This is a genomic window from Paenarthrobacter ureafaciens, assembly GCF_004028095.1.
Classification (GTDB): Bacteria; Actinomycetota; Actinomycetes; order Actinomycetales; family Micrococcaceae; genus Arthrobacter; species Arthrobacter ureafaciens.
In genome coordinates this window covers 2,333,131-2,390,801 of record NZ_SBHM01000007.1, presented here as the reverse complement: position 1 = coordinate 2,390,801, position 57,671 = coordinate 2,333,131, and the positions used below count along the sequence as shown (strand labels likewise).

51 protein-coding genes (2 of these 51 only partly in view) are annotated in these 57,671 nt (G+C 64.5%); 21 read left to right on the top strand and 30 right to left on the bottom strand.

All coding sequences use genetic code 11. From position 1 onward, the window contains the following. Window positions 1–1,767, top strand: partial view of a TM0106 family RecB-like putative nuclease gene (locus AUR_RS15445; protein ID WP_062095499.1) — the 3' end only. It extends 1,812 nt beyond the left edge of the window; 1,767 of the gene's 3,579 nt are visible here — the last part of the coding sequence; its start codon lies beyond the left edge, outside the window; its stop codon occupies window positions 1,765–1,767. Window positions 1,768–1,841: 74 nt separating this feature from the next. Here AUR_RS15445 and AUR_RS15440 read toward each other — a convergent pair whose 3' ends face one another. From AUR_RS15440 to AUR_RS15380, 13 genes are all read right to left on the bottom strand, one after another. Next, a complete protein-coding gene (locus tag AUR_RS15440; RefSeq protein ID WP_052474152.1) occupies window positions 1,842–2,561 on the bottom strand; it encodes a triose-phosphate isomerase family protein in 720 nt (239 codons plus the stop codon). Window positions 2,562–2,611: 50 nt separating this feature from the next. Beyond that, window positions 2,612–3,961 carry an MFS transporter gene (locus AUR_RS15435; RefSeq protein WP_062095497.1) on the bottom strand — a complete coding sequence of 450 codons (1,350 nt, stop codon included), beginning with the start codon at window positions 3,959–3,961 and terminating at the stop codon, window positions 2,612–2,614. Between the two features lie 151 nt (window positions 3,962–4,112). Then, a complete protein-coding gene (locus tag AUR_RS15430) occupies window positions 4,113–4,877 on the bottom strand; it encodes an SDR family NAD(P)-dependent oxidoreductase (RefSeq protein ID WP_021472736.1) in 765 nt (254 codons plus the stop codon). Window positions 4,878–4,897: 20 nt separating this feature from the next. Then, window positions 4,898–5,890, bottom strand: a complete 993-nt coding sequence (locus tag AUR_RS15425; protein ID WP_021472737.1) for a 3-hydroxyacyl-CoA dehydrogenase family protein — start codon at window positions 5,888–5,890, stop codon at window positions 4,898–4,900. A gap of 2 nt (window positions 5,891–5,892) precedes the next feature. Further along, entirely contained in the window at window positions 5,893–6,375 is a 483-nt protein-coding gene (locus AUR_RS15420) for a ribose-5-phosphate isomerase (protein ID WP_021472738.1), read from the bottom strand. Beyond that, the gene (gene dhaL, locus AUR_RS15415) at window positions 6,372–8,123 is read right to left on the bottom strand and encodes a dihydroxyacetone kinase subunit DhaL (protein ID WP_062095495.1); all 1,752 of its coding nucleotides are present in this window, start codon (window positions 8,121–8,123) and stop codon (window positions 6,372–6,374) included. The genes AUR_RS15420 and dhaL overlap by 4 nt, the downstream gene beginning before the upstream one ends. Before the next feature lie 2 nt (window positions 8,124–8,125). Further along, window positions 8,126–9,130, bottom strand: coding sequence for a sugar phosphate isomerase/epimerase family protein (locus AUR_RS15410; RefSeq protein ID WP_062099047.1), 1,005 nt, complete (start codon window positions 9,128–9,130; stop codon window positions 8,126–8,128). A 268-nt stretch (window positions 9,131–9,398) separates the two neighbouring features. Then, window positions 9,399–10,097 (bottom strand): GntR family transcriptional regulator, encoded by a 699-nt coding sequence (locus AUR_RS15405; protein ID WP_021472741.1) that lies wholly within the window; start codon window positions 10,095–10,097, stop codon window positions 9,399–9,401. A 198-nt stretch (window positions 10,098–10,295) separates the two neighbouring features. Next, complete coding sequence (locus AUR_RS15400) at window positions 10,296–11,366, bottom strand: alkene reductase (protein ID WP_062095493.1); 1,071 nt, start codon at window positions 11,364–11,366, stop codon at window positions 10,296–10,298. A 421-nt stretch (window positions 11,367–11,787) separates the two neighbouring features. Beyond that, window positions 11,788–12,405, bottom strand: coding sequence for an SIS domain-containing protein (locus AUR_RS15395; RefSeq protein WP_225740050.1), 618 nt, complete (start codon window positions 12,403–12,405; stop codon window positions 11,788–11,790). A gap of 30 nt (window positions 12,406–12,435) precedes the next feature. Then, the gene (locus tag AUR_RS15390) at window positions 12,436–12,972 is read right to left on the bottom strand and encodes a hypothetical protein (protein ID WP_062095491.1); all 537 of its coding nucleotides are present in this window, start codon (window positions 12,970–12,972) and stop codon (window positions 12,436–12,438) included. A gap of 45 nt (window positions 12,973–13,017) precedes the next feature. Next, window positions 13,018–13,266: a hypothetical protein gene (locus AUR_RS15385; protein ID WP_021472745.1), complete on the bottom strand. Its 249-nt coding sequence runs from the start codon at window positions 13,264–13,266 to the stop codon at window positions 13,018–13,020. 138 nt (window positions 13,267–13,404) lie between these two features. Next, window positions 13,405–13,608, bottom strand: a complete 204-nt coding sequence (locus AUR_RS15380) for a hypothetical protein (RefSeq protein ID WP_062095488.1) — start codon at window positions 13,606–13,608, stop codon at window positions 13,405–13,407. A gap of 133 nt (window positions 13,609–13,741) precedes the next feature. Between AUR_RS15380 and AUR_RS15375 the strand changes: the two genes are divergently transcribed. The 14 genes from AUR_RS15375 to fdxA all read left to right on the top strand — a co-directional run bounded on the left by AUR_RS15375 (window position 13,742) and on the right by fdxA (window position 26,613). Continuing rightward, window positions 13,742–14,917 (top strand): zinc-dependent alcohol dehydrogenase, encoded by a 1,176-nt coding sequence (locus tag AUR_RS15375; RefSeq protein WP_031216649.1) that lies wholly within the window; start codon window positions 13,742–13,744, stop codon window positions 14,915–14,917. Between the two features lie 83 nt (window positions 14,918–15,000). Beyond that, entirely contained in the window at window positions 15,001–16,026 is a 1,026-nt protein-coding gene (gene bioB, locus AUR_RS15370; RefSeq protein ID WP_062095486.1) for a biotin synthase BioB, read from the top strand. Beyond that, window positions 16,023–16,256, top strand: coding sequence for a biotin synthase auxiliary protein BsaP (gene bsaP / locus AUR_RS15365; RefSeq protein WP_062095484.1), 234 nt, complete (start codon window positions 16,023–16,025; stop codon window positions 16,254–16,256). Before bioB ends, bsaP begins: the two co-directional genes overlap by 4 nt. Before the next feature lie 80 nt (window positions 16,257–16,336). Further along, window positions 16,337–16,840, top strand: a complete 504-nt coding sequence (locus tag AUR_RS15360; protein WP_062095483.1) for a very short patch repair endonuclease — start codon at window positions 16,337–16,339, stop codon at window positions 16,838–16,840. 107 nt (window positions 16,841–16,947) lie between these two features. After that, on the top strand, window positions 16,948–17,328 hold the full coding sequence (locus AUR_RS15355) for an Hpt domain-containing protein (protein ID WP_062095481.1): 381 nt from the start codon (window positions 16,948–16,950) through the stop codon (window positions 17,326–17,328). 89 nt (window positions 17,329–17,417) lie between these two features. Further along, on the top strand, window positions 17,418–18,017 hold the full coding sequence (locus AUR_RS15350; RefSeq protein WP_021472751.1) for a helix-turn-helix domain-containing protein: 600 nt from the start codon (window positions 17,418–17,420) through the stop codon (window positions 18,015–18,017). 164 nt (window positions 18,018–18,181) lie between these two features. Next, window positions 18,182–19,510, top strand: a complete 1,329-nt coding sequence (locus AUR_RS15345; protein WP_062095479.1) for an MFS transporter — start codon at window positions 18,182–18,184, stop codon at window positions 19,508–19,510. Window positions 19,511–19,521: 11 nt separating this feature from the next. After that, window positions 19,522–20,886: an FAD-dependent oxidoreductase gene (locus tag AUR_RS15340; RefSeq protein WP_021472753.1), complete on the top strand. Its 1,365-nt coding sequence runs from the start codon at window positions 19,522–19,524 to the stop codon at window positions 20,884–20,886. Next, entirely contained in the window at window positions 20,883–22,148 is a 1,266-nt protein-coding gene (locus AUR_RS15335; protein WP_062095477.1) for a CaiB/BaiF CoA transferase family protein, read from the top strand. The genes AUR_RS15340 and AUR_RS15335 overlap by 4 nt, the downstream gene beginning before the upstream one ends. Further along, window positions 22,145–22,951, top strand: coding sequence for an enoyl-CoA hydratase-related protein (locus AUR_RS15330; RefSeq protein ID WP_021472755.1), 807 nt, complete (start codon window positions 22,145–22,147; stop codon window positions 22,949–22,951). Before AUR_RS15335 ends, AUR_RS15330 begins: the two co-directional genes overlap by 4 nt. Before the next feature lie 77 nt (window positions 22,952–23,028). Next, a complete protein-coding gene (locus AUR_RS15325) occupies window positions 23,029–23,970 on the top strand; it encodes a dihydrodipicolinate synthase family protein (RefSeq protein ID WP_062095475.1) in 942 nt (313 codons plus the stop codon). Beyond that, a complete protein-coding gene (locus tag AUR_RS15320) occupies window positions 23,970–24,797 on the top strand; it encodes an SDR family oxidoreductase (protein WP_021472757.1) in 828 nt (275 codons plus the stop codon). The genes AUR_RS15325 and AUR_RS15320 overlap by 1 nt, the downstream gene beginning before the upstream one ends. Window positions 24,798–24,819: 22 nt before the next feature. Further along, a complete protein-coding gene (locus AUR_RS15315; protein ID WP_062095474.1) occupies window positions 24,820–26,295 on the top strand; it encodes an aldehyde dehydrogenase family protein in 1,476 nt (491 codons plus the stop codon). Window positions 26,296–26,301: 6 nt separating this feature from the next. Further along, window positions 26,302–26,613, top strand: a complete 312-nt coding sequence (gene fdxA / locus AUR_RS15310) for a ferredoxin (RefSeq protein WP_062095472.1) — start codon at window positions 26,302–26,304, stop codon at window positions 26,611–26,613. A gap of 72 nt (window positions 26,614–26,685) precedes the next feature. Here fdxA and AUR_RS15305 read toward each other — a convergent pair whose 3' ends face one another. Beyond that, window positions 26,686–27,429, bottom strand: coding sequence for a response regulator transcription factor (locus AUR_RS15305; RefSeq protein ID WP_062095470.1), 744 nt, complete (start codon window positions 27,427–27,429; stop codon window positions 26,686–26,688). Between the two features lie 101 nt (window positions 27,430–27,530). Between AUR_RS15305 and AUR_RS15300 the strand changes: the two genes are divergently transcribed. Then, window positions 27,531–29,201: a sensor histidine kinase gene (locus tag AUR_RS15300; RefSeq protein ID WP_062095468.1), complete on the top strand. Its 1,671-nt coding sequence runs from the start codon at window positions 27,531–27,533 to the stop codon at window positions 29,199–29,201. Window positions 29,202–29,228: 27 nt separating this feature from the next. On the opposite strand, the gene AUR_RS15295 is transcribed toward AUR_RS15300, so the two are convergent. The 13 genes from AUR_RS15295 to AUR_RS15235 all read right to left on the bottom strand — a co-directional run bounded on the left by AUR_RS15295 (window position 29,229) and on the right by AUR_RS15235 (window position 46,595). Further along, window positions 29,229–29,465 (bottom strand): PLDc N-terminal domain-containing protein, encoded by a 237-nt coding sequence (locus AUR_RS15295; RefSeq protein ID WP_021472762.1) that lies wholly within the window; start codon window positions 29,463–29,465, stop codon window positions 29,229–29,231. A 35-nt stretch (window positions 29,466–29,500) separates the two neighbouring features. Beyond that, on the bottom strand, window positions 29,501–30,709 hold the full coding sequence (locus tag AUR_RS15290; protein ID WP_062095466.1) for a 5-methylcytosine restriction system specificity protein McrC: 1,209 nt from the start codon (window positions 30,707–30,709) through the stop codon (window positions 29,501–29,503). A 73-nt stretch (window positions 30,710–30,782) separates the two neighbouring features. Then, window positions 30,783–33,008 carry an McrB family protein gene (locus tag AUR_RS15285; RefSeq protein ID WP_021472764.1) on the bottom strand — a complete coding sequence of 742 codons (2,226 nt, stop codon included), beginning with the start codon at window positions 33,006–33,008 and terminating at the stop codon, window positions 30,783–30,785. Window positions 33,009–33,072: 64 nt separating this feature from the next. Further along, the gene (locus AUR_RS15280; RefSeq protein ID WP_241650935.1) at window positions 33,073–35,001 is read right to left on the bottom strand and encodes a DUF5107 domain-containing protein; all 1,929 of its coding nucleotides are present in this window, start codon (window positions 34,999–35,001) and stop codon (window positions 33,073–33,075) included. Between the two features lies 1 nt (window position 35,002). After that, entirely contained in the window at window positions 35,003–35,761 is a 759-nt protein-coding gene (locus tag AUR_RS15275; protein ID WP_062095464.1) for a copper homeostasis protein CutC, read from the bottom strand. Between the two features lie 85 nt (window positions 35,762–35,846). Then, a complete protein-coding gene (locus tag AUR_RS15270) occupies window positions 35,847–36,263 on the bottom strand; it encodes an acyl-CoA thioesterase (protein WP_031216655.1) in 417 nt (138 codons plus the stop codon). Between the two features lie 38 nt (window positions 36,264–36,301). Beyond that, a complete protein-coding gene (locus tag AUR_RS15265; protein WP_021472768.1) occupies window positions 36,302–38,386 on the bottom strand; it encodes an ABC transporter ATP-binding protein in 2,085 nt (694 codons plus the stop codon). Further along, on the bottom strand, window positions 38,383–40,116 hold the full coding sequence (locus AUR_RS15260; RefSeq protein ID WP_062095462.1) for an ABC transporter ATP-binding protein: 1,734 nt from the start codon (window positions 40,114–40,116) through the stop codon (window positions 38,383–38,385). The genes AUR_RS15265 and AUR_RS15260 overlap by 4 nt, the downstream gene beginning before the upstream one ends. Window positions 40,117–40,368: 252 nt before the next feature. Beyond that, window positions 40,369–42,447 (bottom strand): MDR family MFS transporter, encoded by a 2,079-nt coding sequence (locus AUR_RS15255; protein WP_062095460.1) that lies wholly within the window; start codon window positions 42,445–42,447, stop codon window positions 40,369–40,371. 9 nt (window positions 42,448–42,456) lie between these two features. After that, complete coding sequence (locus AUR_RS15250; protein WP_021472771.1) at window positions 42,457–42,939, bottom strand: MarR family winged helix-turn-helix transcriptional regulator; 483 nt, start codon at window positions 42,937–42,939, stop codon at window positions 42,457–42,459. Between the two features lie 153 nt (window positions 42,940–43,092). Further along, the gene (locus AUR_RS15245) at window positions 43,093–44,796 is read right to left on the bottom strand and encodes a thiamine pyrophosphate-binding protein (protein WP_062095458.1); all 1,704 of its coding nucleotides are present in this window, start codon (window positions 44,794–44,796) and stop codon (window positions 43,093–43,095) included. Further along, entirely contained in the window at window positions 44,793–45,848 is a 1,056-nt protein-coding gene (gene speB, locus AUR_RS15240; protein ID WP_062095456.1) for an agmatinase, read from the bottom strand. The genes AUR_RS15245 and speB overlap by 4 nt, the downstream gene beginning before the upstream one ends. A gap of 171 nt (window positions 45,849–46,019) precedes the next feature. Then, window positions 46,020–46,595, bottom strand: a complete 576-nt coding sequence (locus AUR_RS15235; protein WP_021472774.1) for a helix-turn-helix domain-containing protein — start codon at window positions 46,593–46,595, stop codon at window positions 46,020–46,022. 271 nt (window positions 46,596–46,866) lie between these two features. Here AUR_RS15235 and AUR_RS15230 point away from each other — a divergent pair, with 271 nt between their 5' ends. Next, the gene (locus AUR_RS15230) at window positions 46,867–48,384 is read left to right on the top strand and encodes a sodium:solute symporter family protein (RefSeq protein WP_021472775.1); all 1,518 of its coding nucleotides are present in this window, start codon (window positions 46,867–46,869) and stop codon (window positions 48,382–48,384) included. A gap of 134 nt (window positions 48,385–48,518) precedes the next feature. Here AUR_RS15230 and AUR_RS15225 read toward each other — a convergent pair whose 3' ends face one another. Further along, window positions 48,519–48,710: a hypothetical protein gene (locus AUR_RS15225; protein ID WP_062095454.1), complete on the bottom strand. Its 192-nt coding sequence runs from the start codon at window positions 48,708–48,710 to the stop codon at window positions 48,519–48,521. Window positions 48,711–48,976: 266 nt separating this feature from the next. Here AUR_RS15225 and AUR_RS15220 point away from each other — a divergent pair, with 266 nt between their 5' ends. The 3 genes from AUR_RS15220 to AUR_RS15210 all read left to right on the top strand — a co-directional run bounded on the left by AUR_RS15220 (window position 48,977) and on the right by AUR_RS15210 (window position 52,240). Beyond that, a complete protein-coding gene (locus tag AUR_RS15220) occupies window positions 48,977–50,122 on the top strand; it encodes a VIT1/CCC1 transporter family protein (RefSeq protein ID WP_062095452.1) in 1,146 nt (381 codons plus the stop codon). 142 nt (window positions 50,123–50,264) lie between these two features. Further along, window positions 50,265–51,101 carry a matrixin family metalloprotease gene (locus AUR_RS15215; protein WP_062099042.1) on the top strand — a complete coding sequence of 279 codons (837 nt, stop codon included), beginning with the start codon at window positions 50,265–50,267 and terminating at the stop codon, window positions 51,099–51,101. Between the two features lie 161 nt (window positions 51,102–51,262). Beyond that, window positions 51,263–52,240, top strand: coding sequence for a matrixin family metalloprotease (locus AUR_RS15210; protein WP_062095450.1), 978 nt, complete (start codon window positions 51,263–51,265; stop codon window positions 52,238–52,240). Here AUR_RS15210 and AUR_RS15205 read toward each other — a convergent pair. Next, window positions 52,237–53,376, bottom strand: coding sequence for an LOG family protein (locus AUR_RS15205; protein WP_062095448.1), 1,140 nt, complete (start codon window positions 53,374–53,376; stop codon window positions 52,237–52,239). The genes AUR_RS15210 and AUR_RS15205 overlap by 4 nt on opposite strands. A 265-nt stretch (window positions 53,377–53,641) precedes the next feature. Between AUR_RS15205 and AUR_RS15200 the strand changes: the two genes are divergently transcribed. Then, the gene (locus AUR_RS15200; RefSeq protein WP_128397203.1) at window positions 53,642–56,494 is read left to right on the top strand and encodes a chitobiase/beta-hexosaminidase C-terminal domain-containing protein; all 2,853 of its coding nucleotides are present in this window, start codon (window positions 53,642–53,644) and stop codon (window positions 56,492–56,494) included. Between the two features lie 1,105 nt (window positions 56,495–57,599). Here the strand turns inward: AUR_RS15200 and AUR_RS15195 are convergent. Beyond that, window positions 57,600–57,671, bottom strand: the final stretch of a protein-coding gene (locus tag AUR_RS15195; protein ID WP_062095444.1) for a Gfo/Idh/MocA family oxidoreductase. 951 nt of this gene lie beyond the right edge of the window; the window shows 72 of its 1,023 coding nt (coding positions 952–1,023); its start codon lies beyond the right edge, outside the window; its stop codon occupies window positions 57,600–57,602.

Genomic DNA, 57,671 nt, shown 5'->3' with positions numbered 1-57,671 from the left:
TATCACCGCCGCGAGGACAAGCAGTACTGGTGGGGGCATTTTGATCGCCTCGAGAAGCCCACCTCGCAGTGGGACGACGCGCGCGATCTCTTTATCGTCAAGGACGGCGAGGTGCTGCAGGACTGGGCCAAGCCAAGTCCCCGCAGTAATCCGGCGCGGATCCTGAAATTGGTGGGCCGTTCAGGTGACGGGGCAGGACTGGAGGTTGGCAAGAAGTACTTCAGAATGTACGGGCCGCCATTGCCTGATGCGTTGGTCGGAAAGGAGTCGTCCGTTCTGGGCCGGAGTGGGTGGGACGGCACAGAGGTCGTGGAGACCGGCGAGGAAGAGGACTTCGAGTTCGTCATCGTCAAGGAAGGGCTGCGGAATGATTCTTCGGAGTTCCAGCAACTCCCCATGGCCCTCACTCCCAGCCAGCCCATCTTCACTACAGGACAAAGGGCTGCACTGGCCGCCCTCGCCACGCGGCTGCGGGACTCCCTGCCGGACTGGCCGGACCACCCTGCCCTGGACATGATCCGCAGGAACCCGCCCAGGCTCCGCACGTTGAGCGCGCTGCCGCCGGTATCCCCCGGCCCGGACGGATACATCGAAGCGATCACGGCTGCGGTAAAGGACCTGGACAACTCATACCTGGCCGTGCAGGGTCCTCCGGGCAGCGGGAAGACCCACGTTGGTGCACACGTCCTGGCACGGCTGGTGGACGAGGGCTGGAAAGTCGGAGTAGTGGCACAGTCCCATGCCGTGGTGGAAAACATGCTGTGCGCTGCCGTGGAGAAGGCCGGCGTGGACCCACTGCGGGTAGCCAAGGAGGTCAAACATGGCGAGCCTGTGCCGTGGGAGGGCTGCGGTAAGGCAGATGTCACCGACATCCTGGCCAAGCCCGGTGGCGCCCTGATTGGTGGCACGGCCTGGGCCATGGTGGGCAAAGAGGTCCCGCCGGGGTCCTTGGACTTGCTGGTCATTGACGAAGCCGGGCAGTTCTCGCTCGCCAACACCATGGCCGTCAGCCGGGCCACCAAGCGGCTTCTGCTTCTGGGAGATCCACAGCAACTTCCGCAGGTTACCCAAGGAACACATCCGGAACCCGTGAACGAGTCGGCACTCGGCTGGCTCTCGGACGGCCACAACACCTTGCCGGCCGAGCTTGGGTACTTTCTGGCCCTGTCCTGGCGCATGCATCCGGCGCTGTGCCAGGCCGTGTCCGAGCTCTCCTATGATGGCCGGCTTCGGGCTGCGGAGGCGGCATCGGCACGCACCTTGGAGGGCGCCGCTCCGGGGGTCGCGTGTGTCTACGTGGAGCACTCCGGCAATTCGACCTCGTCCCGGGAGGAAGCACAGGAAGTAGTCCACCAAGTCCAGGCCCACCTCGGCCTGGACTGGCGTGATCCTTCCGAGCAGGAAGGATCCCCCCGCCCGCTCCAGGAGACGGACATTTTGGTGGTTGCTGCCTATAACGCCCAGGTCCAGCTGATCAAGCACCACCTTCGCGAGGCTGGACTCGGCAAGGTCCGGGTAGGCACCGTGGACAAGTTCCAAGGCCAGGAAGCGCCGGTGGTGGTCGTCTCCATGGCCGCCTCCGCCGCGGGGGAAGTACCCCGGGGAATGGAGTTTCTCTTGTCACGCAACCGGATCAATGTGGCGGTGTCGCGCGGCAAGTGGCGTGCCGTCGTCGTGCGTTCGCCCGAACTGACCAACTACCGCCCGACGCATCCGGAGGGACTTGAGAACCTGGGCGGTTTCGTTGCCCTCTGCTCCCCCGAATAGCCCGCTCCCCCAAGTAACTGGCAGTAGGGGTTGTTCTGAGCGTCCAGAACAACCCCTACTGCCAGTTAGTTGATTTAGTTGGTCAGGGCCAGGGCCTCGTCCAGCACGCTTCCAAAGTTCGCGGGATCGTGCGCGAATCGGCCCAGGAAGAGCCCGGAAACACCCGAAAGCTGCGGGAGGAGTCCGGGCTTGGCCGAACCGCCATAGATGATGGGCAGCCCCGCCAAACCATGCTCTGCCAGCAGCGCCCGCACACCGGCCACTACCTCGGAAACGTAGTCCGCAGAAGCCGGCTCGGCCGCTCCGATGGCCCAGACGGGCTCATAGGCCACAACGATCCTGCCGGCCACAGCCCAGTCTCCGGAAACTGCTGCCGAAACCTGTTCGAAAACAGTCTTCGCTGCGGCGCCGGGCTCTGCCAGCTCCGTCTCGCCCACGCACAGCAGCGGCGTCACGCCATGATCGACGGCGGCCCGGACCTTCAGTGCGATGGTGGCATCGTCTTCGGCAAAGTGCTTGCGCCGCTCCGCGTGCCCGATCTCCACCATTCCCACGCCCAGTTCGGCCAACATCGACGGGGACACTTCGCCGGTCCAGGGACCGTCAGCCCAGCCGCAGTCCTGCGCGCCCAGAACCACGGGGGTGCCTTCGAGCTGCTGCGCAGCGGCGGGAAGAACCGGGAATGAAGGGATGACAAACGGGACAACCCGCCCGGCCGCGAGGGCCGGACGGGCGTCCACTTCCTTGTTCAGTCGCTCAAGCCACGCCAATGTTTGCGCGTAGCCCATGTACATCTTGGTGCTGACACCGATGTACAGAGCGCCGGAGGAGGCGTTGGAAAGGCTCACTTACCCAGCAATTCGTCGGCCTTGTTGTTGAAACGCTTGGTGCCGAACATCATGATGGCTGCCAGGAACGGCAGGACACCCAGCGCGTAGACACCCATGGTTCCGGTGTCCGAGGCCGTGACCTCGTTGACCGTGGTGCGCAGGATCGGTGCTACGAAGCCACCGAGGTTGCCCAGGGAGTTGATGAGGCCGATGCCTGCAGCTGCGGCGGTACCGGTGAGGAACGCGGTCGGGTAGGACCAGGAGATCGGGCCGATTGAGAGGAAGCTGCAGACTGCGAGGGTGATGAAGATGATGCCCAAAGCAGGCTGCTGGTTGGCCCCCGCCCACGCGGATCCGAAGATGCACAGGCCAGTGGAAACGAACAGTGCCGTACCCCAGCGCCGACGGCGGACCACGCTGTTGGCTGCCTTACCGATGAGGTAGCAAGCAAAGATGCCGAAGAACCACGGGATGGCGGACAGGAGACCAACTGCCAGTCCCACCTTCTGGCCCGTCAACTGGGCAACCTGCTGCGGCAAGTAGAACGTCACACCGTACACCGCGATCTGCAGGCAGAAGTAGATAACGGTGAAATACCACACGCGTCCGTTCTTCATGGAGGCGAGGACGCCGCGGGGACCGGACTCTTCCTTGACCGTGTCTTCCAGTGCCATGACATCGCTCAGGGCGGTCTTTTCTTCCTTGGTAAGGAACTTGGCCTCCTGCGGGCTGTTGATCAGGAAGAAGAAAGCTGCAATACCTGCAAGGACTGCGAGCATGCCTTCAACGAAGAACATGACCTGCCAGCCTTCTACACCGGGAACCTGGTCGCCGATGTTAATGAGCCAACCGGACAGCGGAGCGCCCATCATCTGGGAGAACGGCTGTGCCAGGTAGAAGATGGCGAACATCTTCACGCGGACCTTGTTGGGGAACCAGGCGGCGAGGAACATGATGACGCCCGGGAACAGGCCTGCTTCGGTAACACCCAGCAGGAACCGGAGGATGATGAACGAGGTCTCACCCTGCACGAACGCGAAGCAGGCCGAGACGATGCCCCACGTGATGGCGATGCGGGCAAGCCACACCTTGGCGCCGAACTTGGTCAGCAACAGGTTGGAAGGGATCTCGAACAGCGCGTAGCCGATGAAGAAGATGCCTGCGCCCAGTGCGTACGCGCCGGCGGTGATGCCCCTGTCCACTTCCAGCGCAGCTTCTGCGAAGCCCACGTTGGTGCGGTCAAGGAAGGCGACAATGTACAAGATGACCAACATGGGCATCAGTCGCTTCGAAGCCTTGGAAATAGCCGACTTAAGTACCGGCGAATCCAGCAACTCCTTAGTGGAAGTTGAGGCAACGGACATGGAAACTCCTCTTTGAGTAGTCAGTTGGGGGGTGATAACCGGAGCGGGTTATCAGCGTGTGAAAGCAATCAGGAATACGCCCACGGCGCAGGCAAGGATGCCCACGGCGAGGTAGATCTTGCGTTCTTTGGTCCAGGTCCTCATGCCGGGCCTAGTGCATGTACAGCCCGCCATCCACATTCAGCGTCTGTCCGGAGATGTATCCGGAGTCCTCGCTGATGAGGAAGGCGATGGCTGCTGCGATGTCGCGGGTGCTGCCCACGCGGTTCACTACAAGGTCCTGGGTCAGTTCGGCCTTGCGTTCCTCGCTCAGGGTTCCACCCATGATGTCGGTGTCGATCGGGCCGGGCGAGATCGCGTTCACCGTGATGTCGTACGGACCAAGCTCGCGCGCCGTGGCACGCGTCAGGCCGATCACTCCGGCCTTCGCCACCGAGTAGGGGGTCTTGGAGAACGTTCCGCCGCCGCGCTGTGCGGACACGGAGGAGATGTTGACGATGCGGCCGATCTTGTTCTTGACCATGGACTCGGCAACGCGGCGGGTGGCGTAGTGCACGCCGTTGAGGTTGATGCTCAGGACACGGTCCCATTCGGCCGGTTCCAGCTCGAGGTAGCCGATGGGCGAGCTGACGCCGGCCACGTTGGCCAGGGCAACGATCTGGGGCAGTTCAGCCTCGAGTTCGTCGATGGCTGCACGGACCTCGGCTTCGCTGGCCACGTTGGCGCCAACGCCGTGGGCCTTGACACCGAATTCGGCGGCAACTTCCTTGGCGGCTGCCTTGCAAGCGGCATCATCAAGGTCGATGATGCCGATGTTCCAGCCCTGTGCGGCCAGGTAGTTCACGGTTGCGCGGCCGATGCCGCGTTCGGAGACAGCGCCGGTGACGATGGCGGTGCGCTCAGCGGGGAAAGTCATGGGATTTCTCCTTGGTGGAATCAGTTGATGGGTGCCGGGCCAAGCTCTTCAATGAGCTTTTGCATGGCCACGTAAGCCTTGTTGCGGTACGCGATGAGTTCCGGGGTGCGCTCGGCGGGAACGTTGAGGAAACCTGCGCCGGTCTTGGTGCCGAGCTTGCCGGCTTCCACGAGGTCGGTGAGGATCTTCGGCGTTGCGAAGCGTTCCGGGAAGCTGGTCTGCAGCGACTTGTAGCAGAAGTTGTAGACATCCAACCCGGCCATGTCGGCGATGGCGAACGGGCCAAAGAACGGCAGGCGGAAGCCGAACGTCGTACGCACCAGGGTGTCGACGTCGTCGGCGGTTGCGATGCCCTGCTCAACCAGCTGGGCTGCCTCGTGGAACAGCGCGTACTGCAGGCGGTTCAGGACAAATCCGGTGACATCCTTGACGACGGCGGTCTGCTTGCCGGCGGCGTGCACCATTTCCTGCGATGCGGAAACGGTCGCAGCCGACGTGCCTGCGTGCGGGATGACCTCGACGCCCGGGATAAACGGGGACGGGTTGGAGAAGTGCACGCCCAGGAAACGCTCCGGGTTGGTGACAGCCTCAGCCAGCGCGGCGATGGAGATGGTGGAGGTGTTGGAACCGATCAGGGCGTCCGGCTTTGCAGCGGCGCTGATCCGGGCCAGGGTCTGGTGCTTGATCTCCAGGACTTCCGGCACTGCCTCTTCGATGAAGTCGGCATCGGCCACGGCTTCCTCGATGTCCTTGGCAGCCCACAGGTTCTGCTTGAGGATCTCAGTGGAGCCCTCGGGGAACAGGCCGTCCTTAATGAACTGGTCCGATTCCTCCAGGAGACGGTCGAAGTTCTTCTGTGCCACCTCGGCGGAAACGTCCGCCAAGGCAACACGGGCGCCGCCGAGCGCCAGGACCTGGGCGATGCCGCCGCCCATGTAGCCGGAACCTACGACGGCGATCTTCCGTGCTGCGGTGTTCGGGGCACCGGCGGTGGAGGTGCTTGTCTCGGTCATGATCAGACTGCCTTCGTGTAGTTGGGCTCGTAGGAGCAGATGGCATCCACCTTGGCGGCGGAAGAAGAGTTTTCATCGAAGCGGTGGCCGAGCCATTCCCCCACGAGCTTCTTGGCAAGTTCCAAGCCAATCACGCGCTGGCCGAGGGTGAGGACCTGTGCATTGTTGCTCAGGACGGAACGCTCCACCGAGTAGCTGTCGTGCGCGGTGACTGCGCGGATGCCGGGAACCTTGTTCGCGGCGATGGCCACACCCAGTCCGGTGCCGCAGATCAGCAGCGCACGGTCGGCTTCGCCGTCGGCTACCTTGCGGGCTGCGTCGACGGCCACGTGCGGGTAGGCGGTGGAGTCGTTGGCTCCCACCCCGACGTCGGTGACGGACTCGACGCGCGGGTCTGCTTCGAGGAGGGCCACCAGGGCCTGCTTGTACTCGACGCCTGCTTCATCGTTGCCGACGACTATGCGCCAGCCTGCTGCTGTACTCATTCTGTGGCTCCGTTTCCGGCCGGTGCCGAAGCGGCGGTGGCCAGTTGTGAATCAATGAATTGCGAGATGCGGTTGACTATCAGCCCGAAGGAGACAGCACCGGGGTCCGGGTGCCCAAGGCTCTTCTCCGCGAGTGGACGTGCCCTGCCCTTGAGCGGACGGAGGTCTGCGGTTGCCGCGGCAGCGGACTCGGCAGCCGCAGCGGCTGCTGCCAGTGCCTGGTTAGCCGACGCTCCGCCGTCGAGCTCTGCCAGGAAAGTGTCCCGGAACGGCAGGAGGGCATCGACCATGGTCTTGTCCCCCGGTTCTGCCTTGCCGAGCTCCGTGATGGCGTTGGCGAACGCGGTCACTGCCGCGCGTGCGTCCGCGTCAGTGTAGGAGTCGCGGTTGCCGAGGGCCTGGCCAGCCGCGATGACCGCAGAACCCCACAGCGCGCCGGAGGTGCCGCCGGCCTTTTCGCTCCAGGCCTCGCCGGCAGCCAGCAGAATCCTGGCCACGGATGATCCCGACGCGGCCTCGCCTGCTGCGGCCGCAGCGTCCACGCCACGGCGCATGCCGATACCGTGGTCGCCGTCGCCGGCGATCGCGTCGAGCTTGCCGAGTTCTTCTTCATGCTCGACGACGACGTCCCTCACCTGGGCGAGTAGGGCAACTGCCTGCTGCCCGAGTTCAGCGGCAGCCGGTGTGGCCTGCTCGGTCTCGGTGGCTTCGGCGTCGTCCGCAATTGCCTGGGTGCGGGCAGCGCGCGGTGCCATGCTTCCCTTGCGGAACGCCGGGGTGTCGGCGGGAGCGGACCAGTACTGCTCCAGTTCCTCATCCAGCCACAGGAGCGTGAGCGAGAGTCCGGACATGTCCAGGCTGGTGACCAGCTCGCCGCACTCAGGCTCAACGATGGAGAGCCCTTCTGCGCTCAGCAGCTTCTCGATCTTGCCGAAGAGCAGGAAGAGTTCGTCGTACTTGACCGTACCCAGGCCGTTGACGATTGCCACCACGCGGTCGCCGGCGTCGTCGGGCTTGTCTGTCAGAAGCTTGGAGACCAGCAGTTCGGCGAGCTCGGACGCGGTGGGCATCGGGTGCTCGGAGATGCCGGGCTCGCCGTGGATACCCAGGCCGAGGGACATCTGGCCGGCCGGAACGTGGAACAGCGGTTCCTTGGCACCGGGCAGCGTGCAGCCGTCAAAAGCCACGCCGAGGGAACGGGTGCGGTAGTTGGTCTTGATGGCCAACCGCTCTACCTCATCCAGGTTCAGGCCCGCTTCCGCGGCGGCACCGGCGATCTTGAAGACGGTAAGGTCCCCGGCGATGCCCCGGCGCTTCTCCAGCTGGTCAATCGGGGCGCTGGCGATGTCATCGGTCACGGTGACGGTGCGGGTCTCAATGCCTTCCGCGTTGAGGCGAAGCTGTGCCTGGCCAAAGTGCAGCACGTCGCCTGCGTAGTTGCCGTAGCTCAGCAGGACGCCACCGCCGGCGTTTGCGGCCTTGGCTACGCGGTAAACCTGCCCGGCTGCCGGGGAAGCGAACATGTTGCCGCAGGCTGAGCCTGCTGCCAGGCCCGGACCCACCAAACCGGCGAATGCCGGGTAGTGTCCGGAACCGCCGCCAACCACCAGTGCTACCTGGCCGGCGGGAACTTCGGTGGAACGGACCACGCCGCCGTCAACGCGGGCAACGTAGTTGCGGTTCGCAGCTACGAAGCCGTCCAAGGCATCGTCGGCGAATTCTGCCGGGTTGTCGAAGATCTGCGTCATTCCTAGACTCCTGCGAACTGGGTAGATGCGGGCTGCTGGCGACCCTGGGCTACCTTGCTCTGGCCCAGTGCGTAGCCGTCGTTCTTGGGGAGGACGTGGCGGCGCAGGTAATCCTGGTTGCTGGCGGTGACGCTCAGGCCGTCTCCGCCGTAGTGCTCAACGCAGAGGATGCCCTGGAAGCCCATGGACAATGCGTACTTGAAGGCCTCGCGGTAGTTAATGAGGCCGCTTTCCATGGGAGCAGGCATGGTGATGTAGCTGTCGCGGGCAACATCCTCGTCGCGGATGTAGTTCTTCATGTGCCAGTAGTTGGAGTACGGCAGGGTCTTGTGGACAAGCTCGCGCCAGTCCTCGATGGGACGGTGCAGGCGGATCAGGTTGCCAAGGTCGGGGTTCAGGCCGACGTTGTCCAGGCCGATGTCCTGGACCAGCTGCACGGAGGAATCGCCGGTGCCGAGGTAGGTGTCCTCGTACATCTCCAGCGAGACCAGGATGCCTGCTTCAGCGGCGTGCTTGCCGATTTCACGGATGCGGGAGACTGCGTTGCCCCACGCTTCCTTGTCACCAACAGGATCCTTGTAGCCTTCCACGGTCCAGAACCACAACTGCTTCTGCTGTTCCGGGGTGATGGCCTGGTGGAGGCCGATGGAAACCACTTCGCAGCCAAGCTCTGCTGCGGCGTCAATGGTGCGGTGGCTGTAAGCCAGGTTGTCTTCCCAGTCGCGCTCGTGGATGACGCTGCGGCGGATCGCGGAGATCACCGGGATCCCGACGCCAACTTCGTCAGCGGTCTGCTTGAACTCGGCCAGGCGCTCCTTGCTCAGGTCGCCGGGACGGACCCAGCTGTCCGTGAGGTCTGCGTTGGCAAAACCGGCGTCCTTGACTTCCTGGAAGACCGAGGCCCAAACGGAAGCGTCGGCGTCGTTGACCTGCTGGCCCGAAGCATCCGTGCCCGGGAACTGCAGGAGGGCCGCGGTGATGGGCCAGTTTTCGGCGGTGTACGCCATGATGATCACTCCTTCGTGGAATCCTGTTTCCTATAGGATTTACGAATAAGTTAACGCTGTCAACCCTGAATGCGTAACTTCCTAGATCCTATATGTCATACAAATGTTTGTGAAGCCCGTCACGGGATCAGGAGAGCGGCGTCATAGGCGTCCGTGACGTGCGGAAACACGCGGCGTCAGGGCGCCTGGCGGCGTGCGGCCCCGCAGAATCAGGGACGCTGGAAAAATTCTTATGGCTTCCCTGACCCCGGGCAGGGACTGACGGACCTCAGTCTTCGGGCGCGTCAGCCATCGCCCGGCCCCGCACGTTCTCTACGTGCTTGGTCATGGCTGTGGCAGCGGCTTCAGGATCGCCGCTGAGCAGCGCGTCCAGCACTGCCTGGTGTTCGGCGATCGCCTGTTCGGCGTCGGTAATGCCCACTCCCCCGAACAGCCGGAACCGCTGGATCTGCCCGCCCAAGGTGTTGTAGGCCGCAAGGAGGAACTGATTGCTGGCCTGGGCTGCAATCAACTGGTGGAAACGTTCGTCTGCCTCGAGGTAGCTGCGGTACTCCGCAAAGCTCCCACCGCGCGGAGCTGTCCGCAGGTCCTCGACGGCCTGCTTCAAGGCTGCGAGTCCGTCAGGGGTCATCCGCGAACAGGCCAGGCGGGCATTGACAGGTTCAATGGAAAGCCGGGCTTCCATCAATTCCGCGAAGTCCTCGCGGGTGAAAACGGGGGCCACCCGGTACCCCTTGAGCGCCACCCGACGGACCATCCCCGTATGCTCCAAACGTGCCAACGCTTCGCGTACGGGGGTAGGTGAGACTTCGAGTTCCCTGGCCATGCCGTCGATGCTCACAGCCGCTCCGGGCTCGAGCCGGCCATCCATCAACCACTCGAGCAGGGCCTCGTAAACGTGGTCGGCAAGAACCTGCCGGCTCACGGGAAGGCCGGTACGGACGGAGCTCGGGGAAGCTGCAGGCATGAGCAAATCCTATAGGAATGCTTCCCCGGAAGGGAGGAGGACGCCCGGGCGGACCCATTCCCCAGCTATCCCCAGCCATTTCCCCAGCGTCACATTTCGTCCGCACGCCCCCAACTAGGTAGCAGCAGAGCGCGTTTAGACGGCTCTAAACGCGCTCTGCTGCGACTCAGTTGGGTGCCGGGTTAGTGGGGTGCCGGGTTAGTTGGCGTAGAACGGGTAGTCGGTGTAGCCCTCCGCGCCGTCGGCGTAGAACGTGGCGGCGTTCGGTTCATTCAAAGGCAGGCCTTCGCGCCAGCGGCGGGCAAGGTCCGGGTTCGCGATCGCGGGACGGCCCACCACCACACCGTCAGCAAGGCCATCGGCAACAAGCGCGACGGCTTCCTCGCGCGTGGTGATCTCGCTGAACCCGGTGTTCACCAGGAACGTGCCATTGAAGCGTTCACGCAGGTCCTGGACCAGGGCACCCTTGGGATCGTGGTGCAGGATGCTGAGGTATGCCAGGTTGAGCGGCGCAATGGTGTCAACCAGGACCTCGTAAGTGGCCCGGACGTCCGCCGCATCGGTCTCTGCGATTCCCTGGACGTTGTGCTCGGGCGAGATGCGGATGCCCACGCGGTTGGCGCCGAGGGCCTCCACGACGGCGTTGACCGTTTCGATGACGAAGCGTGCCCGGTTTTCCGGCGAGCCACCGTAGCTGTCCGTGCGGACGTTGGAGTTCGGAGCGAGGAACTCGTGAAGGAGGTAACCATTGGCGGAGTGCAGCTCCACGCCGTCGAATCCTGCCTCAATAGCGTTCTTGGACGCTGTGACGATCTCCTGGAGCACGCCGGGAAGTTCGTCAGTGCGCAGCTCGCGGGGAACCGGGAAGGGCTGCTTGCCGTTGGGGGTACGGACATCGCCGTCGATCGCTACGGGGCTGGGGCCAACAATTTCATGCCCGCCAGTGATGTCGGCATGGGAGACGCGGCCGCCATGCATCACTTGGGCGAAGATCCTGCCGCCTTCAGCGTGGACCGCATCAGTCACCTTCTTCCAGCCGGCGATCTGCTCCTCGGTGACCAAGCCGGGCTGGCCGGTGTAGGACTGGCCGGCGGGCGTCGGGTAGGTGCCTTCGCTCACGATCAGGCCCAACGAAGCCCGCTGGCGGTAGTGCTCTGCAATGAGGTCATTCGGCACGCCTTCCAAGCCTGCACGCAGTCGGGTCAGCGGGGCCATGACAAGGCGGTTGGGAAGTTCAAGCTCACCGAGTGCCAGCGGGGAAAACAGCATGCGCAGTTCCTTTCAGAGTGAATCGGGTTCACCCTCGGCAACTGAGCGGCGTCTGCAACTATTCCGTCATGAGTCACAAGTCACACCGGCGACTCCCCCTCTTTCCATCCCTCTCTCACATACCAACGGGTTTTGCGCATTGCTCTGTCAACTGATCGGGTTAGAAGCCGCTCCCCTATCCGCTTGACGCACCCGTGGTACCGGACGCGATGGGCGGCAAGGAGTGCGCCGCGACCGGAGCCCGGCCAGCCGATAAAGTTCGACGGCGGCACTTGGCGAGCGCCGCCGTCGAGCCTTCCGCTGCGGGACGTGAAAGAGCAGACCAAAAAGCCCGACGGGAAGTGATAGAGCAACCCACGAAAACGGGCGGGAAGTGATGGAGCAACCCGAAAAAACGGGCGGGAAGTGATAGAGGGACGTGCTACTGGTTGACCTCGCGCATGGCCTCGTCGAAGCACTCGCACAGGGCAAGCACGGCGACGAGGTGCGCTTCTTCGGCGTGCGGCGGATCCGTATTGATGTTAACGGCCTCGTTAACGGCCTGGGCCAGGTCCTTGGATTCCCTGCCGGTGAGGGCCCACACCTTGGCGCCGGCTTTCTTGGCAGCTGATGCGGCGTCCCGGAGATCGTCCGTGATGCCCTTGGCAGCCAACAGCACCACGACGTCGCCCCGGTTGACCAACTCCGGGATCTGGCCGCTGATGGTTTCCCCGGCTTCCTTGTGGGCCACGATCGCCCTGAAGGTGCCCGGGTTGCCGTCGGGATGGTGGGCGGCATCGTGGGCTGTAAGTTCGGAGGCGAAGCGCTGGGCCTCATGGGCTGAGCCGTCGCTGCCGGCAGCAAAGACCTTGGCGCCGCGAAGCCTGGCCCGGGCCAACTCTTCACCCCACTCGGCAAGGCGTGAAGACTCGCGCCGCAACGCTGCCACGGCCGGACCGATCTCGCCAAGATGGCTGAGGACTACGTCTACTGCGTGCCTGTTTGGCTTTGCGTCGCCCGACCGCACCGTTTGTCCTGTTCGCCTCACCACGATGCTCACTTCCCTGCCCTCCAGAGTCTTGTTCGAAAACTAGGCGTTCCTGTCGCCGTCCCGCACAGAACCGTCCCGCACCGAACCGTCCCGCACCGAACCGTCCCGGTCGCGGGCTGACCCGTCATTGGCGGCTTCGCGGTGCGAGCGGTCCCGGGTCAGGCGGTGGCCGTCGTGTTCGGCGTTCTGGACGCGGGCGTCGTGTTCGGGGACATCGGCGTCCCGGGAGGAGCCGTTGCCGCGGGTGTTGGCATCAGGGTCAAGTTTGTCTGCGTGGCGCAGGTGCTCTTCAACGCGGCCGCTCGCTTCCTTGGCTTTGGCTGAGTTGCGCTCGGCTTCGCGGCGGAGGCGGTTCGCCTCGGCTTCGGCCTGGACAGCAGCGGCCTCGGCCTGCGCGGACTCCACCTTGGCCTGATGTGCGCTGACCGCCTCTTGGTCTGCCTTCTCCCGCAGGTCGAGGGCGCGTTGGCGGTTGGCTTCGGCCCTCTTTTTGCGCCCCACCATCAGCGCGATGATGATCGCGGCTATGACGACGACGGCCACTACGATAATCAGTACTATTTGCCCGGTATCCATGTGGATTGCCTCCTTGGTGAACGGCTTGGGTGGTTTTCGAGTGTCTTAGGCCGGGAGTTCCATGCGGAATCCGCAGGTGCACTGCAGCACCCGGGTTTCCAGGTACACGTCCATGAGGGCCTCTTCGTCCTCTTCGGTGGACAGGGGCGTGTAGATGCTCCGGGCCGATGACCGGGCGAACTTCATGGGCTCGCCGCAGTGGATGTACTCGCCGTGCACCTTGAGCAGGCCGGACAGGTCGGCATGCTTGCGTGGAACGCCGTCGGGAACCAGGGGATTCTCTATGATTGACAACTGCCCACTCCTCGTCAGTTCAGTTCGATCTGTTGTGCCTTACATCATATTAACCTATTTATCAGGTTGCTTACTAACGATTTGGGCGCAATTGTCCGCCGACAGCGGCACGCAAGCTCCGCCGTCGTCATTCGGTGGTCAGCTGCCGGTAGCCTCCGGATGCTCGCGCGCCCGCTTCTCCTCCGGCGATTCACCGCTCTCATCCGGAACAAACGTGGGGTCGACTTCGGTGGTGAAGTCACCGCTTCCGGGCTCGCTGTGGGGAGGTTCGACGCCAGCCGGTTCAGTCGGTTGCTGCGGTTCGGCGGGTGCTCGCTTCTGTTCGTTCGGTTCTCCGCTCATGGCCTCAATCTATGACGGGGGCCAAGGGGTGTCGAGGCCCGCCGTCCCTTGTGCGGGTCATCCAACTCTGTTTGGCTGGGATGGTCTCCTGCAGCGTGGGACACCTCCAGCCAAAAGCAGGGAGAGCACCGGTATGAAAGCAGTGACGTGGCAAGGCAGGCGCTCATTGAGCGTCATCGAAGTCCCCGATCCAACTATTCAGGAACCAACGGACGTGATCGTCAGGATTACGTCCACGGCCATTTGCGGCTCCGACCTGCACCTCTACGAGGTCCTCGGCCCCTACATGCATAAGGGCGACGTGATCGGCCATGAGCCCATGGGCATCGTGGAAGAAGTGGGCCCGGAAGTCCACAGGCTCAAGAAGGGCGACCGTGTTGTGGTGCCCTTCAATATCTCCTGCGGCCGCTGCTATATGTGCAACCAAGGCCTGCAGTCCCAGTGCGAGACCACCCAGGTCAAGGAGAAGGGCTCCGGAGCTGCCCTCTTCGGCTATTCCGAACTCTACGGCTCCGTGCCCGGCGGCCAGGCGCAGTACCTGCGCGTGCCCTTCGGCGACTACGGTCCGGTTAAAGTCAGCTCCGACCTTCCCGACGAACGGTATTTGTTCCTCTCCGACATCCTGCCCACCGCATGGCAGGCAGTGGAATACGCCAACGTCCCCGACGGCGGCACGCTGGCGGTCCTGGGGCTGGGACCGGTGGGGCAGTTCGCTGCCAGGATCGGCAAGTACAAGGGCTTCCGGGTGATCGGCGTGGACCCTGTTCCGGAGCGGCGCGCAATGGCCGAAGCCCACGGCATCGAGACCATGGACTACAGCCCGGATGTTGCCGGGCAAATCAAGGAAGAGACCGTGGGCCGCGGACCGGACTCCGTGGTTGACGCGGTGGGCATGGAAGCGCATGGCTCCCCCGTCGCATCCTTCCTCCACAAGGCCGTGTCCTTGCTGCCGGACAAGCCGGCACAGGTGGCCATGGAGACCATGAGCGTGGACCGCCTTGCCGCGCTTCACACCGCGGTGGACCTGGTCAGGCGCGGTGGGACCATTTCACTGAGCGGCGTATACGGCGGCCAGGCCGATCCGATGCCCATGCTGACCATGTTCGACAAGCAGATCCAACTGCGCATGGGCCAGTGCAATGTGCGCAGCTGGACGGACCAGCTGCTGCCCCTGGTGGAAGACGACGCCGATCCCCTGGGAGTCATGCACCTGGTGACCCACACCGGTGGACTTGACGACGCTCCCGAGCTCTACGAGAAGTTCCAAAAGAAGCAGGACGGCTGCATCAAGGTGGTGCTCAAGCCGTAGGTCTTCGCGCTCCAAAATCCGGGGGACTGCTTTGTGCCGACCCTCCAAAATCGGCCACGCGTCCCCCGGATAGCGTCGAGTCCATGACCATCGACGCAACGCATGAAGCCACTGGTTACGCCATTCTGGACCTCGCAAAGGACCAAGTCCTGGAGCGGGGCGAAGGACTCACCGAGGATCAGCTTGTAGAGATCCTCCAACTCCCGGACGACGCCATTCCGGCCGCCCTGCAGCTGGCCCACGAGGTGCGCCTCAAGCATTGCGGCGAGGACGTCGAGGTGGAGGGAATCATCTCCATCAAGACCGGCGGATGCCCGGAGGACTGCCATTTCTGCAGCCAGTCGGGCCTGTTCGACTCTCCCGTGCGCGGAGTGTGGTTGGACATCCCCGAACTGGTTAAGGCAGCCAAGGAGACTGCCGCTACGGGAGCCACCGAGTTTTGCATCGTCGCCGCGATGCGCGGTCCGGATATCAAGCTGATGAACCAGATCAAGTTCGCGATCGACCGCATCAATGAGGAAGTCGACATCAACATTGCCTGCTCCTTGGGCATGCTGACCCAACGCCAGGTGGACCAATTGGCTGAATGGGGCGTCCACCGGTACAACCACAACCTTGAGACCGCACGCAGCTACTTCCCGCAGGTGGTCACAACGCACAGCTACGAAGAGCGCTTGGACACGTGCCGAATGGTCAAGGAAGCAGGCATGGAACTGTGCTGCGGCGCCTTGATCGGGATGGGCGAAAGCCTTGAACAACGGGCAGAGCTGGCCGCGCAGCTTGCCGCCCTTGAACCGCACGAAGTCCCCCTGAACTTCCTCAACCCCAGGCCCGGAACCCCGCTGGAAAACCAAGGCATCATGGACGGCAAGGATGCGCTCCGGGCCATCGCGGCGTTCCGCCTGGCGATGCCGCGCACTGTCCTGCGTTACGCGGGAGGCCGCGAGTTGACCCTCGGCGACCTCGGTACCCGTGAAGGGCTCCTGGGCGGCATCAACGCGGTGATCGTGGGCAACTACCTGACCACCTTGGGTCGCCCCGCAACAGCCGACCTCAACCTCCTGGTGGAGCTCAACATGCCCATCAAGGAACTCCAGAAGTCGCTGTGAACAGCGCGGCCCTGGAAGAAACCACCTACTGCGGCCACTGCGGGGGTGAAGCCACCGGCGCCGCAAGCACCCACGGCGAGCGCCCGACGTCGGAGGCTCACGTGCCCTGCCTCCGGCAGTTGGTGATGGAACCGCCGCGCTATTGCACCGTGTGCCGACGCCGGATGAAGGTCCAGGTGACGCCGCTGGGGTGGACCGCGGAGTGCTCCCGCCACGGTGTGGTCCGGTGACGGCCTCGGCAGCAGCACGGGGACACCGGAACGGGGCCGACACCACGGCGGTGCGGTGAAGCCGGCGCTACTGTTGAGGGATGGGCGAGAGCCGGGATTTGCTGACACCGGAGCAGCGCAGCCGCAACATGTCCCGGATCCGGGGCAAGAACACCAAGCCGGAGCTGCTGGTCCGCAGCATCCTGCACGCCAAGGGGTACCGTTACCGGCTACACGGGCGCGCGGGCACGACGACGCTCCCGGGCCGGCCGGACCTGGTGTTTGCCGGCCGCCGCAAAGTGATCTTCGTGAACGGCTGTTTTTGGCATTTCCACGACTGCAAGGCAGGGCGCCATGCGCCGGCAGCAAATGCGGAGTTCTGGGCGGCCAAACGCACAAGGACCCGCGAGCGCGACTCCCTGCAGCGCGAGCAACTGGAGGCGTCCGGGTGGGAATCGCTCACGGTGTGGGAGTGCGAACTCAAGGACCGCAGTGAGCTGGAGAGCCGGCTGACGGCCTTCCTTGAGGGCAAAAGCCAGCGCCTGGCAGCTCCCCTGGATTCGCCGGAACGGTCCCCCGCCGCCGGTGATCAAGACTGGCTCTGAGTCCGCTCAAGATTGGATCAAGCTTTCACTTTGGGGCACGTGCGCTGTTCGGCTGGTCCTACTGTTGAATCGTGAATCCATTGTTCGGCAGCGGCGGGAGGAGTCTGGTGTCAGAGTATGGCGAATGCACAGACTCCCTGGTGGATCGCTCGGTCCTCACCGAACTCCGGGCCGACGTCGGCGGCGACCAAGCGATCGTCAACGCGTTCGTCCGCAACTACGTGGCGATGCTGCCGTGGCGGGTGGCCCGGCTTCATCATGCCTTGGACAACCTGGACCTGGACGAGGCAATGGACGCTGTGCTCAGCCTCAAGACGTCCAGCCACATGGTGGGGGCAATCTGCATCCGGCGGCTGGCTGCTGAACTGGAAATCGGGATGAAGCTGCTCAGCGGCGGGGAGCAGCTGGCCGAGCTGACGCCCTTGGTGGATGAGATCGATGCCTTCGTCTTCGGCACCATCAGCCAGCTGGAATCATCATTTTCCTGAAATTTTTTACTTTGCTGAAGAAAACCATTGACTCGCTAAAAATCTTCACTATAGTTGTGTGAGTTAGCTCACCAACGAAGGATGCGGCAATGACCACCGAGACTCCTGCTCCCCCGGCCACCAGCGAACTCCTGGCCACCGTGGGAAACAAGGTGCGCACCATGCGTAAGGCGAAGGGCATGACCCTGGCCCAACTCTCGGACATTACCGGCCTTAGCCAAGCAATCGTCAGCCAGATCGAACGCGGCATGGCCAACCCGTCCTTCACCACGTTGGCGCAGCTGGCCCATGGCCTGGACATCCCCGTAGGGAGGTTCTTCATTGGCCAAGACGAATCAAGGTCACCCGTCGTCCGCAAAGCGGACCGGCGGAACCTGCAAAACGTCACCCGGGAATCGGTCGGCGAGGCAGTCCACGAGCTGCTGACCCCCAACCGGGACGGAAGCATCGAGGCGCAGTGGATCAGTACGCCCCCAGGGCACGACACCAGCGCCACCCCTTTCACACACAGCGGTGAAGAGTTCTGCTACATCATCTCGGGCCGTAAGGACGTCTATTTGGACGGCGTCTGCTACAGCCTCGAAGAGGGCGACTCCATCACCTACTCCTCAGAAATCCCCCACTGGTACAAGAACAGCTACGAAGAGGTATGCGTAGCCATCTGGGTCAACGCACCACACGCGTGGTAACGCACCCGCCCCCGGGCGGGCCAGGCGTTTTCCCTTAACTGTCCGGACACGAACCCGTGGCCGCTGACACTCCTTGCCACTTTCGCATCAGGCGCTTCCTCCAACAGGCGTCCCTGCGTCATACCCTTTCACGCCCTCTCCGGCGTAAGCGTAAGGAAATTTCCATGCTCGACATCCAAACGGACAATGCCGTCCCCGCACCAAAGCCCATCACCGACTCCCGTTCCAAGAACGCCGGGTTCACACCCGAGGTCCGCAAAGGACTCCTTGGCCTTGGCCTGGGAAACGCCCTTGAATGGTACGACTGGATGGTCTTCGGACTCTTGTCAGCCTTCATTGGACCGAACTTCTTCCCCGGCACCGAACCCCTGTCCGCAACCCTGAACGCCTTGGCCGTGTTCGCCGTCGGATTCGCCTTCCGCCCGTTGGGCGGCATCCTGCTGGGAACCCTCGCAGACCGCATCGGCCGGCGCCGGGTGATGTTGCTGTCCATCATGCTGATGGCCGGCACCACCTTGGTCATCGCCGTCACCCCCAGCTACGCCACCATCGGCGCCTGGGCGGGCATCATCCTGGTGGTGTGCCGCATCCTGCAGGGCATCTCCACCGGCATTGAAGCTCCCCTCTCCACCTCCCACGCCGTGGAACTGGCGCCGGAAGGCCGTGAAGGCTACGTCGCCGGCATCATGTCCTTCTACGTCAACATCGGCATCCTCATGGCCTCCCTCGTGAGCTTCCTGTGCAGCCTCGTGCTCGGCGCCGCAGCCATGGGCGAATGGGGATGGCGCGTGCCGTTCATCATCGGAGCCCTCTTCGGCTTCGTGGTCCTCTACCTGCGGCGCTCCCTTCCGGAGACCCTCAAGGAAGAGGAAATGGCCACCAACACCCCGCGCGCCGTCTGGAAGGGCGTCAGCAAGCATTGGCTCTCCGTCCTGGCCATCATCTTCGTGGTCGGCGCAGCGCAGGCCTACAACTACGCCTGGAACGTCGGACTCCCCAGCGCCGCACGCAGCGGCTTCAAGGAAGACCCCACGGCCGTCTTCGCCCTCACCACCATCCTGGGCGTCATCCTCGTGGTGGGTTCCTGGGTGGTCGGCAAGCTGGCTGACGGCAAGGCAATGTCCAAGTGGTTCCTGGTCACCCGCGTCCTGGCCATCCCGGCCGTGTTCCTGATGCTGCTCTACGTACAGCCGGGCATCGGCGGCTTCGCAGCAGTCCTCCTGGGCGGCTCGATTGTCCTGGTCCTCAACATGACCCTCTACAACGTGGTCAGCTCCTCCCTGATGCCCAAGAACATCCGCGGCACCGGCGTCGCCCTCGGCTACGGAATCGGCGTGGCGATCTTCGGCGGCACCGCCTCCTACCTCCTGGTCTGGTTCCAGTCGCTGAACCTCACCTGGATCTTCCCGGTCTACGTGGCCGTCCTGTCCATCCTCAGCATCGTTTTCTACATCGCCGCACGCCGCACCAACGGCATCCACGTCGGCAAGTAAGGACTGAAAAAATGAACTCCCTCGAACTCGCCACCACGACGGCGGACCTCAAGGCGCCCGTGATCTCCCGCTCCGATGTACTGGTGGTCGGCGGTGGCCCCGCAGGCGTGGCAGCCGCAGTCACCGCGGCCCGCTCCGGCGCCAAGGTCACCTTGCTGGAACGCTACTCCTCCCTGGGTGGCCTCGCGTCCGGCGGCATGGTGCTGGTCCTCGACGACATGATCAACGGCCAGGAAATCACGGTCACGGGCATCGTCTCCGAGTACGTCGAACGCCTCCAGAAGCTGGGCCTCGCAATCGTCCCGCCGGCAGATGACCGCAAGACCTCCGAGGAACTGTGGAACAAGTGGGGCCGCTACGGCACCTTCGACTTCCACTCCCACACCAACCCCAAGCCCATCTGCTACGCCGCAGCCTTCGATCCCGACGGCTGGAAGCGCGTCTCCAACGACCTCGTCCGCGAAGCAGGCGTCGATCTTCGCCTGCACTCCTGGTTCTCCCGGCCGATCGTGGACAACGGCGTCATCAAGGGCGTCATCTGCGAAACCAAGCTCGGCCCGCAGGCCTTCACGGCCGACGTCGTCATTGACACCACCGGCGACATTGACGTTGCCTCCCGTGCCGGCGCCAGCTACGCCAAGGACAACTACCTCACCACCCTCGTCTTCCGCCTCGGCAACGTGGACACCAACGCGGCCGAAGCCTTCGAACAGGCCAACCCGAAGGAAGCACGCGCCATCAACCGCAAGATCAAGCGCATCCTCGGCGGCGCATGGGAACTGTGGTGGCTCAAGACCCCCGTGGAGGGCGTGGTGTGGTGCAACGCCCCGCACATGACCGGCTTCGACGGCGTGGACCCCGCGGACATGACCGCAGCCGAGTTCGCAGCCCGCGACAAGATCTCCGAAGCAGTGGACTACGTCCGCGCCCACCTGCCCGGCTTCGAGAAGTGCTACATGCTGGATGTTGCTTCCCAGATGGGCGTCCGACAGACCCGCCTCCTGCAGGGCGAGTACGTCATGACCAAGGACGACGTCACCCAGCGCCGGCACTTCGCCGACACCGTGGCCCGAGGACGCGACTACTACTACCCCTACCGCTCGCTCCTGCCCAAGGAAGTGGACCAGCTCCTCGTGGCCGGCCGCCACTACTCCGCCACGCCCGAGGCGCAGAAGATGTCCCGCGAGATCCCGCCCTGCATGGCCATGGGCCAGGCAGTGGGCGTCGCGGCAGCCCTTGCCGTGGAGAACAACATCCTGGTCCGCGACGTCGCGGCAGCGGACATCCAGCTCGGCATGCGCCGGCACGGTGCGGACCCAGGCGACGTCCCGTCGTCGAACGCCACCGTCGACTCCGAAGCAGCGGTACTGGCATGAGCCTCATGACCGTGGACCAGACCGAAACCGCCCAGGCAGAACGCACGACGGCGGAACACACCGCCGCGGGCCCGGCACCAACGCCCCTCCCGCTGGAGGGCGTCAAGATCGTGGACTTCACCCAGGTGTTCATGGGCCCGTCCTGCACGCAGCTGCTGGGCGACTACGGCGCAGACATCATCAAGGTTGAGCGTCCCGGAGCCGGAGACATCTCCCGCAACTCCTTCCCGGACCAGGACGGCCAGGACAACCCGATCTTCCTGTCCATCAACCGCAACAAGCGCAGCGTCTCCGTGGACACCCGCACCGAAGAAGGCCGCGAAGTGCTCCACCGCCTCATGGCTGACGCGGACGTCGTCGTCAGCAACTTCCGTTCCGGGGTCATGGAACGCATGGGCTTCGGCTACGAGGACCTTAAAACACAGAACCCCGGCGTCATCTGGGCCTCCGGCACCGGATTCGGACCCGTAGGACCCTACTCCCACAAGGGCGGCCAGGACGCCATCGCCCAGGCCTACTCCGGGGTCATGTGGCGCAGGGAATCCGAGGACACCAAACCCTCCATCTACCCCACCACGCTCTGCGACTACATCACCGGCATGCACCTCATGCAGGGAATCCTCCTGGCCCTCCGCACCCGGGAAACCACCGGCGTTGGCCAAAAGGTGGAAGTGACCATGTACGACTCCATGCTGCACCTGCAGATGCAGGAAGCGTGCATGCAGCTCAACCGCGGCTACGAGGTCAACTGGGGCGCCATGCCGCTCTCCGGAGTCTTCGAAACCACCGACGGCGCCGTGTGCATGGTGGGCGGCTTCACCCCCGATCCCCTGGCCCGGATCTCCGACGCCCTGGACCTCGACGAGGACCTCACCGAACGCCCCGGATTCGCAACACTGGAGCAGCAGTTCAAGAACAAGCCCGCCCTCCAGGCCATCTTCCGCGAACACTTCGCCACCAACACCACCGCCTACTGGACGGCCAAACTGGAAGAACAAGGGCTGCTGAACGCCCCCGTCCACACTCTGGAACAGGCGCTCGCAGACGCGCAGACCGAAGCGAACGGCATGATCGTCGAAGCCGAACACCCCTCGGTGGGCACCGTGAAAATGCTGAACGCACCCATCCGCCTCTCGGCAACCCCGCCGTCGATCCGCCGCACGGCCCCGCGCCTGGGCGAGCACAACGTGGAGGTCCTGCTGGAGAACGGCTTCGATGAGGAAACCATCGAACGCCTGCAAAAGCTGGGAGTGCTCCGATGAGCATCACGGTCGAAGAACGGGTTGACCAGGTAACACTGGACATCACCGACGGCGTGGCAACAGTGACAATCGACCGTCAGCACGTGCTGAACGCAGTGGACGGCGCCACCCACGCACGGCTCAACGGGATCTGGTCCCAGCTGGAAAGCGATCCGTCCGTACGGGCAGTCGTGGTCACCGGTGCCGGTCCGCGTGCTTTCTGCGTCGGCGCCGACATGTCCGCCGACGCCGTGGACAAGACCGGCCTGGAGTACTGGGCCGGCCTGGACCCCAACGGCTTCGGCGGGCTCAGCCTTCGCACCACCCTGGATGTGCCCGTCATCGCCCGCGTCAACGGCTACGCCCTGGGCGGCGGCATGGAAATCGTCCTCGGTGCAGACATCGTCGTCGCAGCTTCGGACGCGAAGTTCGGTTTGACTGAACCCCGCGTCGGGCGGCTGGCGCTCGACGGCGGCATCCACCAGCTGGTGCGCCGGGTGCCCTACACCCAAGCCATGGGAATGCTGCTTACCGGACGAAAGGCCGACGCAGCGGAGATGCAGTCCATGGGGCTGGTCAACGAAGTAGTGCCCGCTGACCAACTCGACACCGCCGTCCGGCGTTGGGTGGACCAGATCCTGGCATGCGCCCCCACCTCCGTGCGCGCCGTCAAGCAGATGGTGACGCAAACGGCGCACCTGAGCGCCCAGGAAGCCCGCGGCCTCAGGCTGCCGGCATTGATGGCGGCACTGGACAGCGAAGACTCCGCAGAAGGAGTCCGCGCCTTCCAGGAAAAGCGTCCGCCGGTGTGGCCGGGACGCTAAACGTCCCCGGCACCACCAGCCCCGCCATCCCACTCAAGCAGTTCGCATCAAGCAGTTCGCATTGAAAAGGAACCACCATGCCTCTCCCTTCTGCGCCCAAAAACCGTGAATCCCTGCCCGCCGGCGTCTGGGGCGTCGTAGCAACCCCCTTCCAAGGCAGCACCCTGGACGTCGATCTGGACAGCCTCGCCGAACTCGTGGAGCACTACGGGAACATCGGGGCAACCGGCCTCACAGTGCTTGGCGTGTTCGGCGAAGCAGCCGCCCTGACGCCGCAGGAACGCCGCGACGTCCTGGAAACGGTCGTCGAATCCACCACCCTCCCCCTGGTGGTGGGCGTGACAGCACTGGCCACCCGGCCCGCCATCGAAGAGATCACGGCAGCGCAGGAGGTTGCCGGGCCACGCCTGGCCGCGGTCATGGTGCAAGCCAACTCCGCCCGGGCAGATCCGGTGATCACCCACCTCGACGCCATCCACCGGGCAACCGGGGCCAACGTAGTCCTCCAGGACTACCCGTTGGCCAGCGGAGTCAGCATCCCCACCCCCGCGCTGGCCTCCGTGGTGAACGCCTGCGGGTACGTCATCGCCGTCAAAGCCGAGGCCCCGCCCACCAGCGTGGCCATCGCGGAACTGAGTGCCGCCGTCGGGGTTTCCATCTTCGGCGGGCTGGGCGGCCAAGGCCTCCTGGACGAACTCATGGCAGGAGCCTCCGGCGCCATGACCGGCTTCTCCTACCCCGAAGCCCTGATCGCCTGCGTTCGGGCGTGGCAGGACGGCGGGTACGAGGCCGCTCAACGCGAACTGCAGCCCTACCTGCCGCTCATCAATTTCGAGCAGCAGGCCAAGGTGGCACTGGCCATCCGCAAGGAATGCCTCCGCGAGCGCGGACTCATCAAGGACTCCGGCGTCCGGGCACCCGCGGCCGCCTTCCCCGAAGCCTTGCGTGGCTCCATGGCCGTGCACTTGAAGGAAGCGGCGTCAGCACTGGATGCCCGTACAGCAGTAGGGAGTTTCTGATGGACCTCGGAATCGCAGGCAAGACAGCACTGGTGGCCGCCTCCACCGGCGGACTCGGCCTGGCCGTGGCCCGGGCGCTCGCCGCCGAAGGGGTCCGGGTGGCGGTGGTCGGACGACGCCGGGACCGTGCCAAGGAGATCGTGGCCGAACTCCAGGCAGCCTACGGAAGCGGCACCTTGGGCATCGGTTCTTTGGGAACCAGCGGCTTTGACGCGGTGGCCATCGAAGCGGACCTCGGCACCCCGGAGGGCATCGGGTCCGCGGTGGACCAGACCGTGGCCAACCTCGGGCCGATCGACATCCTGGTGCTCAACGGCCCCGGCCCGAAGCCCGGTGCTGCGGCAACACTGACCTCCGAGGACATGGCCGCGGCGTTCGACCTCCTGGTCAAGCCGCATCATGCCTTGGTGTCGAAAGTCCTGCCCGGCATGCGGGAACGCCGCTGGGGTCGCATCCTTGCGATCGGTTCCAGCGGAGTGACCGCACCCCTCCCCAACCTGGCAGTTTCCAACACCGGACGGGCAGCACTGGCCGGCTACCTCAAGACCCTCGCCGCCGAGGTAGCGCTGGACGAGGTCACGGTGAACCTCCTCCTTCCGGGCCGGATCGCCACCGACCGCGTCACCCAGCTGGACCAGGCCGCGGCCAAGCGACGCGGCACCACCTTGGAGGACATCCAGTTGGAATCCCGCAAGACCATCCCCGCCCGCAGGTATGGGGAACCCGCCGAGTTCGGTGCCGCTGCCGCCTTCCTGTGCAGCGCGCCGGCGTCGTACATCACCGGAGTCGCGCTCAGGTGCGACGGCGGCCTCATCCGCAGCCTCTGAACCCCACCACGTTAGGACCATCATGACTTCCACAACTCTGGATACTGCCCTCACCGCCGAGGCCACCCTCACCGCCCAGCACCTCATCAACGGCCAATGGCTCGGCGAAGGCGTCACCCGGCGCATGAACCCCGCCCGTCCGGATGAGCTCGCAGCGCTCTCACCCAGCGGGAGCGCCGAGGACGTCGACGCCGCCATCACCGCCGCCGCCGCTGCCCAGCCCGCGTGGGCTGCGCTCCCGGCCCCCTCCCGTGGCGCCATCCTCCTTGCCGCCGGGAACCTGCTGATCGAACGCCAGGGGGCCATCGCCGAAGACCTGGTCCGGGAAGAAGGCAAGACCCTGGCAGAAGCCAAGGGCGAAGTGAAGCGCGCCTCGGACGTCCTGCGCTTCTTCGGCTCCCTCGGCTGGGCTGCCACCGGCGAAGTCCTGCCCAGCGGACTCCCGGACACCACCATCACCACCCGCCGCGAAGCCCTGGGCGTTGTAGGCCTGATCACGCCCTGGAACTTCCCCATCGCCATTCCTGCGTGGAAGACCGCACCGGCCCTGATCAGCGGCAACACCGTGGTGATCAAACCGGCTGAGCTCACTCCCCTCTCCGCCACCCACCTCGCCCGGGCGTTGCAGGACGCAGGCCTCCCTGCCGGCGTGTTCAACGTCGTCCACGGCAAGGGCCGGGTTGTTGGTGACGCACTGGCCTGCGATCCCCGCATCGCCGGGCTGTCCTTCACCGGTTCCACCAACGTGGGCCTGGGATTGCAGGAAATCCTCAACGCCCGCCGTGCCCGGGTGCAACTGGAAATGGGCGGCAAGAACGGCGTCCTGGTCCTCGACGACGCCGATCCCCGCAAGGCCGCGCAAGTAGTGGCCGCCGGAGCATTCGGGCTCACCGGTCAGGCATGCACGGCAACCTCGCGGGTGTACGTTACCCCCGGGATCCGTGCAGCGTTCCTTGACGCGTTGGTGGCCGAAGCCGCCGCTTACAGCACCGGTGACGGCCTGGCGGATGGCACCCGGATGGGCGCCGTGGTGAGCAGGCAGCAATTCGAGCAGGACCAGGCAGCGGTGCGCACCGCCGTCGAACGCGGCGCATCCCTCCTGCACGGTACTTACGACGGCGACCCCTCCGGCGCGCTGCTCTTCCCGGCGGCGGTGCTCACCGACCTGCCCTCGGACGACCCCGCAGTCACGGAAGAGATCTTCGGGCCGGTAGTGGCCGTGCTGGAAGTTCCCGACTACGAGGCAGGCCTTGCCGCCGTCAACGACTCCCGCTACGGACTCACCGCCGGCATCTGCACCGATTCCCTCGCCCTCGCCACGGACTTCGCCGCCCGTGCGCAGGCCGGCGTGGTCAAGGTCAACCGGCCCACTGCTGGCCTGGACCTCAACGTCCCGTTCGGCGGGGTCAAGGACTCCTCCACCAACACGTTCCGCGAACAAGGACGGTCCGCCCTGGACTTCTTCACGTGGGGCAAAACCGTCTACACGGGCGTGTAGCCGGTCATGAGTTACGTGATCGCGCAGCCCTGCGTGGATGTGAAAGACAAGGCATGCATCAACGAATGTCCTGTCGATTGCATCTACGAGGGCGCGCGCTCCCTCTACATCCATCCTTCCGAATGCGTGGACTGCGGAGCGTGCGATCCCGTGTGCCCCGTGGAAGCCATCTACTTCTCGGAGGACGTCCCGGATGAATGGGCAGACTACGTCCGGGCCAACGCGGAGTTCTTCGATGACGGCCCCGGGCGCTCCCTGCCGGACACGGACCACCCGGTGATTGCGGCGGAACCCGCCCGCGTCCCCGTCCCCAACTGAGTCGCAATTGTGCGCGTTTTGAGCGTTCAAAACGCGCACAGCTGCTACCCAGTTGGGTGAGCGGGGCGGGGCTTAGTTGTTGTGGACTGCCGGGGCCAAACGGTAGCCGACGCCGCGGACTGTTTCCAGCCAGCGCGGGCTTTGGATGCTGTCCCCCAGCTTCTTGCGCAGGTTGCCCATGTGGACCTCCACGGCGCGTTCGTCCGCGTCGCTGACGTAACTGCCGACGTCGTACGGTTCGTTGCGGAGGCGACGCGCAAGGTCAGCCTTGGTCCTCACAATCCGGCCGGTCTCCAACAGTGCCACCAGCAGGTCGAACTCGGTGCGGGTCAGCTTCAGCTCCATGCCGTTGAGGACGGCCGTGCGGGATCCGGCCGAAACGGCAAGCCCGTTGTGGGTCATCTCGGGATCGGCGGCTTCCGGGGCGTGCTTGGCGTCCGACGACGACCGCGGCCTCCGCATCATGGCCTCCACCCGGGCGCGCAGCTCGCGGGGCCGGAACGGCTTGGTGAGGTAATCGTCGCCACCGGCTTCAAGGCCCATCAACGTGTCGAGCTCTTCGGCGCGGGCGGTGAGCATGATGATGTAGGCGTCGGAAGTCTTACGGATCTGCCGGGCCACTTCAAAACCGTCGATGTCCGGCAGGCCGAGATCCAGCGTAATAACGTCGGGATTCAATTCCCGGGCGGAGTTGACGCCGGCCGAGCCCGTGGACGCCACATGGACGTCGAAACCCGCCTGGGAAAGGACCACCCGGACCAGTTCGCGGATGTCCTGGTCGTCTTCGATGACCAGTCCCACACGTGCTTCACTCATTGCCGCCCCTCAGCCCGCTTCGATAACCCTTCGAAGTATAACCATTATGGTTAGGCTGATCTCATGAACCGTCTTCCTTCTGCCCCACCGGTGGTTAACCCATGAGCACACCCACCATGTGGGCCGTCGATGACAAGAAGAAACTGTTCATCTTCAAGCGCTCCTTCCATGAGCACAGCCTCCGGATGAGGGTGGTGCTGAGCCAGCTGCCGCTCTCGGTCTGCGTGTGCCTTTCCGCCATCCTCGTGTGGCTGTTCTTCCCGGCCACCCTCGGCAACCCGTTCTTCCTGGTGTTCCTGTTGAGCCAGGCATTCCTCCTGGCCCTTTGCATCGCCGTCCCGTGGCACAAGCTGCCCTTTGCCAGCTTCCTGGTCATCCCGATCCTGGACATCGTCTCCATCGCCTTCGGCCGCGAAGGCGGGCAGGAAGCGCTCACAGGGCTCAGCGTGCTGGTGGTCCTGCCGGTCATTTGGCTGTGCGCCTCCGGCCTTTATCCCCGGCTGGCCATCGCCCTCGCGTTCATCGGGCCTCTGACCATTGTGTGGGCGCCGCTCTTCATCCGCGGCACCTTCACCCAGCAGGACCTCACCAAGCCATTGCTCTTCCCTATCCTGATCCTTGGCATCGGGGTCTCGGTCAGCATCCTCACCCTGAGCATGGTCCGTCAACAACGGGCACTTGAGGAAAAGGACGCGGCCCTCAAATCTGCCCTCGAAGTCAGTACCAAGCAGGAGCGGCTCCTTAACACGGTCATGGAAGCGCTGCCCTTGGGCGTGGTGGCCGTTGACGGCGACGGCCACGACATCCTGATGAACCGCAGGCAGCGGCAGACGCACGCGCTGGCCACTCCCCCGGACAACGACGATCCCAACGAATCCCAGCTCCTGGTGTTCGACACGGACCGCACCACCCCGCTGCCGTCGGACCGCCGGCCCGTCCGCAGGGCGGTGCTGGGCGAGCGTTTCACGGACCAGCTGGTCTGGCTGGGATCCGGCGCCGGGCAGCGCGCATTCACTGCCAGCGCAAGGCCCATGCTTGACCCGGCCGGCAACTTCGCAGGATCCGTAGTGGTCTTCAGCGACGTCACGGAATTGGTCAATGCCTTGGCAGCCAAGGACGAATTCGTGGCCAACGTATCCCACGAGTTCCGGACGCCGCTGACCTCCATCCTCGGCTACGTCGAGCTCATCCTCGATGACCCCAACGGACTGGATCCGAAGTACCGCAAGCAGCTGGACATCGTCCGCCGCAATGCAGAACGCCTGTTGTCACTTGTCTCCGACCTCCTGGCCGTCAGGTCCGGGCAGATCGCCATCCAGCCGCACCCGGTGGATGTTTCCGAACTGGTCCGCGGCAGCGTTGCTTCGGCCGAACCCAGGGCAGCCAAAGCGGGCGTCCGCCTTTCCGTGGACGTGCCCGGGACGCTCCATGCCCGCGTGGACTCCTCCCGGATCTCCCAAGTCCTGGACAACCTCGTCTCCAATGCCATCAAGTACTCACCCGACGGCGGGGACGTGGTGGTATCCGCGTGGGAAGACGAGGACCACGTCTATTGCAAGGTCTCCGACACCGGCATGGGCATCCCGCAGGATGAACAAGCGGGAGTCTTCACCAAGTTCTTCCGGGCGGACGGGGTCCGCAACAGCACCATTCCCGGCGTGGGGTTGGGCCTGCCGATCAGCAAGGCGATCGTCGAGGCCCACGGCGGCAGCATCACGCTCCAGAGTGAACCCGGGCAGGGCACCACCTTCACGGTGAAAGTGCCCGCCTAGGCTCCCTCCGGCGTCGGACGTGTCTTCCTAGGCTGCCCCGGCATCCCGCCGGCGGCCGAACACAAAGTAGCTCACCGGACCAAAGAAGTTGATGAAGGACGCAGCCCGCCAGAGGGCCTTCTTGCCCCTGATTTGCGCGTCCGGGGTCTTCGCCAGGCTCCGTTGTGCTGCAATCAGCAGCGTCAGGTTAACCGCGCTGCCCGCCATCATCATGGCCTTCTGCTTGGTGCTCAGATCACGCCAGGACTTCTTCTTCTTAGCCATCATGCCTCCATCGCACTCGCGGTTTACCTCTCAGGCTAGCCGGAGGCTCCCCGCCCCGCCACAGCCTGGCGCACCACTTCTCCCCACGACTGTTCACCGAGGTCCTCGACGGCGGCAAGGATCTCCGCCGGGGGCAGCGACAGGTCCAACGGGTACTCGATGATGTCGATGTCCGTGTTGAGGATCCGCCGCAGCTTGACCTCACCCGTCCCGGCGTAAACAAGCCACGCCGTAGGTACCCGCAAGGCCGTGCAATAGGCCAGCAATTGGTAGTGGTCAGCGTTGAGCGAGGCCCCGGTATCCCCGGCCGCCGTGTATTTGAAGTCGTACACCACCACCGGCTGACCGCCGAGGAAATGCACGGCATCCGGCCGGACCGTCAGGCGGTCGGTATCCTGCACTGCCTCGTTCAGGAGTGCCCCGTACTGCAGCCGCATTTCACCGGGATGCCGGCCCATCGCATGACGCAGGGCGGCGCCCACGAACTCCTGGAAAACCTGCCCCATGTCCACCACGAACGACGCAGACTGCTGTTTGCCCTCGCCTGCCTCGGCCGAGGCGTTGCGCAGGATCACCTCCGCAAGCCGGAGTACGGCGTGGTACCTGAGGTTCATCCGGTTGGCCTGCCACGGCGGCAGCGGCGCGCCGGGCTTGAGCCGGGTGACGGCGTCGAGCTTTCCCTTGAGCTGCCGCAAGCGGCTCAGGACGTCGGCACGCACACCGGGGACCTTGCTCATCCGGTCGAGGGCGGCGCGCAGGATGCGGTTCTCCGCGATGTCCTCGGTGAATTCGTCATAGGACACTTCCAGCGGGACCAGCATGCCGGGCCGGCGCGAGATCTGGTCCGAGATGCGGATGCGGCCCTTGACGGTCCGGAGGGATTCGTCGATGGTCAGGTAGCCCTGGAGGACGCCCCGGTTCAAGGCCTTCTCCGCCAACTGCGCCAGGGACTGCGCCAACGCGCTCCACAGATCCGGATGTTCCGTTGCCTCCACGGTGTGGTCACGGAAGCCTTGGTCGCCGGCGAAGCTCAGCAGGAACAGCAAGCGGTTCAGGCCCAGGCGGCCCTTCGGACGGACTTCCAACTGAACGGCGGCTGTCCGGACCGAACCAACTTTTCCCACAGGTTCGATCCTGTACAGGCCCATCCCCATGGGCGAAGCCTTGGCCAGGCCACTGGCGTTGATGAACGCAGCCGACTCCGGGTCAAGTTTGTCCACCACCCCACGCGAGAGCTCGTCCATGAGGATGTGCCGCACCCCCGTTGGAGTTTTTGCTGCGCTGGCCGGCGCCCGCCCGGGACGGGGCGGGATGGCGTTAGCGGGAAGCAAGACGTCCCAGCAACTGGTCCAGGCCGAAGCGTTCTTCCAGCTGCGCCCGGTTCAGTTGCCCGTGGTAGTGCTCCTCCAGCAGCGGCATGAGCTCGTACTTCCAGATCCGCCGCAGGCCCGTGGGGGTTTGGGCTGCCGGCTTCATGAAGTAGGACGGGCCGATCATGAGGTCCCTGTCCCAGTCATCGATGGCGGCATTGAGGGCATCCAGCAAATCCGCGTTGAGGGTATCCAGGCCGCGGGCTTCCAGGAACCGCCGCAGCGAACCCTTCACCGGCTCCACATTCGGGTGCAGCTCAATGAACGCGAAGCGGCGCCGGATGGCGGCGTCCATCATGGCGATGGAACGGTCCGCCGTGTTCATGGTGCCAATGATGTACAGGTTGTCCGGCAGGCTGAAGGGCTCATTCGGGCTGTACTGCAGGTAGATGCGGTCATCCCGGTATTCGAGCAGGAAGTAGAGCTCGCCGAAGACCTTGGCCAGGTTGGCCCTGTTCATCTCGTCAATGATCAGGAAGTAAGGCTTGTGCGCGTTCTCCGGCTTCGCGGCTTCCTCCGCGAGGCGGCGCAGCGGACCGGCAACCAGTTTGAAGGAAACCTGGCCGTCGTCGGTCTTGTCCGGACGGTAACCCTCGAAGAAATCCTCGTAGGCATAGGAAGGATGGAACTGCACCAGCTTGACGCGTTCGTCCGTGCTGTCCCCCGCCAGCTCCGCGGCGAGGTGCTTGGCCAGGTACGTCTTGCCGGTGCCGGGGGGACCATAGAGCACCAACTGCCGGTTCTCCTCCAACAGTTCCGCGATTTCCTTGAGCGGTTCGAGGTCCATGTGGAGCGAGGCTGCGAACTCTTCGGTCAGGGGCCGGAAGCCCTGCTGAACAACCTCGACGACGGCGGTGGGCGGGGTCTCGTCCTCGCCGTCCGTTTCTGCCTCCACCGGGAGGAGCTCCTGGAGCGCCTGGATCACCCTGGTGACGTCCACGATGATGCCGGGCGTGGACAGCTGGCGCTGTGCGTGGCGCGGCAGCTCCGTGATGGCGTAACTGTCGTCGAACCAGCGCACTTTGCGTTGGATCCGGCGGTTCTCGTGATCCGGTTCGCCCAGTACAACCCCCACGCGGACCCGTCCCGCCTGCTGGTAGAGCGTCAGGTCTCCGGGCTTCATGACGGTCAGGAAAGCGAAGACGGCGGTCTTGGTGTCCTCGCGCTCCACGTACCCAAGGTGCTTGCAGTCCTCGTCTACGGCGTGCTGGACCACCCCCGCGGTGACTCCGGCCTCCAACGAGCGCAAGTGCTCAACGTCCAGGGTGGCTTTCTCCTCCGCCACCCAGGACGCCAACAGGTCCGCGTTGTCATGGTGTGTGCGCAGCAGCCAGGAACGGCGGCCCGGGTCTCCCACCTTCCGCCATTGGCTCACCAATTGCCGGGCATACCAGTCGATCCGCTGGCCTGCCTGCTCGTCCAGGTGGAGGCGGATGCGGTGGATGTCAGCGGTGATGTCCTCTTCGGTATCTCCCTTGGCGCCGCCCACGAGGGAAGCGAAGGCGTCCCGGATCTCGCGGCGTTCCACGTCCGCCACTACCGGCTCGAAGTAGCTGGGCCACACCAAGTATTCGATGCTGCGCCGCAGGGCGGGCTGGTCCTCGGGCGTACCTGCCGCGAGTTCGTGGAACTTGAGTGGATCGGCCAGCGCCCGGTTGATGGTCTCCGTGCTCTGGCTGTCAACGTGCTCCACGAAGCGGCACAGCCACGTCAGGTGGTCCCAGATCGTCCAGTTGAACTCCGCCGTGCGGTCCCGGATCACGCCGTGGTCCGTCATGCCTTGGTACAGCTCTTCAGGCAACTCGACCGGCGGTTCCACCCAGGACGCCGCCTCGGCTACACGCGCGCGCTTCACACGCAGGGACTTGACCTCGTGGGCCAGCGGCAGCGACTGCAAATACAGCAGCTCGACAGCCAGAAGCTTCGCCTCGCGTGATGCGCCTTCCAGGTTCTGCCGCAGGTTGGTCATCATGGGCGCCTTGGAGTCCCCGACGCCCCGCTCCAGCCGTTCCAGCAACTCGCGGGCAGCCTCCGCTGTCCACGTCAGCGTCCGCCCGTCAATGGCTGAAGGCTTCCCTTGCAAAGCGGGCTGGAGTACGTACCAGGCAGCGTCCTCGATCTCTTTCGAGATTCCGGGGGCGCGGTCAACGGCAGGCAACACAGGGGAGGTCATTTAAGCCAACTTACCTTGTTTGGGTTAAGTCGGCATCTGGATATCCACAGCCTTCATTCAGCATTTAATGCATCCCGAATTGGTAAGCAGCAGGCACGGGTTCCCCGGCACACACCTCTTCCCACAGCGCCGCGATGGCGTCCTCTCCTTCGCGCAGATCCGGGATTTCCACGCCCGCACGGAGGATGGCCGCGGCCTCCGCTGCCCTGCCGCTCCGGGCCAGCGCAGTGGCCTTCAGGAACATCAAACGTCCGACGGCGGTGCCCTCCGTGGGAGCGGATCCGGTCAGTTCCAGCGCCATGGCCGGATCACCATGGCGAACTGCCAAGGTGGCTGCTTCCGTCAGCAACCAGGTGTTGGAGGGATTTCTCCGGACAGCCGTCCGCAGTTCAGCCAACCCCTCCTGTTCGCTGCCTGCTGCCAGGAGAACCAGCGCCAACCCCCGCCGGGCGAGCGCGATCGTCGCCGGCCTGGCGCCGTTCGATTCGAGGACGCGGCGATACTCCTCCGTGGCGCCTTCCAGATCCTGCCGGGCGTGCCGCATGGTGGCCAGGTGGTAGTGGGCCTCGGGGCTCTCCTGCCCGGCCAACAACCCTTCCCAGTCCGCCCCTGCCACAAAGGAGGGAGCGCCGTCGAACGCTTGTCCCTTCAGCAGCCCCAGCCAGGGCTCCTGTTCCTCGGTCAGGCTCTCCAACACGAACGGCGTCCCGCTTTCGGCAACCCAGCTCCGGCCGGCGCGCCGGCGCCGGGCCCGCTCAAGCGCGCCCCAGCCGCTGCCGATCCGGACCATGGTGGACGGCGGCACGTCAGCGTCGCGTATGGCTGCCGGCAACAGCGACTCCAGTTCCTCACGGGGCATCAGCGTTTCCAGACGCTCCCCGGCGTGCGCTACTGCCGCCTGCCAGTCCGTGCCGTGGGAGATCCCCGGATCCAGGCTGCCGTTCCCGTAAGCCTCAACCCAGCACCACTGGCTGCCCGCGGGCATGGCGAGGTGTTCGAACTGTGTCCGGGCCAGTCCGGCCTGGATTTCCGCGTAGGGACCGGCACCGGGGCTCAACCATTCCTGCCACCGCTTGCCGCCTGCGCCCTGGCCCCACACGAAGAGCTTCTTTCCGCGCAGCAGGTCCGTGGACAGCATGGCCAGCCCGTCGCCGTCGTCATCCGCTGCCACCACCCAACGGCGCTCCGAAGGGTCGATGTCGAAGAAGAAATCCGCGGCATGGGGACTGTTGACCAACCATGTGCCGTCATAGCCTTCGTGGTTGGTGGGTGTGACGCGGGTGATGTCCGTGGCGTAATCGCTGCCAAAGGCCTCCTCGGCAGGTGCGATCACCCGGGTCCGGTCCGTCTCCGGAATTGCAGCGTTGCTCCACCAGTACACGGGGACGTCATGATCGTTGGGATTCCGGATCCTGACGGCAGCCAAGAGCACCTCCGAATCGGCCGGAAGCCAGATGTCCACTTGGAACACCACCTCGCGGAGCCGTTCGTACTCCCACATGCGGAGGATGTGCTTGCCGTCGGACGTGTGCACGATCGCCGTATGCAAGGGATCGCAGCTGGTGGGCGAATGTCCCCGGGTGCCGATGTTCCATTCCAGGCCGCCTGCAAACCAGGCCTTCCGCAATGCGATGTTGGCGATCTGGGGTGCCGCATGGGTGTGCAGGAGCTGCTTGCCGGTGGCCTTGTCGAAAAGCTCCCAGATCCGCCCGCCCATGGACGGCAGGACAGTCGCCTTCAGCTTGCTGTTTTCAAGAACGACGGCGGTCAGCTCCCTGGGTGCGGCCGCGCGGCTGTAGCCGTCCTGCATCAGGTACGGATACACGTTGGGCACCACCCCGTAGCGGGTAGCTGCCTGCAACTCCTCCGGGACGCCCTCCCCCACGCTGTAGGGTTCCTCAAGCTCCGAACCGACCACCGGCAACGGATTCAGAGGGCCCAGCTCGGCCATGGTCAGGGTAAGGGTGCTGACTGTGATGTTGGACGATGCCACGTCATGACCCCATCGTTGCCGCATTCACTGCCGCCCTCGCTGCACGGACGGTCTCCCGGTCGGTCACCGCGTAGGCCGTAGGATCGGCACCGTCCCGGCTGCCGAGGGCGACGGCGGAATCCGCGAGCGTGGTCACGGTCCGTTTCGCGGAGAGATGCACTGCTGAGAGGCCGGCGGCGTGCATGGCCGGGATGTCGGCGAGCTTGAGCCCTCCCCCGGCCACGATTTCCATGGCCCCGGAGGCCCGTTCAACCAGCCGCGCCAGTGTGTTCAGGCCTTCCCCTGCCGTTGATTCATGTCCGGAGGTGAGGACCCGGGTGAACCCCAGATCCAGGAGGAGGTCCAACGCAGCCAAGGGGTCACGGGACTGGTCGATGGCCCGGTGGAAGGTGAGCCGGGCTTCCGGGTTCGATTCCTTTGCCGATTCAAGGAGCCGTCGAACAACCGGAACGTCCACTTCCTGTTCCGCAGTCAGCGCGCCCACCACTACCCCGGCTGCGCCTTGGCGCAGCAGATGCTTGACCTCGTGGACCATGGTGTCCACATCCGAGGCAGAGTAATGGAAATCTCCGGGGCGGGGCCGCACCAGGGCGTGGACTTCCAGCCGTCCGTCAACGTGTTCAAGGCTCGCTTCCAAGAGTCCTTGGCTGGGCGTGATGCCTCCCAGTTCCAAGCTGCTGCAGAGTTCAACCGTGTCTGCGCCCTCGGCTGCGGACGTGCCTGCACCGGCGGCGCTGGTCACCGCGATCTCAAGTCTCATGAGGAAACTCTAGGTCGCCCGGACTGGGCGCACCACGCCTGCCGCTTAGGAATTCCACATCATCCAGGCAGCAGGGCGTGGGGATTTACGCGCGGTAGGCTTCGAGCTTTTCCTTCTGCTCAGGGGTCAGGCGCAGCACCCTCCCCGTTGACTCGGCCACGAAAGCCAGGTGCGTGCTGGCCTTGACGCACTCTTCCTTGGTAACAGGGTCCTTGATGACGTAGTGGAGATCGAAGCTGGCACCCTTGATGGCGCCAACCCAAATCTCGACGACGGCCGGCACATTGCGGTACTCCAGGGTGCGGACGTACCTGACCTTGTGTTCCACCACGAGCGTCATGATGCCTTCTCCGACGTCGTTGAACAACGCTGCGGGCGGCTCAACGCCAGGCAATCCGGCACCGGCCGGCGGCCCGAAAGCGGCAATGCGGGCTTCTTCGAGCATGCGCACGATCTGCACGTTGTTGATGTGGCCGTACGCATCCATGTCGCCCCAGCGCATGGGTACCAGTACCTCCATGCGCCGGGGCGTTCCGATACTCAGCTGTGCACCGCCGTCGAATCATCCACCGAGACTTCCTCGGCGTCTTCACCCGCGAACTGCGACATGTACAGGCGGTAGTACGCGCCCTGCCGTGCCAGCAGTTGGCCGTGGTTGCCTTGCTCCACGATTTGCCCGTTTTCCATCACCAGGATGGTGTCGGCATCACGGATGGTGGAGAGCCGGTGGGCGATCACAAAGCTGGTGCGGTCCGTGCGGAGGGCTGCCATCGCCTTCTGGAGCAGCAGTTCCGTGCGGGTGTCCACAGAGCTGGTGGCCTCGTCAAGGATGAGCAGTGACGGGTTGGAGACGAAGGCCCTGGCAATGGTGATGAGCTGTTTCTCACCGGCACTGACGTTGTTGCCTTCTTCATCAATGATGGTCTGGTAGCCATCAGGAAGGGCCCGGACAAAGCGGTCCACGTAGGTCGCCTTGGCGGCCTCCATGATCTGCTCTTCCGTGGCGTCAAGGTTGCCGTACCGGATGTTGTCGTAGATAGTCCCACCGAAGAGCCAGGCGTCTTGAAGCACCATGCCCACCTTGGAACGCAGTTCCGCACGGCTGAGCTCCTTGATGTCAACGCCGTCCAAGGTGATCCGTCCGGCGTTGAGTTCGTAGAAGCGCATCACGAGGTTCACCAGCGTGGTCTTGCCTGCACCCGTGGGCCCGACAATCGCCACGGTGTGGCCGGGCTCGGCGCTGAATGACAGGTCCTCGATCAGCGGCTTGTCCTCCACGTAGCTGAAGTAGACGTGGTCGAACTCGACGTGGCCATCGGTCTTGGGCGGCAGGTTCCTTGTTCCGGTCTCCGGGACTTCGTCCTCGGCGTCGAGGAACTCGAACACACGCTCGGCGGATGCCACACCGGACTGCAGCATGTTGGCCATACCGGCGATCTGGCCCAGCGGCTGGGTGAACTCGCGGGAGTACTGGATGAAGGCTGTGGCATCGCCCAGGCTCATGGAACCCGACGCAACGCGCAGGCCGCCCACAACTGCGATGCCGACGTAGGACAAGTAGGACACGAAGTTCATGGCCGGGAAGATGATGCCGGAGACGAACTGCGCCCCGAACGAGGCCTTGTAGAGTTCCTCGTTCTTTTCGTCGAAGCGAATCAACATGTCTGCATCGCGACCGAAGACCTTCACGAGGTCGTGTCCGGAGAACGATTCCTCGATCTGGCCGTTCAGCGCGCCCGTGTTCTTCCACTGGGCGGCAAAGAGCTTCTGGCTGCGGGCACCTATGACACCTGCCAGGACACCGGACAGCGGCAGCGCGATGAGCGCGATCAGGGCCAGTTCCCAAGACACGATGAACATCATCACGATGATGCCCAGGACCGTCAGTACCGAACTGACCAACTGCGCGAAGGCCTGCTGCAGGCCCTGCTGCACGTTGTCGACGTCGTTGGTGACGCGGGACAGGATGTCACCGCGCTGGCGGGTGTCGAAGTAGTTCAGCGGCAGCCGGTTCAGCTTGGCCTGGACCTCATCGCGGAGATTCTTGATGACCCGCATGACAATCCGGTTCAGCAACCACCCCTGGGCCCACAGGAAAATGTTGGCCACGAAGTACATCAGGAGCACGATCGAGATCAGGAACGTCAGCTTGGGGAAGTCGATGCCGTTGGTCAGCGTCATCTTGGAGACCATGTCCGCGAAGTTGTCCTGGCCCTGCTGGCGCATGATTTCCGCGAACTGTTCCGGGCTCACTCCGGGAGGGAGCTGCTTGCCGATGACGCCGCCAAAGATGACGTCCATGGCGCTGCCGAGGATCTTCGGTGCAATGACGTTCAGCACCACGGAAACAACAACAAGCCCAATAACGATCGAGACGCCGATGCGCTCGGGCTTCAGCAACCCCATGAGTCGCTTGGCGGAGGGCCAAAAGGCCTTCGCCTTCTTGGCCGGCACGTCACCGAACATGCCGCCGTCGGCCTCCGTGGGGACGTACTCCTCTTCGGCGAAGTCCTCGTCCTCCATGGCCTCGGTGGCGACGTCCGCCGCGGCCGACGCTTTGGCGGCTTTGGCAGCTTCTGCCTTCGCAGCCCAGCCGCGCTTCTTCTGCTGGTCCTGCCCGCTCATGCCATTTCCTCTACGCTCAGCTGCGATTCAACAATTTCCTGATAAGTGGGCGAGGTTTCCAAGAGTTCGTCGTGCGTTCCGCGGTCCACGATCCGGCCGTTGTCCAGCACGAGGATCTCATCGGCGTCCTGGATGGTGGACACCCGCTGGGCGACGATGATCACCGTGGCGTCCTGCGTCTTGGCTTTCAATGCCTTCCGCAGGCGGGCGTCGGTGGCAACGTCCAAAGCGGAGAACGAATCGTCGAACACGTAGACATTGGGTTTTGTGACCAAGGCCCTGGCGATGCAAAGGCGCTGGCGCTGCCCGCCGGAAACGTTGGTTCCGCCCTGGGAGATCCGGCGGTTCAAGCCGGCGGACTTCTCCTCCACAAATCCCTTGGCCTGCGCCGTTTCCAGCGCGTCCCACAGTTCCTGGTCCGTGGCTTCCGTCTTGCCGAACCGCAGGTTGTGTTCGATGGTGCCGGAGAACAGGTACGGCTTCTGCGGAACAGCGGCCACGCGGCTGCTGATCTCCGAGGCATCCAGTTGGGTGACCGGGACGCCGTCGAGCAGTACTTCACCGGAAGCGACGTCATAGAGCCGCGGCAGCAGGGAAACCAGCGTGGTCTTGCCCGCGCCGGTTGATCCGATAATGGCCAGCGTCTTGCCGGGTTCGGCCGTGAAGGAGACATTGCTCAGCACCGGGGCTTCGGCGCCCGGGTACTTGAACGTCACGTCCCGGTACTCCACGCGGCCCGCCTTGGCAGCTGGAACCACCGGGTTGACGGGGTTGTGGATGGAGGGTTCGACATCGAGCACCTCGCCAATGCGGTCTGCACACACCGAGGCGCGCGGAATCATCATCGCCATGAAGGTACCCATCATGACGGCGATCAGGATCTGGAGCAGGTACTGGAGGAAGGCGGTGAGTGCCCCCACCTGCATATCCCCGGAGTCAACGCGTTGGCCGCCGAACCACAGCACGGCAGCAGTGGAAAGGTGGAGGATCATGCCGATGGCAGGGAACATCAGGACGAAGAGGTTGCCGATCTTGACCGACACCGCGGTGAGGTCCTGGTTGGCATCACCGAACCGCTTTGCCTCATAAGGCTCACGGACGAAGGCACGTACAACGCGGATACCGATGATCTGTTCGCGGAGCACCCCGTTGATGGCGTCGATCTTGGCCTGCATCGAGCGGAACAACGGCATCAGCCGGACCACGAGGTAACCCACCACTGCTACCAGCAACGGTACGGAAACCCAGACCAGCCAGGAAAGGGACAAATCCTCGCGAAGAGCCATGATGATGCCACCCACGCACATGATGGGTGTGGAAACCATGAAGTTCAGGCCCATCAGCACCAGCATTTGGACCTGCTGGACGTCGTTGGTGCCGCGGGTGATCAGCGTCGGAGCACCGAAGCGGTTGACGTCCTGCGCTGAGAAACTGCTGACTTGGCGGTAGACGGAGCGGCGGAGGTCCCGGCCGATTGCCATGGCCGTCCGGGAGCCGAAGTAGACGGCTGCGATGGCGGTAAGTACCTGGCCCAGGGCAACGGCGAGCATGAGTGCACCGGTGCGCCAGATGAAATCGGTATCGCCGCGGGAGACTCCCTCGTCAATGATTTTGGCATTGAGGCTGGGGAGGTACAGCGTGGCAATAGTGGACGCCAACTGGAATATCAGGACGGCCACTATCTGCGGCAAATACGGCTTGGAGTAGCGCCGTATAAGGGTGACAAGCATGCCCACGGATCCTTAAGGAGAGTGCGTGAATGAGGTAAAAGAAGTTTTAGCAGCAGGCGCTGACAGTATTAGCGTCCTTACTCTACGTAATCCCCTGCCCCCGCGAAACAACCACGGGCAAAGATCATCCCAGCGGATTAGTCCATTCGTTTCCGGTTCTCCCGGAGGATCAGCAGACCTTGGGTGCGCAGAGCAAGGCGCCGGCTGGATGACCCGGCCGGCGCCTTGATTGGTGCGGACGCCGCGGAGGAACTAGCCTGCGTGCTTGCCGTGGTCCGGTCGGGACTCGACGCCTTGGAGGAGCATCAATGCCATGCGTTCCTGCTGCCGGCGTTCGCGCTTGAGCTCGCGTCGCAGCGCTTTCAGCTCTTCGGCGGTGCGGGCCTGCTGTTCGGCCAGTGACTGCTGTTCCCGCAGGCGTGCCTGCAACTCCACGTTGGCCCGGCTCAATTGCAGTTGCTGCTCCGCCAGGACGTACTGGGTGCGGGAGAGCTGTTCCTGCAGTTCCTTCACGTCGGCCGGCTTGGCATCGGTATTGGAGGCCTGGGAGTTCGGGCGTTCCTGTGTGAGGATCCGGGCGAACTCGAGGTCCAGGTCTTCCGCTGAGCGTTCGCCCATGGGTTTGCCGCTTCGCCCGTGTCCCACGGCATTTCCGGCGCCGGAGGACCTCAGTCGGGTTCCGTCGTCGGGCTTGACCGCGTCGAGGGAGGCGGTGTCCAGGGACATGCCGGCGTCACCGGAGGCAGTGGCGATCAGTTCCTTCTCGGGTGCCGCGTCAACGGTGCGGCGCAGCGGACGTTCCTTGATGAGCAGTACTGCGATGAGCGCCACCACACTGATCACTGCCGAGATCAGGAAGATCTGGGCCGTGGCGTCGCCGTAGGCAGCGCGCATGATGTCCGCAATGGGAGCGGGCATGTCGGCGAGGTCCAAACTGGCTCCGGAGGAGTCACCTTGGACGGGAATGCCGGCCGCAGCGAGCCCCTCAGTGGCAAGGTCCTTCACATGGTTGGACATGATGGCGCCAAGCACGGAGACGCCGATCGCGCCGCCTACCGAGCGGAAGAACGCCACCGAGGCGCTGGCCGTACCGATGTCCGTGGCGCGGACGGTGTTCTGTACTGCCAACACCAGGTTCTGCATCAGCATGCCCAGTCCGAGGCCGAACACTGCCGTGTAGATGGCCACAAGCCACAGCTCGGTGGTGTGGTCCATGGTGCCGGCGAAGGCCAGGCCGCCGATCAACAGGACGCTGCCGGCAATGAGGAACCTCTTCCACTTGCCGAAGCGGCTGATGAGGATACCGCTGGCAACGGACCCGATCAGGTTTCCGGCGATCATCGGCAGCGTCAGGAGTCCCGCCTCGGTGGGCGTGGCTCCACGGGCTACCTGGAAGTACTGACCAAGGAAGGTGGAGGAACCGAACATCGCGATGCCTACGGACACCGAAGCCAGGATGGCCAGGGCCGTGGTGCGCTCGGAGATGATCTTGAGCGGAATGATGGGCTGCTGGACCTTGCCCTCGACGAACACCAGCAGGGCCAACAAGACCACGCCACCACCCACCATGAGGGCTGACTGCCAGGACACCCAGTCGTAGTACTCCGGATCACCCGCGAAGGAGACCCAGATGAGGAGCAGGCTGACGCCGGACGTCAGGAGGATGGAGCCGAGCCAGTCGATCTTCGCCGGGCGCTTGATGTGCTGGATCTTCAACGTGATCTGGAGCAGGATCAGCGCAACCACTGCCAGCGGCACGCAGACGAAGAACGTCCAGCGCCATCCCAGCGGGCTGTCAACGATGAAGCCGCCCAGTAACGGTCCACCCGCGGTACCTACGGCCATGACGGCGCCCATGTACCCGGAGTACTTGCCGCGGTCCCGCGGCGGAATCATGGAACCAATGATGGCCTGCGCCAACGCGGTGAGGCCACCCATGGCGACACCCTGGATGACGCGGGCGGTGAGCAGCAGCGGAATGGTTTCCGACAGGCCGGCCATGACGGAGCCCGCCACGAAGATGATGATGCTCAGCTGGACCAGGAGCTTCTTGTCGAAGAGGTCGGCGAGCTTGCCCCAAATGGGCGTCGTTGCAGCGTTGGCCAGCAGCGCCGCGGTGATGACCCAGGCGAAATCGGTCTGGGTGCCATGAAGCTCGGACATGATGGTGGGCAGTGCGTTTGCCACGATCGTGCTGCTGAGGATTGCCGTGAAGAAGGCAGCGAGCAGGCCCGTGAGCGCTTCCATGATCTGGCGGTGCGTCATGGGCGCAGCAGCGCCGCTGGCCGAAGCCTGCCCCGCGCCCGGGGCCTGGGTTGATGGTTTGGCCATTCGTGGCTCCTAAACTGAGAGTTTGGTGGTTGTGGAACCGGCCGCCGTTGCCCGGATGGAGTCCTTAAGGGATGTGGAGAGCTTCTGCAGTACGTGCGTAGCTTCCAAGGCGTCTTCTTCACTCCAGTCCGCCAGGTAGTCACGCAACCTGCTGCTGCGCTGTTCTTCGAACTCGCGCAGCTTCACGAGGCCGCCTTCGGACAGGGCCAGCAGTTGCGCCCTGCCGTCGGCCGGGTCCGGACGCCGTACGACGTAGCCCAGTTCCTCCAGTTCAGCAATGTGCCGGCTGAGCACCGGCGCGCTGACGCCGAGGCGGGCCGCCAAGTGCGTAGCCCTGGCCTCCCCATCGCCGATGTAACGCATGACGCCTTGGGCAGCAACCCCGAGGTCGGGCACCCGGCCCAGTTGGGCGGCCACCACACAGCGCAGGGTCCTTTGCAGGTCGAAGATCTGATGGACAAGGTCGGTGGCCGTGGTTGAACCGACGGACATGAATGCACCCCTTTTTGTTTGCCTAAAGCAACTATACCCCCGATTGATTACTTTGGGAAACTAAAAATGCGAGGACTGCTCCACAGCAAGAGGACCCCGCACGGCAATGCCGTGCGGGGTCCTCTTGGTTCCTTTTAAGTTCCGTGGACGCGTTTAGTCGTCCAGGTGCGTGGGTCCAAACATCTTGAGCAGCGTTTCAACCACGACGACGTTGGGCCCGTCAGCGGCAAAGGAGGCCTTGAGCGCGTCCCCCACTTCCTCCGGGGCCACCCTGCGGGCCGGGACGCCGAACGACTCAGCCAGCTTGACGAAATCGGGGCGGGCAAGCTCCGTTGCGGTGGCTTTGCCGAAGGCGCCCACCATGTATTCGCGAAGGATGCCGTACCCGCCGTCGTCCACAATGAGCCATGTGACCGGAACGTTGTGCTGCTTGGCAGTTGCCAGCTCGGCGATGGAATACATCGACGAACCGTCACCGGAAACTGCCAGCACCCTGCTGGGTTTGCCGACGGTTTCCAAACCTACAGCAGCGCCGATCGCGGCCGGGAAGCCGTAACCCAGTCCACCTGCGCCCTGGGCGGAGTGGAACTGGCCTTCGCGGGCATCCCAGCAACTCCAGCCCCAGTACGCCGCAATGGTCATGTCCCAGAAGGTCTGCATGGTGTCAGGGACAGCCTCGCGGATGTCGGACATGAACTTCAGTTCCTTGGCCAGGTCCTGCGATTCCAAGCGGGCCTTGACCTTGGCCAGAGATTCCTTCACCAGTTCTTCCGGACTGGTGCCGTGCCAGGAGCGAACCGCCGTGTTGGCGGCATCGGCCTCGGCAAGGGCCTGGTCCAAGGCAGCCAATGCCTGCCCGGCATCGGCGCGGATACCCAGCCCGGGCCGGTTCGACTCCAATACGCGGGGCTCGGCATCGATCTGGATGATCCGCCCACGCGGCTCGAACGTGAAGTAGTTCGAGGTCACTTCTCCCAGGGATGAACCGATGACGATCAACACATCCGCGTCCTCCAGGACGTCGGTCATGTACCGGTCCTCGATCCACGACTGCAGGGACAGTTCATGGTTCCACGGGAAGGCGCCGTTTCCGCCCGGCGTGCAAATGACGGGTGCCCGGAGCTGTTCGGCAATGGACAGCAGCGCCTTTTCGCCACGGCCGCGACGCGTGCCGCCGCCTGCGATGATCGCCGGACGTTCCGCCGTCGTAAGCCACTTCACTGCCTCACGGATCAGCTCAACCCGGGGCGGGTTGTCAAAAGCTTCAGCCAAGGCGTCCTCGACCGGCGGAACCACGATCGGGTCCAACAGCACGTTCTGCGGGATTTCGATCCAGACCGGGCCCTGCGGTGAGGAGATCGCCTCGGTCCAGGCGTCCTGGATAGCCGACGGGATCCCGGAGGCGTGCTGGATCAGGCGCTGGCTCTTGGTCACGTTGGCTGCCGAGGCCTTCTGGTCATCAAGCTGGTGCAGCATGCCCTTGCGGCGGGCGCCCAGTCCGTCCAGCGGAATCTGGCTGGCCACCACCACCATGGGAACACCCGTTGCGTACGCCTCCTGGAGGCCTGCCAGCGACGTCAACGCCCCGGGACCGGTGGAGAGGAACAGCACGCCCACCTCGCCGGTGGCGCGGGAGTACCCGTCCGCGGCGAACGCCGAGTTGTTCTCCACACGCGAAGAGACGAAGTGCAGGTTGCCACGGCCCATCGCATCAAACAGGCCCAGCGCGTGTTGGCCCGGGATGCCGAAAACCGTCTTGGCGCCGAGCGCTTCGAGGGTCTCGACGACGAGATCCCCGCCGTTGCGCTGCCCGGTTTCACGGGTCGGGGCTGCTGTGCCCGGATCAAAATCGATCATCGCCGCGTCGCCTTGGCCAGCTCTTCGATGCGGGCGCCGAGGGCCTGCTGCGCGTAGCCGTTCGGCGCGCCGTGACGGTCGCCTTCCACCGCGTTGTCGGCCATCAGGGTAACCAGCTCGTAGGCAACATGGCTGCCGGCAACACCGGTAATTTCCGCGTGGTCATAGGCCGGGGCGACTTCAACAACGTCCGCTCCCACGAGGTTCATGCCGCGGAAGCCGCGGATGATCTCCAGGAGTTCGCGGCTGGTGATGCCGCCGGCTTCGGGGGTGCCCGTGCCGGGCGCGTGGGCCGGATCCAGGACGTCAATGTCCACGGAGATGTACAGCGGACGGTTGCCGATGCGGTCGCGGATCTTGGCCACCGTCTCCAGGACGCCCTGGTAGTAAACGTCCGCGGAGGTGACGATTCCGAACCCAAAGCGGTGGTCGTCGTCGAGGTCTTTCTTGCCGTACAGCGGGCCGCGGGTTCCGACGTGGCTGATGGCTTCGGTATCCAGGATGCCTTCTTCTACCGCACGGCGGAACGGCGTCCCGTGGGTGTACTCGGCGCCGAAGTAGGTGTCCCAGGTATCGAGGTGTGCGTCGAAGTGCAGCATGGCGATGGGCTCCCCCGCACGTTCCGCGGCGGCGCGAAGCAGCGGGAGGGCGATGGTGTGGTCGCCACCGAGGGTGACGAGCTTGCTGCCGTTCGCCGTGAGGTCCAGCGCATTCTGCTGGATGGTCTCGATGGCCTCGTTGATGTTGAAGGGGTTCACTGCCATGTCCCCGGCGTCGGCCACCTGGATGTTCTCGAAGGGGCTGACGTCCCACGCCGGGTTGTACGGGCGCAGCAGGCGGCTGGCCTCACGCACGTGGTTGGCACCGAAGCGGGCGCCGGGGCGGTAGGAGACGCCGGAGTCGAAAGGAACGCCAACCACGGTCACGTCAGCTTTGGAGACCTGGTCCAGGCGGGGCAGGCGGGCGTAGGTGGCAGCGCCGGCGTAGCGCGGGATGCGGGAGGAATCGATGGGGCCAAGGTTCCCGTTGGCTTCGATGCGGAGCTCTTCCAAGATCGCGCAACTCCTTAGGTGGTGGGACGGAACTGGGTTTGTGATACCCATCATACACTCAAAGTTGTCTAATATGCATCACCTGTTTACATGCCGGGCAATCGCCGAGATGACAAATAATGCCAATGTTCAACCCGAACATTGGCATTATTTGTCATCTCGCGAAGGGTCTTAGCGGCTCGCGGCCGGCACCAGGATCCAGAGCACCTCTACGGTCTCGTCCGTGGGATTGATCCAGGTGTGGGGCTCCCGGCCGGGGAAAGAAAGGGTGTCCCCTTCTTCGAGGTCATACTCCTCATTGGTGAGGATCAGCTTGATGCGCCCCTTGACCACATGAAGGACGTCCACGTCGCAGTCAACGGCATACAGTTCGTTTTCGCCACGACCCCGCGGCTTGATGGTCGCGCCCAGGATCTGGAGGCGGCGCTCGGACCGGGCCGTCAGCAACCGTTCAACGATGCCCTGCCCGCCCAGTGAAATCCGCGGAGCTTCGTCGCGCCGGGTCAGATGCGTCTCCGGAGCTGCGAACAAGTCCCCCACGGAGACGGAAAGGACCTGGCACAGCGTTACCAGCGACGCCACCGAGGGGGAAGTCAGGTCGCGCTCCACACGACTGAGGAAACCCTTGGTCAGCCCGGTGGCCTCTGCTACCTGTTCGATGGTTAGCCGCTGCGCCTGGCGCGCCGCTCGGATTCTTGAACCGATGGCAACGGGGACGTTGCTGGGTTCAACGGGGAGAGCCTTCATTCACGAACCTTTCAGGCCTGTTCAACCGGCCCTGTCATTGCAGCCAATAGTAGCCGCAGAGAAGCTTTCGGAAGCTATGCAAAGCCCGAAGCCACCTAAAGCTTCTTGACTGTTACTCCGATCACAACATATCCTCAGAGGCAACAAGTGTTGTCTGTGAGGCACACAACACGAACCCAAATCTCCCATCGTCAGCACGGAGACTTCGACCCCGCCCCAGGAGTATCGTCGAAAACCCCAACCTCCGTGCATCAGCTCCAAGGACTCACTCATGGACTCATCGTTCATCAACATCGCCATTGTGGTGGTGTATCTGCTTGCCATGCTGGCGTTCGGATGGTGGGGCAAGTCCCGCACCAAGAACAACAGTGACTTCCTGGTGGCCGGCCGCCGCCTTGGCCCCTTCCTTTACACAGGCACCATGGCCGCCGTCGTCCTCGGTGGCGCGTCCACCGTTGGCGGCGTCGGCCTGGGCTACAAGTTCGGCATCTCAGGCATGTGGCTGGTGGTAGCCATCGGCGCCGGCGTGCTGTTGCTCAGCCTCCTGTTTGCAGGCACCATCCAAAAGCTCAAGATCTACACCGTCTCGCAGATGCTGACCCTCCGCTACGGAAGCCGGGCGACGCAAACCTCGGGCATCGTCATGCTGGCCTACACCCTGATGCTCTGCGCCACTTCGACCGGCGCCTATGCCACCATCTTCGTGGTGCTGTTCGGTTGGGAGCGCTGGTTGGCCATCGCGATCGGCGGCGCGATCGTTCTGGTGTACTCCACGATCGGCGGCATGTGGTCCATCACCCTGGCTGACCAGGTGCAGTTCGTGATCAAGACCGTGGGCATTTTCTTCCTCATGCTCCCCTTCGCCATGAACGCCGCGGGTGGCCTGGACGGCATCCGTGAACGCGTTGACGCCAGCTTCTTCGACATCGGCGGCATCGGCCTCCAAACGATCATCACGTACTTCGTGGTCTACACGCTCGGCCTCCTGATCGGCCAGGACATCTGGCAGCGCGTCTTCACGGCCAAGACCCCCAAGGTTGCCCGCTGGGGCGGCGCAACTGCCGGCGTGTACTGCATCGTTTACGGCCTGGCCGGCGCCTTGATCGGCATGGCCGCAAGCGTTGCCCTGTCCGGCATCGAGATCGAAGCCAAGGATGACGTGTACGCGGAAGTCGCCACCAACCTGCTGCCCATCGGCATCGGCGGCCTGGTCCTCGCGGCAGCCGTCGCGGCCATGATGTCCACCGCTTCCGGAGCGCTCATTGCAGCCGCTACGGTCGCCCGCGCAGACGTCCTGCCGTTCGTGGCCGGATGGTTCGGCAAGACCATCAACACCGACGATTCCGACAACCCTGAGCATGACGTCAAGGCGAACCGCTACTGGGTCCTGGGACTCGGCATCGTGGCCATCATCATCGCCATCTCCACCAAGGACGTCGTGGCAGCACTGACCATTGCCTACGACATCCTGGTGGGCGGCCTGCTGGTTGCCATCATCGGTGGCCTGGTATGGAAGCGCGGCACGGGAATCGCGGCCGCGGCCTCCATGGCCGTGGGCTCCGTGATCACCCTGGGCACCATGATCATCCTTGAGATCAACGCCAAGGCTCCCCTGGACGGCATCTACGCGAACGAGCCCATCTACTACGGCCTGATTGCCTCGGCGATCGTCTACGTAGCCGTCTCGCTGTTCAGCAAGCCCACCGATCCTGCGGTCATGAAGGCCTGGACCGACCGTGTAGCCGGCACCCGGGTGGCCGAGGAGGAGCTCAGCTCACCGGCCAAGTAAGGGCACCCAACGCAGCAACGCCCGACGGCGGCGCTCCCCTTTCGCGGGGAGCGCCGCTTTGTCGTTTTCCACGGCACTCACGTGGACCTGCTACCCGGGAGACGGCAGGATCAGACGGTTACCGAAGGCCAGGGCTAAAGTTCGTCGTCGCCTTCCCGGAATTCCTCTTCGGCGGGGTCGATCGGCACCACGCGTTCGTCGTCGTCCGCCACGTCTTCTTCCTCCACCCAGGCTTCGTCCACTTCCTGGTCCTCGCTGTGGTCGAAGGCCGGATCGGATTCGATGGTGGCCCGTTCAGGGTGGTTGAAGTGTGATCCAGTGTTCATGCTGCAACCTCCGTGTGGTGGGCTGCGGAACAGCCCGCTGACCGAATGCGGGAAGCTTCCCGCGCCTGTCTATCCATCTGAGCACCGAGGGAGGACAGGGTCAATACGCTCGCCGCCGGAGCCTGCGAAGGCGTCCTGCCCGGTGGCGAAATTAAGGCGCACCGAACATTCCCGGTAAGGAATACCAGCCAAAAAACCGCGGAAATAAGCGGTACAGTGGGCGGTGCAATGGGGCCGCAACTACCCCACCCAGCCCAGGAGAAGCAGTGCAGAAGCACCAGGAATCCAACAATCCGTCGAGCCCCGCTCCGGACCCGCAGCCCCAAAAGACAACGCCATCGTCCGCGGACATCAAGCGCTGGCGCCAGTACCTTGCCGATGAGCGTGCAGAGGCTGCCGTATACCGTGAACTCGCCCAGCGGCGCGACGGTGAGGAACGCCAGATCCTCCTGGCCCTGGCCGAAGCCGAAGGCCGGCATGAGGCACACTGGCTCAAGCTCCTTGGTGAGCACGCCGGCATGCCCAAGGCAGCGTCCGGCCGCAGCCGCCTCCTTGGGTTCCTTGCCCGGCACTTCGGGTCGGTCTTCGTTCTCGCCCTGGCCCAGCGCGCCGAGGGCCGCTCTCCCTACGGAACCGATCCTTCGGCCACGCCGGCCATGGTGGCTGACGAGCAGATCCACGAGGAAGTGGTCCGCGGACTCGCCACACGCGGCAGGAACAGGTTGTCCGGAACATTCCGTGCAGCAGTCTTCGGCGCCAACGATGGCCTGGTCAGCAACCTCTCCCTGGTGATGGGCATGGCCGCCACCGGTGTTTCCAGCGCGGTGGTGCTCATGAGCGGCGTTGCCGGACTGCTGGCCGGTGCTTTGTCCATGGGAGCCGGCGAGTATGTGTCCGTGCGTTCCCAGCGTGAACTGCTCAACGCCACCCTGCCGACGCAGGCAACGCTGACCGCGGCACCGTCGCTGGACGTGGAGCACAACGAACTGGTGCTGGTGTACCTGGCACGCGGCATGACCCGGGAAGCCGCTGAGCACCGGGCCGCCGAACGCATGGGGCTGTTCAGTTGCGACTGCGACCCCAGCCTTTCGCTGCAACCCGAAAAGGAACAGCCCGCAGACGACCATGAAACCGTGGGCTCTGCCTGGGGCGCGGCGATGTCCAGCTTCTGCTTCTTTGCCTCCGGCGCCATCGTGCCGATCATCCCGTTCATCTTCGGCATGACCGGTTGGGCTGCGCTGATCGTCGCAGGTGCCCTGGTGGGCGTCGCGCTGTTGGCGACCGGCGCCGTCGTGGGCTTGCTGTCCGGAACGTCCCCGCTGAGCCGCGGACTGCGGCAGCTGGGAATCGGTATAGGCGCCGCTGCCGCCACCTACGGGCTTGGCCTGCTCTTCGGAGCTGTGATCGTCTAACGCGGCGCGAATGGACGGGCCTGCGCCCGTCCCGTAATCTTGGTGCGTCCTCCACGCCGCCCCGCGTGCCGGGCGCAATGATGGGAGAACCGTGGAGCCTGAGGCATACCGGGTGCCAAGGCGCCGCCGGAAAGGACGCGTGCTGCGTCCGGTCCTGGGCCTCCTCACGGCAGCCGTGACTGCCTCCGTGGCGGTGGTCGTCAGTGGCTTCCTGCACAACGATCCCCGTATCACCGGCCTTGTCCCGGGGCTCGCCATGCCCAACGTGCAGCCCGGTGGCCAGGACCAGGAACCGTTCCCCCGGGCCTTGAACGCACCTCCGCCTGGGCTGGAAGAAGCGGATAAGCCGCTGGTCTCGCCGTCGGCGCTCCACCTCGCCAACGATTCCTACAAGTTCCTGGCAACCAACGACGACGGCACGCCGGTTGGCTATTCACCGTGCCGTCCGCTGCACTACGTCGTGAATGACGCCGCAGCGCCCGCAGGCACGGACGAGCTCCTTGAAACGGCCCTCGCCAACGTGTCTGCTGCGGCCGGCATCCAGTTCATCGACGACGGATCCACCGACGAACAGCCCGTGGACAAGCGGGAGCCGTACCAGCCAGGGAAGTACGGCGAGCGCTGGGCGCCTTTGCTGATCTCGTGGACCACGCCGGAGGTTGCTCCTGCCTTGGCGGACAAGGTGATCGGCACCGGCGGCAGCACCATGTATTCGATCAACAACGGGACCAAGAGCTACATCACCGGAAGCCTGGAATTGGATACACCCCAAATCTCGGAACTCCTGGCAGAAGATGGCGGCGCAGACTTCGTACTTGCCGTCATGCAGCACGAACTGGGACACGTGCTGGGACTGGACCATGTTGAAGACCCCATCCAGCTGATGTACCCGGAGATCGGAGCGCCTGACGGCTTGGCGGACGGTGACCTGACAGGCATGAGCATGCTGGCTTCGGCTCCCTGCCGGAAGGACATCTAGGCGTACCGTCCCGACAGGTTGGTGGCACGGGGTTGGCGGGTGCGGGCGCCCCTTGCCTGGCGTCCTGCCATGGACTTCCCCCGCTGGCGGGTCCTAAGCTGGCCCAAACGGCCGACGGCGGCAGCCCACCGCGCAGCTTCGGCCGCCGGTCAGGGGGCTCAATGGAACCTGATGGGTCGCCGAAAGGGCCGGACCCCTATCCCCCGGCGCGCCGATCCCCGGACGAGCCTGCCGGGGTCCCGCCCGCCGTCGGGGTGCCGCCTTGGTCCACGCACCCGCGCGGCCCCCTCGACCAGCCCACGCGGCCGATCAAGCACAGCAGCATCGTGGCGGTCTTCTTCCTCTTTGTTGTCCTTGGGCTGGTGTGTGCCGGGGCGTACTTCGGCGGTGAGCTGCAGCACTGGATGGGCGGCGGTTCCACGGCCCAAAGCCAAGCGCCCAGGCCGGGTGTCCTGCCGTTCGGGCAACGCGAGGATCCACTTCCCGGGCGCGAGGAAGCGGACGCGCCGCTGGGCACCCCGCCGGTTGTGCGGCCCACCAGTTCTTCCTACAAATTCCTGGCCGTGAAGGACGACGGATCACCCGTGGCCTATTCCCCCTGCAGGCCGATCCATTACGTGGTCAACTCCACCAGGGCACCGGCCTCCTGGCAGCCCCTGGTCGAGGAGGCCATCCGGCAGGCGAGCCTTGCCACCGGCCTCCAGTTCATCTACGACGGTCCCACGTCCGAGCTGCCGTCAGCCAACAGGGAGGGCTACCAACCGGAAATGTACGGTGACCGGTGGGCTCCCGTGCTCATTGTGTGGAGCACCCCCGAAGAAGTGCCGCGCCTGGCCGGGCAAACCGTCGGTCTGGGCGGAAGCTCGTCCATCGGCCTGAGTAACGGGTACAAGGCGTATGTCACCGGTTCAGTGGCATTGGATGCTCCCCAGTTCACCGGAATCATGGATTCGCCCCGGGGCAGGGAGATCGGGGTGGCAGTGATCATGCACGAGTTGGGGCACCTGCTGGGCTTGGACCACGTGGATGACGCGCGCCAGCTGATGTACGACCAAGCCTCGTGGGTGCGCCAATACGCGGCCGGTGACCGGACAGGCCTCGCCGAACTCGGCAAGGGCCCCTGCAGCAAGAATTTCTAGGCCGAACCCACCACGATCGCCACTGCTTCCTCCACCGTGTCCACGAGGAAGATCTGCCGGTCCATGGGACGTCCTGCGGCGAGGCTTTGCAGCATGGGCCACGCCGGGTATGTCCTCTCCCAGTGGTCGCGGCCCACCAGCACCATGGGGGTGATGGTTTCCGGGGCTCCGTAGTAGTTCTCGCACGCGTCCTGAAAGATTTCCTGCACGGTACCGGCCGCTCCCGGGAGGAAGATAATTCCGCCGTTGCACAGTTCCAGCAGGATGGCTTCACGAATGGCGTTGGCGAAGTACTTGGCAATGTGGGTGGCAAACAGGTTGGGCGGTTCGTGGCCGTAGAACCAGGTGGGGATGCCCAGCGTCGACGTACCGTCCGGATAATTTTCGACGACGGCGGCTGCCTGGCGCGCCCACGCCGTCACCGAGGGGCGGAACCCCGGGACGGCGGCGAGTTGCTGCACCGCGGCGCGGAAGTCGTCGTCGGGCATTGCGCTGAGGTAGGCACCCATGTTGGCCGCTTCCATGGCACCCGGACCGCCTCCGGTGGCCACCGTGAGTCCCGCGTGCGCGAGCAAGCGGCCCAAGCGGGCGGCGTCGGAGAACTCCCGGCTGCTGCGCTGCGCCGCATGGCCACCCATGACACCCACCAGCCTGGACCCGGCGAGCGCCCCGTTGGCCATGGCTTCTTCCAGGGCGTCGCCGATCGCGTGATCGTGCAGGGCCGCGGCGAGTGTTGAGTCAAGCCGGGAGCGCTGGCCGGGCAGGATGCTCCAGTGATAGACCCGCGCGTCCAAAGTGTGCTCGTATTCCTTGGTGGAGATGCCGGGATACAGTTCGGCCGCCGTGTAGAGGCTGCCCCGGTAGGGGTTGAACGGAACACCCTGCAATTTGGGGAAGATGAGCGCCCCCTGGCTCCGCAGCTGGTCCTCCACGCCGTCGTCGAACGTGCAGCCCAGGAAGATCGCGCCCTGGGGGTTCAGCGCCAGCAGTTCACGGGAGCGCCCGCGCAGGTCCAGGGACTGGGCGTGCCAGCCGTGCATTGAATGCGCCCCGGCGCTGACCAAGCGGTCGAAGTGGATGAGGCTTTCAACATCAAGGGTTCGCGGATTGGGATTGAGGGCACCTGACGGGGTCATGGACCCAGCGTAGTGGCGAAAAGTTCAACGGCAGGCCTACCCAGCGTTGGACCCGAGGAGTACAGTAGCGGTCACTGCACCGGTTTCCGTCTCCGACGGCAGCCGGCAGGAACAGCACAAATTTATTCGAATGGCGTTCATTACGGGCGTCTGAAGTTCGCCGGCTGGGGGGCCCAACGTCTGCTCAAGGAGCATTGTTGTGGTCCGTTCACATCTTTTCAGTCGACCGAGTCATCCGAATCCCTTGCTAAGCCGTCCTTCTTTGATGCGCCGGGTCCTTGGTGCGGTCCTCAGCCCTGTCCTGGCCTTTGGCGGGCTCGTGTTGGCATCTGCTGCACCTGCGTCCGCCGCCGTGCCCCCATGCGCGGGGACCGGCGGGGCCATGCAGATCGTGGGCCATACCGATGACGACCTGATCTTCCTGAGTCCCGACTTCATGCGCGACATCCAGGCGAAACGATGCGTCCAAACCGTCTTCACCACCGCAGGGGAAGCGGGCGAAGGGGCCACGTACTGGCGCAGCCTGGAGGCGGGAATCAGGGCCAGCTACGCCAAGATGGCCGGTGTGGCGGACTCCTGGACGACCTCCGACGCCGGTGTCCCCAACCGGCCGCTGACCATGCAGACGCTCAACGGCGCGCCGAACATCTCGGTGGTGTTCATGCGCTTGCCGGACGGCTTCCCCAACGGTTTGGGGAGCGCTGCCTACAATTCCCAAAGCATCCTCAAGCTGTGGGACGGCCGCTTGTCCTCCATCAGGCCCGTGGATAACGCCGCCACGTTTACCAAGTCCCAGTTCCAGACCGCCCTCAACCGCTTGGTCGCGAACTTCAAACCCACCACGTTCCGCACGCAGGACTGGACCGGGAATTTCAACAGCCCTTATGACCACAGCGACCACTGGGCCACAGCCAAGTTCGCGCAACTGGCCACCCGCAGCTACACCGGGCCGCACACCTCCATGGCCTATGACGCCTACGTCATCGACGAATACCCGCAGAACGTCACCGGATCTGAACTGACCGCCAAGGTGGATACGTTTGTCCGGTTCGCAGACTTCGATATGTATCTCTGCAACAGCCCTGGAGAAGGGTGCCCGGACTCCCCCTACAACGAGTGGTTGAAGCGGCAGTACATCACGGCCATCGAGTGGGTGGGCAACGCTGCCAAATCAACGGGCACCACAGTCAGCGCGTCATCACAGAAGGCCTCCGCCCAAAGCCCCGAAAAAGCCCGGGACGGCTACTTCTGGGGTGCGCCGATGGACGCGTCCCGTGAATGGGTGTCTGCCGGCGAGAAGGCAGGAAGCTGGATCCAATACAACTTCACACCCACCCGTACGATCAACGCCGTGACACTTGGCGACCGGCCGATCCTCAGCGACCAGGTGACCGGCGGAAACCTCGTGTTCTCGGACGGCAGCACGGTCCCCGTTCCGGCTCTGCCCAACAACGGCTCCGGGCTTACCATCAACTTCCCCGCCAAGACCGTGAGCTCGGTGCGCTTCAACATCACCTCAGTCAGCGGCAGCACCACGAATGCCGGACTGGCGGAGTTCGAGGCCTACCTCGGCACGGACAACGTGGCGCCGGTGGTCACCGCGGCACCCGAGGGCGGAACCTACGCCGCAGGCCAGGCCATCACGTTGACGGCCAACGAAACCGCGACGATCTACTACACCACCAACGGCTCCACGCCCACCACGGCCAGCACCAAGTACACGGCACCGATCATCCTGAACGGGCCGCTGACGCTGAAGTACTTCGCAGTGGACGGCGCCAACAACTCCTCCGCAGTGGTCACCCAGACCTACTCCACCGGGCCCGATGTCACCAAACCCATCGTGACGGCCAACCCGGCCAGCGGAGAATACGCAGCAGGGACGAACATCACCCTCACCGCCAACGAGGCCGCCGAGATCCGCTACACGAAGGATGGCACCGACCCCCTCACCGCAGGTCTGCTGTACACGGCACCCATCACCTTCACGGGCCCCGGTCCCATGACGCTGAAGTACTTTGCGAAGGACACCGCGGGCAACACCTCCGACGTGGCGACACAGACCTACACCATTCCCCCGGACACCACTGCCCCGGTGATCACGGCCAACCCGACGGGGCGGGCCCTCGCCAACGGTGCCACCATCACCCTAAGCGCCAATGAAACGGCAACCATCTACTACACCACCGACGGCAGCACGCCGACGACCACCGAATCCGCAACCAACCTCAAGTACACCGTTCCCCTCGTGATGGGCAACTCCACCCTGACCCTCAAGTACATCGGAGTGGACGCGGAGGGAAATACCTCGACCGTGGGAACCCAAACCTACACCGTTCCCGCCGCCGGGCCGCCGTCGACCCATGACTTCAGCGGTGACGGCCGCTCCGACGTCCTGGCTGCGGACACCGCCGGCAACCTGTACCTCTACCCGGGCGACGGCGCCGGCGGACTCCTGCCGCGGCAAGTGGCCCTCGCGGCTCCGGCCTGGTCCTCGATCACCGACACCATCACTCCGGGCGACTTCAACAGGGACGGCAAGAACGATCTTCTGGCCCGTGCCGGAGACATCCTGTACTTCTACCCCGGCGACGGAGCCGGCAGCTTCGGCGCCCGGAAACAGGTCAGCACAGGCTGGACCACCATGTCCCAGATCTTCTCCCCCGGCGACTTCAGTGGCGACGGCATCCCCGATTTCATCGGCCGCAGGAGCAACGGAGAACTGCGTCTCTACGAAGGAAACGGTAGCGGCGGACAACGCTCGCCCTACACCGTCGGCTGGGGCTGGGACGTCATGAACGCCATCTTCAGCACCGGCGATTTCAACGGTGACGGCAAGGGGGACGTACTGGCGCGGCGCACCGACACAGGGGCATTATGGCTATATCCGGGAAATGGCTCCGGAGGCTGGCTGACCTGGAAGCAGATCGCAACCGGGTGGAGCACCCGCACTGCGCTGGCCGGCCCCAGGGATCTTGATGGCGACGGCAAGAACGACGTCCTCGGCCGCATCGGAGACACCTTGTGGCTGTACCCCGGATCGGGTGGCGGAACGCTGGGCAACGTGCCGCCGATCAGCTTGGGCACGGGTTGGCAGGGAATGAAAGTCATCGCCTGATCCAACCCCCACACACCTGGCGCGGGTCGGAGTTTTCCCCCAGACTCATCCGGCCCGCGTCAGCCACGCCCCCTCCCTCTCCCACATCCCACCCCTTTTTCACCATCCCTCTTCCACATCCCACCGGGTTTTGCCGGTTCCTCTGCCACATCCCACCCCCTCCCCACCACCCCTCTCCCACATCTCACCGGGTTTTGCCGGTTCCTCTGCCACATCCCACCCGGTTTTGCCGGTTCCTCTCTCACACATCCCGCCCCCTCCCCACCATCCCTCTGCCACTGGGGTTTGGTGCCCGCGGTCTGGGGCCTGACCGGTGGGGAACACTGGGGGCATTCGGCGGAAAGGGTTGCGGGGTGGACGGGCCTGGGCGGGACGCCAATCGGGCAGGGAGCCAGCCGCACAGAAAGTTCGACGGCGGCACCCAGGCCGTGCCGCCGTCGAACCTTCCCGCGAGACGTGATAGAGCAACCGCGGAAAAGCGTCGGGAAATGATAGAGCGTTTCACCGGGACTTTCATGGGGACGCCCGTCTCCAACGATTCCTGTGCCGCGTCCACCACTCGGGGTGGCGCACCCTTTGCCGCCGAATGCACCCGTAGCACTGGCTGCATTCGGCGTGAAGGGTTGCGGGGTAGACGGACCTGGGCGGGACGCCAGTGGGAGGGAAAGCCAGCCGCACAGAAAGCTCGACGGCGGCACTCAGGCCGAGTGCCGCCGTCGAACCTTCCCGCGGGATCTGGCAGAGCAACCGCAGAAAGGCGTCGGGAGGTGATAGAGCGTTACACCGGGACTTTCACGGGGACGCCCGTCTCCAACGATTCCTGTGCCGCGTCCGTCACTCAGGTGGCGCACCCTTTGCCTCCGAATGCCCCCTTAGCACTGGGTGCATTCGGCGGGAAGGGTTGCGGGGTAAACGGAGCTGGGAGGGAAAGCCATCCGCACCAAAAGCTCGACGGCGGCACTCAGGCCGAGTGCCGCCGTCGAACCTTCCCGCGGGATCTGGCAGAGCAACCGCGGAAAGGCGTCGGAAAGTGATAGAGCAACCGTAGAAAAACGTCGGAAAGTGATAGAGCAACCGCGGAAAAGCGTCGGGAAGTGATAGAGAGTTACACCGGGACTCTCACGGGGACGCCCGTCTCCAACGATTCCTGTGCCGCATCCGCCACGCGGGAAGCGGC

Coding starts and splice junctions, on each gene's coding strand:
- AUR_RS15405 (WP_021472741.1), bottom strand. CDS start 10,097: ATGCCTGCAGCTTCCCCGAGCTCCGTCCGTACCGGCCTTCCCGTGAGC.
- AUR_RS15390 (WP_062095491.1), bottom strand. CDS start 12,972: ATGGATACCGGGCAAATAGTACTGATTATCGTAGTGGCCGTCGTCGTC.
- AUR_RS15205 (WP_062095448.1), bottom strand. CDS start 53,376: ATGACCCCGTCAGGTGCCCTCAATCCCAATCCGCGAACCCTTGATGTT.
- AUR_RS15225 (WP_062095454.1), bottom strand. CDS start 48,710: ATGAACACTGGATCACACTTCAACCACCCTGAACGGGCCACCATCGAA.
- AUR_RS15435 (WP_062095497.1), bottom strand. CDS start 3,961: ATGTCCGTTGCCTCAACTTCCACTAAGGAGTTGCTGGATTCGCCGGTA.
- AUR_RS15335 (WP_062095477.1), top strand. CDS start 20,883: ATGAGCCTCATGACCGTGGACCAGACCGAAACCGCCCAGGCAGAACGC.
- AUR_RS15315 (WP_062095474.1), top strand. CDS start 24,820: ATGACTTCCACAACTCTGGATACTGCCCTCACCGCCGAGGCCACCCTC.
- fdxA (WP_062095472.1), top strand. CDS start 26,302: ATGAGTTACGTGATCGCGCAGCCCTGCGTGGATGTGAAAGACAAGGCA.
- AUR_RS15410 (WP_062099047.1), bottom strand. CDS start 9,130: ATGGCGTACACCGCCGAAAACTGGCCCATCACCGCGGCCCTCCTGCAG.
- AUR_RS15285 (WP_021472764.1), bottom strand. CDS start 33,008: ATGACCTCCCCTGTGTTGCCTGCCGTTGACCGCGCCCCCGGAATCTCG.
- AUR_RS15330 (WP_021472755.1), top strand. CDS start 22,145: ATGAGCATCACGGTCGAAGAACGGGTTGACCAGGTAACACTGGACATC.
- AUR_RS15290 (WP_062095466.1), bottom strand. CDS start 30,709: ATGGACGAGCTCTCGCGTGGGGTGGTGGACAAACTTGACCCGGAGTCG.
- AUR_RS15400 (WP_062095493.1), bottom strand. CDS start 11,366: ATGCTGTTTTCCCCGCTGGCACTCGGTGAGCTTGAACTTCCCAACCGC.
- AUR_RS15265 (WP_021472768.1), bottom strand. CDS start 38,386: ATGAGCGGGCAGGACCAGCAGAAGAAGCGCGGCTGGGCTGCGAAGGCA.
- AUR_RS15250 (WP_021472771.1), bottom strand. CDS start 42,939: ATGTCCGTCGGTTCAACCACGGCCACCGACCTTGTCCATCAGATCTTC.
- AUR_RS15255 (WP_062095460.1), bottom strand. CDS start 42,447: ATGGCCAAACCATCAACCCAGGCCCCGGGCGCGGGGCAGGCTTCGGCC.
- AUR_RS15275 (WP_062095464.1), bottom strand. CDS start 35,761: ATGAGACTTGAGATCGCGGTGACCAGCGCCGCCGGTGCAGGCACGTCC.
- AUR_RS15325 (WP_062095475.1), top strand. CDS start 23,029: ATGCCTCTCCCTTCTGCGCCCAAAAACCGTGAATCCCTGCCCGCCGGC.
- AUR_RS15320 (WP_021472757.1), top strand. CDS start 23,970: ATGGACCTCGGAATCGCAGGCAAGACAGCACTGGTGGCCGCCTCCACC.
- AUR_RS15270 (WP_031216655.1), bottom strand. CDS start 36,263: ATGCGCTGGGGCGACATGGATGCGTACGGCCACATCAACAACGTGCAG.
- AUR_RS15210 (WP_062095450.1), top strand. CDS start 51,263: ATGGAACCTGATGGGTCGCCGAAAGGGCCGGACCCCTATCCCCCGGCG.
- AUR_RS15425 (WP_021472737.1), bottom strand. CDS start 5,890: ATGACCGAGACAAGCACCTCCACCGCCGGTGCCCCGAACACCGCAGCA.
- AUR_RS15340 (WP_021472753.1), top strand. CDS start 19,522: ATGAACTCCCTCGAACTCGCCACCACGACGGCGGACCTCAAGGCGCCC.
- AUR_RS15300 (WP_062095468.1), top strand. CDS start 27,531: ATGAGCACACCCACCATGTGGGCCGTCGATGACAAGAAGAAACTGTTC.
- AUR_RS15295 (WP_021472762.1), bottom strand. CDS start 29,465: ATGGCTAAGAAGAAGAAGTCCTGGCGTGATCTGAGCACCAAGCAGAAG.
- AUR_RS15360 (WP_062095483.1), top strand. CDS start 16,337: ATGGGCGAGAGCCGGGATTTGCTGACACCGGAGCAGCGCAGCCGCAAC.
- AUR_RS15235 (WP_021472774.1), bottom strand. CDS start 46,595: ATGAAGGCTCTCCCCGTTGAACCCAGCAACGTCCCCGTTGCCATCGGT.
- AUR_RS15200 (WP_128397203.1), top strand. CDS start 53,642: ATGCGCCGGGTCCTTGGTGCGGTCCTCAGCCCTGTCCTGGCCTTTGGC.
- bioB (WP_062095486.1), top strand. CDS start 15,001: ATGACCATCGACGCAACGCATGAAGCCACTGGTTACGCCATTCTGGAC.
- AUR_RS15260 (WP_062095462.1), bottom strand. CDS start 40,116: ATGCTTGTCACCCTTATACGGCGCTACTCCAAGCCGTATTTGCCGCAG.
- AUR_RS15440 (WP_052474152.1), bottom strand. CDS start 2,561: ATGTACATGGGCTACGCGCAAACATTGGCGTGGCTTGAGCGACTGAAC.
- AUR_RS15430 (WP_021472736.1), bottom strand. CDS start 4,877: ATGACTTTCCCCGCTGAGCGCACCGCCATCGTCACCGGCGCTGTCTCC.
- AUR_RS15305 (WP_062095470.1), bottom strand. CDS start 27,429: ATGAGTGAAGCACGTGTGGGACTGGTCATCGAAGACGACCAGGACATC.
- AUR_RS15245 (WP_062095458.1), bottom strand. CDS start 44,796: ATGATCGATTTTGATCCGGGCACAGCAGCCCCGACCCGTGAAACCGGG.
- AUR_RS15345 (WP_062095479.1), top strand. CDS start 18,182: ATGCTCGACATCCAAACGGACAATGCCGTCCCCGCACCAAAGCCCATC.
- AUR_RS15380 (WP_062095488.1), bottom strand. CDS start 13,608: ATGAGCGGAGAACCGAACGAACAGAAGCGAGCACCCGCCGAACCGCAG.
- AUR_RS15375 (WP_031216649.1), top strand. CDS start 13,742: ATGAAAGCAGTGACGTGGCAAGGCAGGCGCTCATTGAGCGTCATCGAA.
- AUR_RS15420 (WP_021472738.1), bottom strand. CDS start 6,375: ATGAGTACAGCAGCAGGCTGGCGCATAGTCGTCGGCAACGATGAAGCA.
- AUR_RS15350 (WP_021472751.1), top strand. CDS start 17,418: ATGACCACCGAGACTCCTGCTCCCCCGGCCACCAGCGAACTCCTGGCC.
- AUR_RS15230 (WP_021472775.1), top strand. CDS start 46,867: ATGGACTCATCGTTCATCAACATCGCCATTGTGGTGGTGTATCTGCTT.
- dhaL (WP_062095495.1), bottom strand. CDS start 8,123: ATGACGCAGATCTTCGACAACCCGGCAGAATTCGCCGACGATGCCTTG.